Source organism: Vibrio aquaticus, from assembly GCF_003970385.1.
In the GTDB taxonomy this organism is placed as follows: domain Bacteria; phylum Pseudomonadota; class Gammaproteobacteria; order Enterobacterales; family Vibrionaceae; genus Vibrio; species Vibrio aquaticus.
Genome location: NZ_RXZH01000004.1, coordinates 173,015 through 230,685, shown reverse-complemented (window position 1 = coordinate 230,685; position 57,671 = coordinate 173,015). Strand labels below are relative to the sequence as shown.

Below are 57,671 nucleotides of genomic sequence, written 5' to 3'. Positions count from 1 at the left end.
CATTAGCAATGAAGACACAACTTTTTTCAGCTCAAACATACTAAATAGTCCGAAAAAACATCAATTGATTATATTTTAAGAGAAAGCCTCTTTATTCCTGCCTTTCTTATGACAGAATAGCGGCACGATTAAACATAATAACCCAAGCCGCCGTGACTGAAGACCGCAATTTCGATGATATTGCCCACAAATTTGCTAAAAATATCTATGGTTCCGACAAGGGCGAGATTCGTCAAGTCATTGTTTGGGAAGACCTTCAACAGATACTTAATACTGTGAATGGGGCAGAAAGACAACTGAATATACTCGATGCGGGTGGTGGCTTAGCACAAATGTCGCAAAAGCTTGCTAAACTCGGACATCACGTATCGTTATGTGATCTATCTTCTGAAATGCTGCAATTAGCTCAGCAGGATATTGCAAATAATGGCTTGCTTGAGCAGTATCGCTTCATCCATTCTCCGGTTCAATCCATTGAAAAGCACCTCGATGAGCACGTAGATGTGGCGTTGTTTCACGCCGTTATGGAGTGGCTGGCAGATCCGAAACCCGCATTAGAAAATGTGTTGGCGCAGGTAAAGCCGGGTGGAATGGCATCGATTATGTTTTATAACCATCACGGTCTGGTTTACAAGAACGTGGTATGCGGTAATATCCCTCATATACTGAATGGCATGCCGCATAGGAAGAGATTCAAATTACAGCCGCAAAAAGGGCTAAAACCAGAAGAGGTCTATCAATGGATCGAAGACGCTGGTTTCTCAATTTGTGGTAAGTCTGGTATTCGCTGTTTTAGTGACTACATAGGTAATATGGAGTACATGGGCGATTACCAGTATGAAGATGTGTTGGCACTAGAACGACAATTGTGCCGACAAGAGCCATACCTCTCATTAGGTCGATACATACATGTATGGGCACAAAAGAAAGATAAACAGGACGAACAATGAGTGAGATGACTCTCAATGCTGCCGAACAACCGATCGATGAGTTAGTCGGTTGGGTAAAGCAGAATGATTTCTCATTGAATTTAACGACTGAACGACTGGCATTTTTAATCGCTATTGCCGTTTTAAGTAATGAAAGGTTCGATGAAGAATTAGGAGAAGGTGAACTCCACGATGCATTCACCATCGTCACTCGACTCTTCGAAGAGACGGGGGACGCCTCTGCATTCAGAGCGAATAATGCCATCAACGAAATGGTCAAACAGCGTTTGATCAGCCGTTTTACCAGCGAAGTGACTGAAGGGGCGAGTATCTATCGTTTATCCCCTTTGGCGATTGGTATTACAGACTACTATGTACGTCACCGTGAGTTTTCAAAGCTTAAGCTTTCTATTCAGCTATCAATGGTAGCAGATGAGATGGCGAAGGCGATTGAATCGGCTCGTCAGGGTGGAACGCCGGGCCACTGGCGCAAGAACGTTTATGGTGTTCTTAAGTACTCGGTTGGTGAAATTTTTGACCAAATCGATCTTAACCAGCGTGTGATGGACGAGCAGCAGCAATCGGTGAAGACTCAAATCGCTGAGCTACTAAATAAAGATTGGCGTGATGCGATCAATAACTGTGAAGCGTTGCTGTCAGAAACGTCCAATACTCTGAAAGAGCTCCAAGATACCCTCCAAGCAGCCGGTGATGAGCTGCAAACTCAAATTCTCGATATCCAAGAACTGGTTTATGGTGATGATGAACTAGAATTCATCGCCGAAACGCTTTTTGGTTTACAGATGAAGCTAGACCGCATTACAAGTTGGGGTCAGCAAGCGATTGATTTGTGGATTGGCTACGATCGCCATGTACACAAGTTTATTCGTACAGCGATTGATATGGATAAGAACCGAGCGTTCAGTTCGCGACTGCGTCAATCGGTAAAAGATTACTTCGATATGCCTTGGTATCTGACTTATGCAGATGCTGAGCGACTGACGGATCTTCGTGATGAAGCCCTTGTGCTTCGTGATGACGAAGTGACAGGCCAAGTGCCATTAGAGGTCGAATACGAAGAGTTTCAACAGGTCAATGATGAGTTATCAGAGCGCATTGGAAACATGCTTAAAGTTCATAAAGAACAGGGCACGCCAATCGATCTTGGTCTAGTGCTACGTGACTACTTAGCTCAACACCCACACACTCATCACTTTGATTTAGCGCGAATTGTTATCGAGCAAGCAGTACGTCTAGGCTACTCAGAGTCAGACTATCAGGCCATCCAGCCAGATTGGCAGGCGATCAACGATTTTGGTGCAAAGGTACAAGCAAATGTCATCGACAGATACTAATGAATACATGCCAGATAAACTGGTCAAAGCACTTTCTAACCCTCTGTTTCCAGCACTAGACAGCATGCTGCGTGCAGGGCGTCATATTTCGAGCGAAGATCTTGATAACCATGCATTGTTATCGGATTTTGAAATTGAGTTATCTTCGTTCTACCAACGTTACAACACTGAACTTGTGAAAGCGCCGGAAGGCTTTTTCTATCTTCGTCCACGTTCGACTTCTTTAATTGGTCGCAGTGTACTGTCTGAGCTAGACATGCTCGTAGGTAAAGTGCTGTGTTTCCTATACCTAAGCCCTGAACGTTTGGCGCATGAAGGTATTTTTACCAATCAAGAGCTGTATGAAGAGCTACTGGCGCTTGCGGATGAAAGCAAGCTAATGAAGCTTGTGACTAACCGTGCGACAGGCTCTGATTTAGACAAAGAAAAACTGTTTGAGAAAGTACGTACATCGCTACGCCGCCTTCGCCGCTTAGGGATGATCATCAACATTGGTGAAACCGGAAAATTCAGCATTAGCGAATCAGTATTCCGCTTTGGTGCCGATGTTCGTGTCGGCGATGATATGCGCGAGGCACAACTACGTCTAATTCGTGATGGTGAAGCGGTAGTACACACCAAAGAACCAAGTCAGGGTAGCTTACTTGAGCAACCAGAAAGCGCAGAAGAACAAGCCGAAGAAATTTTAGAAGAAGGTGAAGCATGATTGAACGAGGTAAATATCAATCGCTGACCATGGTCAACTGGAACGGCTTCTTTGCACGTACTTTTGATATTGATGGATTAGTTACAACGTTATCAGGTGGTAACGGTGCAGGTAAGTCGACCACAATGGCGGCGTTCATTACCGCGCTGATTCCTGACCAAACGCTCCTTCATTTCCGTAACACCACAGAAGCGGGCAGCAGCCAATCTTCTCGTGATAAAGGTCTTTACGGTAAACTACAAGCGGGTGCGTGTTACGCAGCGCTAGATGTAGTCAACTCACGTAATCAGCGCCTATTGTTTGCGGTTAAGCTGCAACAGGTCGCGGGCCGTGATAAGAAAGTCGACATCAAGCCTTTTGTTATTCAAGGCCTACCTAGCCATGTGAAACCAACCGATCTCCTGATCGAAAGTGTTTCTGCCACTCAAGCACGTGTTCGTCAGATCAATGAAGTAAAAGAGGCCGTTGCTGAGTTTGAAGGCGTTCAATTCAAAGCATTCTCATCGGTAGTAGAGTACCACTCACAAATGTTTGAGTTCGGTGTTATTCCGAAGAAACTGCGTAACTCTAGTGATCGCTCTAAATTCTACCGCCTGATTGAAGCATCGCTTTACGGTGGTATTTCAAGTGCAATCACACGTTCTCTACGTGACTACCTATTGCCACAAAATGGCGGGGTAAAGAAAGCCTTCCAAGATATGGAATCGGCATTGCGTGAAAACCGCATGACGCTAGAAGCGATCAAAACCACGCAAGCAGACCGTGACCTGTTCAAACACTTGATCACAGAGTCAACGAACTATGTTGCTGCGGACTACATGCGCCATGCGAACGATCGCCGTAATAAGTTAGATAAGACATTATCACTGCGTTCGGAGCTATTTGGTTCTCGTGAAACGTTAGTTGAGCAAAATAACCTGCTTAACCGTGTTCAAGAAGAACTTGAACTGCTTATTGAATCAGAATCTTCGTTAGAGCAAGACTATCAGGCGGCGTCTGATCACTTGCAGCTTGTTCAAAACGCCCTGCGTCAGCAAGAGAAAATCGAACGCTACCAAGAAGATCTTGAAGAGCTGCAAGAGCGTCTTGAAGAGCAGATGATGGTAGTGGAAGAAGCGCAAGAGCGCGTTCTGATGGCAGAAGAGCAAGCCACGGTTTCTGAAGAAGAAGTCGACAGCTTAAAGACTCAACTTGCTGATTACCAACAAGCACTGGATGTTCAACAGACACGCGCGTTGCAGTACCAACAGGCGATTCAAGCTCTAGACAAAGCGAAGCAGCTTTTGGGTAATGACGACCTCACGACTGAATCTGCGCAAGTACTTGTGAGTGAGTTAAAAGCTCAAGAAGCGCAAAGCACGACTGAGTTACTTGCGACTAAGCACAAACTTGATATGTCGTCAGCGGCGGCCGAGCAGTTTGATGCGGCATTGAAACTGGTTCGCTCAATTGTTGGTGATGTTGAACGTGTTGACGCTTCAACTCATGCAAAATCAGCGATTCAGAAAGGTCGTGAAGCGCAGCAACTCGCGCACAATGAGCAACAATGGCGAGCGCAGCATCGTGATGTTGAGCGCCGTCTGCATAAGCAGCGTCAAACGCAAGAGCTGATTACTGAATACCAAAAGCAGCATAACGCTGACTTGGTTGATGAACTGAGCTTTGAGCAAGAGCGTGAACGTCATGCAATGCAAATCGAATCGCTTGAGATGTCTCAAGAAGATCTTCGTGAGCAACGCAGCGAACAACGCCGTCTTGAGCAAGAAGCAACGGCAGAAATCAATAAGCTTGAAGCGATTGCCCCAACGTGGATTGCGGCAAACGACGCCTTGGTAAACCTTCGTGAACAAAGCAACGCTGAACTAGAAGATAGCCAATCGGTCATGTCCGAGATGCAGCGCGTTCTGGAGGATGAAAAGCAGCAGTCTCTAGCGAAAGATAAATTGGCTGAGCGTCGCAATCAACTTGAGTCAGAAATCGAGCGTTTAGCGTCACCAGGTGGTTCTAACGATCCACGCCTTAAAGGTTTAGCCGATACATTAGGTGGCGTGCTGCTGTCTGAAATTTATGACGACATCACCATTGATGACGCGCCATACTTCAGTGCCATGTACGGCCCAGCTCGTCATGCTATCGTGGTGTCTGATCTCTCTGGTATCGAAGAGAAGCTTGTCGAGCTGGACGACTGTCCAGAAGACTTATACATCATTGAAGGTGATATTGATGCCTTTGATGACAGCTCATTTGATGCAGAAGAACTGGAAGGTGCGGTTTGTGTTCGAATGAACGACCGTCAGATGCGTTACTCGCGTCTACCAGAGATTCCACTGTTTGGCCGTGCGGCGCGTGAACAGCGTTTAGAACTGCTGCGTAATGAACGTGATGAAGTGGTTGAACAGCATGCGAAAGCGGCGTTTGATTCTCAAAAGCTTCAGCGTCTGTACCAAGCATTCAATAACTTTGTTGCGAAGCATATTCAAGTTGCGTTTGAATCTGACCCAGAGCAAGCGTTAATGAGTGTGCGTGAAAAACGAAACCACGTGACGCGATTGCTTGCTGACCTAGATGGAAAAGAGCAACAACAACGCAGCCAACTTCAATCAAGTAAGCAAGCACTCGCTGCACTGGATAAGATCGCACCGAATATGGCGCTGATTGAAGAAGATGCGCTTACTGCTCAATTTGAAGAACTTGAGCAGAACATCGAAAAACTGAGTGAAGCAAAAGCCTTTATTGCCAAGCATGGTAAAGCGATTGCTGAATTAGAATTGATTGTTTCTGCACTGGATGCAGACCCAGAGCAGTTTGATGCGCTTGAAGCGGAATACCAAGCTGCAGACCAAAAACTGCAATCACTGAAAACGCAGATTTTTGCGTTGTCTGATCTGGTTGAACGTCGTCATTACTTTGCTTACTCAGACTCTGTAGACCTACTGAACAAGAGCAGTGAGCTCAGTGAGCAGCTTAAGTCAAAATTGGTTCAAGCTGAAAGTAGCCGCACACGTAGTCGTGAAGAGCTAAAACAAGCACAGGGCCAGATGAACCAATACAACCAAGTATTGGCGTCATTGAAGAGTTCTCACCAAGCGAAACTGGAAACCGTTCAAGAGTTCAAGCAAGAGCTTCAAGAGTACGGTGTAACAGCAGACGAAGGTGCAGCAGAACGTGCACAACGTCGTCGTGATGAACTGCAAGGGCGTCTGCACACTTCTCGTTCACGTAAGAGTGAGTACGAGCGTACAATCACCTCTACTGAGCTAGAAATGAAGTCGCTGGCGAAGCGCTTGAAGAAGGTTCAGAAAGAGTATGTTGAACTGCGTACCTTTGTCGTCGCAGCGAAAGCAGGCTGGTGCTCAGTTCTACGTTTAGCTCGTGAAAACGATGTTGAGCGCCGTTTACACAAGCGTGAACTCGCGTACATGTCAGCCGATGAGCTGCGTTCTATGTCAGATAAATCGTTGGGTGCACTGCGTCTTGCTGTCGCCGATAACGAAGACTTGCGTGATGCACTACGTTTGTCAGAAGACAACGCGCGTCCTGAACGCAAAGTTCTGTTCTACATTGCCGTATACCAGCACCTACGTGAACGTATTCGCCAAGACATCATTCGCACTGATGATCCTGTTGAAGCGATTGAAGAGATGGAAGTGGAGCTGGCTCGATTAACAGAAGAGCTAACGCAGCGTGAAAACCGCCTAGCAATCAGCTCAGATTCTGTCGCAAGCATCATCAAGAAGACGATTCAGCGTGAGCAAAACCGTATTCGTATGCTTAACCAAGGTCTATCAAACATCTCGTTTGGTCAGGTTAAAGGTGTGCGTCTAAACGTGAAGATCCGTGAAAGTCACGAAATCTTGCTTAACGGTCTGTCAACGCAGCAAGAGCAGCACAAAGATCTGTTCGAATCTTCACGCTTTACCTTCTCTGAAGCGATGGCGAAGTTGTTCCAACGTGTGAACCCACATATCGATATGGGTCAACGTTCACCACAGGTGCTAGGTGAAGAGTTACTGGATTACCGTAACTACCTAGAGCTAAGTGTTGAAGTGAACCGTGGTTCTGATGGTTGGCTACAAGCCGAGTCTGGTGCACTATCAACAGGTGAAGCGATCGGTACCGGTCAGTCAATCCTATTGATGGTTGTACAAAGCTGGGAAGAAGAGTCTCGTCGTCTACGCAGTAAAGATATCGTACCTTGTCGCCTACTGTTCCTTGATGAGGCAGCGCGTCTGGATGCGAAGTCTATCTCAACACTGTTTGAACTTTGTGATCGTCTGGATATGCAGCTTCTGATTGCTGCGCCAGAGAATATTAGCCCAGAGAAGGGCACCACCTATAAGCTAGTACGTAAGGTGTTCAAAGATCATGAACACGTACACGTTGTTGGCTTGAGAGGTTTTGGTCAAACAGAGAAACCTAAGAGTGAAGCCCAAGAGCTGATTGATGCTCTATAACGTTTCCTAATGGTTAACTTGTCAAATAGCCTGGTCTTCGGATCAGGCTATTTTTTTATCTGGGAGAATAAAATTATCCAGAGTTTGGATTAGCTCAACTGACGTTTAGGATAACCTCACCAAAACAATGTGTTAGTTTGACTCCAGCATCTTCGTTTACGAAGTTCGACCTCATCGAACCGCGTCCTCTTACGCAAATCCTCAAATAAATCGAACGATAGTCTTTTTTTTAATGGTATGGGATGCTATATTTCGCTCGTTACAGTATATCGTGTGTTTAATTTATGTATGTGAAAATCCGTTTTTTAGCGTTCTGCTTATTGTCGTTCAGCCTTTTTGGTACGACATTTTATATGTATAAGCAGCTCGGCGAGCATGTCACAGGTGATCTGACTGACATTAAAGAGGTGGTGTTCCCTGCCACTCAAAAGAGCATCGAAATCGATAGTCTTCTTGTTCAGTATGATCAGCAAATGAACCTTGCTGTCATGCTCGCAGAAGAAGAAAACTACGACAATGCACAGGCACTCTACCTAGAGTTGCAAAACAGTTTTTCGGCGTTAGAAGCGATTGTTGAGCGTGGTGAGAAGCAAAAGATCCAAGCGCTTGAAGAAGAAGTGACTCGTTTTCACCAAAACACGTCTCGTATCGTGACAGAGTTTATTGAAGGTCCTGATGACTTTTCTGAACTTGGTCGTCAGGCGGCTCAGAATGCCAACCATTACCTGTCACTAGTGGAGAAGGTAGAGGATCTCGTTCAAGGTTATGAATATCGCCTAGAAAGCATTGCGACGGATACCAATCAGTTTATTCATGAAGAAAACCGCAGCTTCATTATGCTGAGCATTGTCGGTGCTATCGCGTTGATGATGTTTGCCTTTTATTCCGCGTACACAGGCTACCGTTTACAGAATGAAATTGCTGCTGTAGCCCTTTCTTTAGAGAAGTTCGCTTCAGGTGAAGGTGACTTAAGTTCTCGTCTTGATTTTACCGGTAAAGGTGAAGTGAAGGAGCTGGTGGTGAACTTCAATCGATTCGTTGAGCAACTAGAAGGGAATATTTCTCTGACTCGTGATGAAGTTGCGCACCTAGTCACTATCAGTGAGCGCCTGGTTACCTTTAGCCAAGACAGTCGTCAACTGACTCAAGAACAGCAGCAGGCGATTTGTGAAACCTTAAGCAACGTTTCTGAATTGGTTGCCGGTGTAAATACGATTTCAAACAGTGCCGATGACGCCTCGCAAGAAGCCGACAGTGCGACACAGAGTGTGGATTGTGGACATACAACGGTCGTTGAATCGGTCGCGTCATTTGAAGCGCTAGCAACCGATGTTGAAAGTACAGCTCAAGTGGTTGCTCAGCTGGTGGATTACTCAGCCAAAGTTGGCGGCGCAGTGAACACCATTGGTGAAATTGCTGAACAAACGAACCTATTGGCACTGAACGCTGCGATTGAAGCAGCACGTGCAGGTGAGCAAGGTCGTGGTTTCGCGGTTGTTGCTGACGAAGTACGTCAATTGGCGTCTCGTACTCAAGAGTCAACATCGGCAATCCGAGAAATGCTGACCGAGCTACAAAGCGTATCGGATCAAGCGTCTAACTCAATGAATGACGGCGTTGTAAAAGCACAAAGAGGGGCAGAGCAGTCTAAGCAAGTCCTTGAAGCGTTAAGCTCTGTCTCTGAAAAAGTTCAGCTAATGAACGACTTAAACCGAAATATTGCTGCAGCCGCTGATCAACAACGTGTCAATTCTGACCATGTTGAGAATCGACTGTCGAGCGTAGAAAACCAATCTCATCAAGCGACGAAGAGCGCAGATGATCTGTTCGTGCTATCGAACGAAGTTGAAGACATTACTAGAAAACTGCATAGCGTAATTAAGCAGTTCAAAATCAGTAACAGTTAAAAATGGAAGTTATATGAAACGTAATATTATTGCAGCGGGTATTGCTACCGCACTATTCAGTCAAGCGGCACTTGCTGACGGGGATAAAATCGCACAACTAGAGCAGCAGGTTGCTCAACTTTCTGAGCTTGTTGCGTCACAAAGCGGTACGGACAAAATTCGAGTGAATGGCTTCGGTTCTGTCAGCTATGCAGGTGCAGACAACGATGCGGGTTTCGCTAGTGTAGAAAAGTCAGGTGATTTTAAATCAGACTCTTTATTTGGCCTTCAAGGTACGTTCCAAGCGAGCGATAACCTAGAAGCGACACTTCAGCTCGTTGCGCGCGGTGACGAAAATTGGGACCCAGATGTCACATGGGCATTCCTAGGCTACACGTTTGACAATGATGTAACCGTTCGTGGTGGTCTGCTACGTCTGCCTCTATTTATGCTGTCTGAGTACCTAGAAGTGGGTTATGCACAGCCATGGGCTCGCAGCCCAGAAGAAGTTTACGGTCGCGTGCCAATTACCTCATTTACGGGTGTAGACGCGAGCTACGAGTTTGAGCTTGAAGATTCTTACCTAGGCGTGCAGCTTTTCACTGGCTCAGAAGAGATGACAAGCCAAAGTGAACTTGGCGGCTCTGGCAGTGTTGAAGACATCTATGGTGCAGTAGCAACGTGGTCTGATGACTACTGGACAGTACGTGGTAGCTATACGATTGCAAATGTTGAGGATGTTACCTTCCCTGTTAATAGCCCACTTCAAGATATCGACTCTGAATCTGGAAGCTATTCTAGCATTGGCGTTCGCTACGAAGATGGCACTTGGTTGTTAATGGGTGAAGCAACGCGCACAGTTGTTGATGGCTATTTTGCGGATACGCAGGCGGGTTATGTGACGGCTGGATACGTTATCTCAAGTGTAATGCCATACGTATCATTAGCACGTGTTGAAACCATTGATGATGAAGATCGTAATGCACTAGAAAATCTAGCGCTTTCATACCAGCGTACTTCATACAGCGTTGGTGCTCGTTGGGATATTCAACCTGGCTTAGCATTGAAAGGTGATGTCACTTACAGCACTAACTTTGATGATACGAATGGTGGCCTTAGCAATAACGGTTACGATCTATCAAAGGGTCAATTCAGCCATGAAGACAGCCTAATTTACACCGTTAAACTTGACGCAACGTTTTAAGGAGAGAGCAGATGAAAGGAATGATCACAGCTGCAGTAGGTTTGCTAATTTCGTTTAACGCAGCGGCAGGACTGGTCGTTATCGGTTCACCGTCATTACCTGATGGCCTGACAGCGTCTGACGCGAAGAAAGCGTATTTAGGTAAAAAGACAGGTTACAACGGCGGTAATCTAACCGTTCTAGAACTGGCAGACAGCAACGCTGAAAAAGCGGAATTTCACCAAGCGGTTACTAAGAAATCATTAGCGCAATTAGAGTCTTACTGGTCAAAGAAGCTGTTTACAGGTAAAGGGACACCGCCTCCAGCTTCAGATACACCAGCACAGCTAAAAGCAAAAATTGCTAGCAGCTCAAATGCGATCGGCTACATTGATGAGAGTCAGGTAGACGGCAGCGTGAAAGTACTACTGAAACTGTAATAACACAGCATTCATGAAAAAGCCCCAGCAATCACTTGCTGGGGCTTTTTTTATGTTTATATTGTAGCGAACTCTAAAACTGAGCTTGAGACCCAAATTGCTTCGCTGCGTAGGCCACACGCTCTTCAGGAGTAGGGTAGCTTAAAGATGTCCCTAAACTTTCAATGTGGTGAAGTCTTGGTAACAGGCCGGCCCCGTTAGCAATTTGTATTGCTAAACCTGGGCGAGCGTTGAGCTCTAGAACCATTGGTCCTTCTTCTTTATCCAGCACCATATCGGTTCCCATATAGCCCAAGCCAGTCATTTCCCATGCACTAGACGCTAACACAAGCAAGCGTTCCCAGTGCGGAACTTGCAGCGTTGACAAGTCTTTATCGGTATCCGGGTGGTGGGTGATCGGTTGGTCAAACTGCACGGCTCGAATCGCTTTACCAGTGGCAATGTCGATGCCGACGCCAACCGCACCTTGGTGTAGGTTAGCTTTGCCATCAGAAGCAGCGGTAGAGCAGCGCATCATCGCCATCACAGGATAACCTTTGAACACGATGATACGGACGTCAGGTACACCTTCGTAGCTGAAGCCTTCAAAACAGTCATCAAACTTGATGAGGTTCTCGACAACGGCCACATCGTTTTTGCCACCAAGAGAGAAAAGCCCAGCTAAGGCATTACTGATATGACGTTCGACATCTTCTTTATTGATGGTCGCGCCTGAAGGCTTCGTGTAGACCCCATCTTTATGGGAGGTAATGACTAAGATGCCTTTACCACCGGAGCCTTGAGCGGGTTTAATCACGAAGCCCGGCCAGTTCTCAACCATTTTGTGGATGGTTTTCACTTCGACTTGGTTGCTGATCGTACCGATCAGCGCAGGGGTCGTTGCGCCGTGCTGTTTGGCGATAATTTTGGTTTTCAACTTATCATCAACCAAAGGGTATTTTGAGCGATCATTATAGCGACCAATATAGCTATGGTTACGCTGATTCATGCCCATAATACCCTTATGGTGAAGCTTGCCTGGCGACGTAAACTTAGAGGTAAAACGTGACAGCATGTTTAGTCCTCCGTTAACGGTTTAAAACGGCGTAGCTCGGTTAAGCGGTAACCCGTGTAAGTACCCAGTAGCAAGATGCCACCTAATACAATCAGCTGAAGACCAATGAAGTTGAATGTTAGGTGTTGGATGTATGGGTTGGTCATTGCTAGGTAAACCAATACAGCCGTTAGCAATGAACCACCACCTTGAAGTACCACTTCTTTCGCCCCTTCCTCTTCCCATAGAATCGACATACGTTCGATAGTCCAAGAAAGAATGATCATCGGGAAGAAGGTAATCGACAGACCTTCCGTTAAGCCAATCTTAAATGCAACAACGGTAAACACAGAAATGATCATGATTACTGTGATGATAACGGCGGATATCCGAGCAACCAGTAAGAGATTGAGCTTAGACAGATAGCTTCGAATGACCAAGCCAGTACCGACAATCAGTAAGAAGCCAACGATACCCGTGACCAGTTGTGTCTGAACGAACGCGACAGCGATAAGTACAGGCATGAAAGTACCGGACGTTTTTAGACCGATGATGACACGTAGGAACACAACAATCAGTGCGCCGATAGGAATCAGCATGATGGTTTTAAACATCGCTTGTTCTTCTAGCGGCAGGCTGTGGATTGAGAAGTTGAGTAGGCCATCGGCTTCGACTTTTTGCTGCGTTGCTTGAGCTGGAGAGACATCTTGCGCAATCATTGAAAAGTGAACTTGGCTGTTTTGACCGCCAACTAAGTCCAGTAAAGAAACATTGGATTCATCCCAAACCAAGATGTTTTCTTTGATCGTTTGGTTTTGATCGTTCGGGTTGAACAGTACCCAATGTTTGCCATCCCATACTTGGTTCATGTGCTGAATCGTTTGACGGCGACGGCCATCTTCCAACTCAATCACACCCACAACTTTGCTTGGAATCTCAGCATACGCGAGTAGCTTATCAATTGACTCAACTTTTGAGCGGTTGTTTAGCAGTAGTGCGGCGTTTTGGCTGTCACCATCGTTAAGAGACTTAATCAATTCACGCGTGAAGGTAATGTCATCAGCAGAACGTTGATTTGCGCGCTGAATTAGGGCAATAGCAGCGGCTTCCGTTGGGCCATCGAAAGTTGGGGGAGTAATGTCACCAGTTGGAGGAACGGGCTCAACTTGCGCCTGAGGGTCGACAAGAAATTGTACCTTATAATAAATAGTTTGTGCGCCATTCGCGTCACGAACTGACCACTCAGCTCGGCGTCCAGATTCTGTATTGATGTAAGACACACCGTAACCAGGGGAAGACGACGACTCGCTAATCAGGGTAAAACCGGTTTGAGTATGAGGTGCTGCAAGAGAGGCTTTAACGGGCTTATTTTGGCCGTTAAACTCGACTCGAGCTTCAATGTCCCAAACTTGGCTCGTTTCGCCCGGAGTCCAAGGCACACCATAGTTTTGATGACGAAACATGCTTAAGACAATACCAGCGACAATGATGAGTGCGACTGATACGTAAAATGGAATTTTTGACGTCATAAGTTTTCACTACCTATTACTTATTATTGTGGAACTTCCGTGTGAATATATTTTTTACTTACATCGACGACTGCAATGTCTCTGATGAACTCGCGGCCTAAGAGTACAGGATGACTCATTTGAGAACGATCTGCCAAAGTAAATTGCGCTTTTTCATGGATTTTTCCAAGTCTGACCCATAAATCAACAACGATGCGTCTTTCTACTTCTTCATTTGTTGATTGGCGGATTTTCACAAAGCGAACAACGGGCGCCTCAATCCAGTTGCTGTCATCAAGCTCGGTTGTGCCATCTGAGAGATGAAAACGCACCCAGTTCTTACCGTTACGCTCAAACTCTTCAATATCAACAGCGTTTAAAGATGAGGTTGCAGCGCCAGTATCGACACGGGCAGAGAACGACTGCTTGATTGAATCAATCGTTACGGATTCGACTTCACCTAAGACAATGCCATGGCTTGGTGTCGTTTGAGCGGGTGCTGGTGCGGGGATCACGATCGGATCAGGCTTTTTACGCACTTCTTCCAACGTTTCCTTTTGGAATTTTGCAATTTGTTCCTCGAGGCTGATGATCTCTTCCTCAAGGCTTTCGATATAGTCCGATTGGTTACTCAACTGTAAGTTTAGGTTTTCATAATGGTTGGTTAGATTTGCTTCTGTGGCTTTAATTGCCGCTAGCGTCTCTTGGTGATATTGAGTGCTATTGGTAAGTGTGCAACCAGAAAGTGCCACTATTGCCATAATTGGGGTCAATCTTGTCAACATTGATAAACCTGAATGTAATTTAACTAAAGGATAAATAAGAAGTTTAGCGTATTCATTTTGCTACCAACAAGTGGCAACTGCGCGTAAGTTCTCAAAATATAGGGAATGGTGATCATGCGCAAAAAAATAAGGACGCTAAGCATCCTTATTATTGTATTGAGGTTTGAGTCCCGGTGAAACGATTTGAGGTCTTAACTGAGTTAACTCTTTGTCAAATCGTGCAAACTATACCGTCAAATCCTATGGTTTCGTTGCCACCAACACGGCGCGGCGTGGTGCAGGGTGACCTTCTACCGTCTTACTTGGGTCATTCGGGTCTAAGTAATCAGGTAGGGAGTTATGCGTCATCCAATCGGTTGTGCGTTGTTCGCCGGTGGTGGTGACATTCTCGTCAACGATTCGAACATCTTTAAAGCCTACGTTTTCTAACCAGACTTTTAGCGCGCGAGCCGAAGGGAAGAAATAGACATTTCGCATTTGAGCGTAGCGGTCAACAGGCACCAATACAGAAGTTTCATCGCCTTCAATAACCAATGTCTCTAAAACCAACTCACCGCCAGAAACTAACTGGTTTTTCAGTTGGATAAGATGCTCAAGTGGAGAGACTCGGTGGTAAAGGACACCCATACTAAACACAGTATCAAACGCTTCCAGTTTCGGTAGTTGCTCAATACCCAGTGGTAATAGGTGAGCACGTTGATCGTCGCCCATCAGTTTACGAATAGCTTCAAACTGAACTAGGAACAGGTGGGATGGGTCGATGCCCACGGTTAAACGCGCCCCTTCACCTAGCATGCGCCACATGTGGTAACCATTGCCACAACCCACATCGAGTACACTGCGGTTTTTAAGTGGTGAAATATGGGGAAGTACACGATCCCATTTCCAGTCGCTGCGCCATTCGGTGTCTATGTGAATACCATGAACCGTGTATGGGCCTTTACGCCATGGGTGGAAAGTACGTAATAGGCTTTCTAATTTCTTTAGCTCACCAGTGTGAAACGGCACATCATTGGCGATCGTTACCGAGTTCTTAATATCAACTTGATCTGGTGAACCTTCTGGGATTTTGTTTAGCGCTTTCACCCAGCGACCAAAATCGCCATGCTCTGCATTTGCCCAATCGGTTAATTGTTGAGGTAGTACATTTAGCCACGGCTGAAGACGCGTGTCTTGAGCGATTAACTGATAAAAATTAGCAAAATTAAACATAGTTTTTCACTGAGTTGGTGGAGTCAGCAGACCCTGAGTAAAAGTTAAATGTGTCATTCCCTACAGTGTGGGACGAACGTGGTAGGGAATATCGTTTTTGATAAGAGATCCCCAACTCGCTCGTTCCTCACTCTTGAGGATGACAGCCTAATGAGAGCGAACGGTTTCACGAACCTTATTTGATGGCGAACATAGAACCAAAGTTAAAGCACTGGAACCAAACATCGTAGCTGCTAAAGCCAATTTGTTCGAAACGCTCTTTATGCTCTTTCTTAGAGTTAGGGCGCATGACATTTTCAATCGCGCTGCGTTTTTGGCTGATCTCTAACTCGCTGTAGCCATTTGCACGTTTAAAATCGTGGTGAAGGTCAATCAACAACTCATTAGAGGCTTCATCTTCAAACACGAATTTTTCTGACAGAATCAAAATTCCGCCCGGACGAAGACCAGCGTAGATGTTTTCGAGTAGAGCGTAGCGATCTTCCGGAGATAAAAATTGCAGAGTAAAGTTCAGTACAACGACAGAAGCATTTTCAATGGTGATGTTGCGGATATCTGCTTCGACAACGTTTACTGGCGTATCGCTGCGATAAGCATTCACATGAAGCTTACAACGTTCAACCATTGCAGAAGAATTATCAACGGCGATGATCTCACAGCCTTCCTGCTTGATATGGCGACGCATTGACAGCGTTGCCGCGCCTAATGAGCAGCCTAAGTCATAAATGTTTGAATGCGGTTTTACAAAACGCTCAGCCAACATACCAATGGCAGAAATGATGTTGCTGTAACCCGGCACAGAACGCTGAATCATGTCAGGAAACACTTCAGCAACGCGCTCATCAAAAGTGAAATCCCCAATTTTATCGATTGGAGCCGAGAAAATAGTATCTGGATTGCTCTTCGGGTTCATAGTCTGCTCTCTCAATTGCGCACTGTGCTTGTTACGCATTCTGCAAGTTTTAAAAAGGCGCGTATTTTATGAGAAATTGGGCGCTATGTCATGCATTGAGACCACTCTCTTTAGAACATCTGAATCTGAGTGTCGCCTTTGATAGCAGGAAAAGGTGATAAATCGGGCAATTGAGCCTGTTTTTGTAACTGTTTATAGAGGTTTTTAGCCAGTTCAGGGGCAATAAGGTTGTCGGAGGTGTGAATCATCACATAGGGTTGTTTACCCTGCTCAATCCATTGAGGAAGCTTGCTTAACCAAGGCTTAAAAAACTCAAAGTTGAGAGACTCCTCTGGGTGACCAATAAAGCGAATCATCGGGTTAGAGGCCGTGGCAATTGCATGAACAGGGACGCGAGGCTTTTTCTGCTGTGCATCTAACAGAGAATCAAAGTGCGGGTGCTCGCGAGTTATTGTCTCAGAAAAGACCGGGCGACTGTCCATTATGATGCGATCATAACCTTTCTCGATCAGCCATTGATTGAGCTGCTTCTCTGCTTCTCCCTTGGCAAAAAATTCAGGATGGCGAACTTCGACACCAATCGGGTAGCTTGGGGGAAACAAATCACAGAAACGTTTGAGTTGTTCTAGGTGTTCTGGGCCAAAAGCCGCAGGCAGCTGTATGGTCCATTGGCCAATACGCTCATGCAGTGGCTCCATCAATGCCATAAAACTTTTTAGTTCGCTCTGGCAACCTTGCAGCATCTGGCGATGGGTAATGTTTTGCGGTAGCTTGAACGTAAAGCGAAAGTCATCATGGGTTGCTGAATGCCAGTTCTTAACCGTTGAGAGTGAGGGGATTGCATAAAAGGTGGTATTCCCCTCAACGGTATGGAACACACTGGCGTACTTTTCCAGTCGGTCACCGCTTTGCGTCCCTTTCCCATAAAAGCTCTGTTGCCATTGATTGTTTGACCACATGGTTAAGCCAAGACGGAGAGGGAACGGATTCATATTTACGCCACTGTTTTTTGATTCTGAATAGGTGATGGAGAGCTTTGCTCAATGGCCCCATATAGGGCTATAATCAGCGCCAATTTTTTACTTTTGCTGTTGTTTTACGCCTTTGTTGGTGCAAAAAGCATCAATAGAGAGTAAAACGCAATAAATTGTACGTTGGGTAGTCGATTTCATCGAGCTTTCAGCGTATAAATGGAACTTTGCTCTATCGGTAAATGTACACTGGTAGATAGTAATCAACAAATTTTAATAGATTGGGAAATTCATTATGCGTACCCATTACTGTGGTCACCTGAACAAGTCCCTTGCAGGACAAACTGTAGAACTTTGCGGCTGGGTTAACCGTCGTCGTGATTTGGGCGGTCTTATTTTCATCGATATGCGAGATCGTGAAGGTATCGTTCAGGTAGTTGTAGACCCAGATATGGCAGATGCGTACGAAGTAGCAAACACACTTCGTAATGAATTCTGTATCAAGCTAACGGGTGAAGTACGCGTTCGTCCAGACAGCCAAGTAAACAAAGACATGGCAACAGGCGAAGTTGAAATCATCGCGAAAGGCCTTGAAATCATCAACCGCGCTGATGTTCTGCCTCTAGACTTCAACCAAAAGAACTCTGAAGAGCAGCGTCTTAAGTACCGTTACCTAGATCTACGTCGCCCAGAAATGAGCGATCGCATCAAGCTGCGTGCTAAAGCGTCAAGCTTCGTACGTCGTTTCCTAGATGACAATGGCTTCCTAGACATCGAAACGCCAGTACTAACAAAAGCGACACCAGAAGGCGCTCGTGACTACCTAGTACCAAGCCGTGTTCACAAAGGTTCGTTCTACGCGCTTCCTCAGTCTCCACAGCTATTCAAACAGCTGCTAATGATGTCTGGCTTTGACCGTTACTACCAAATCGTTAAGTGTTTCCGTGACGAAGACTTACGTGCTGACCGTCAGCCAGAATTCACTCAGATCGATATCGAAACGTCATTCATGACGGCTGAACAAGTTCGTGCAACCACTGAGAAAATGGTTCGTGAAATGTGGCAAGAACTTCTAGATGTTGATCTAGGTGAGTTCCCAATCATGCCATTCTCTGAAGCGATGCGTCGTTTCGGCTCTGATAAGCCAGATCTACGTAACCCACTAGAGCTAGTCGACGTTGCTGATCTAGTAAAAGACGTTGAGTTCAAAGTATTCTCTGGCCCAGCTAACGACGAAAAAGGTCGCGTAGCAGTTATCCGTGTACCGGGTGGCGCTAAGCTGACTCGTAAGCAGATCGACAGCTACGGTGAGTTTGTTGGTATCTACGGTGCGAAAGGCCTAGCGTGGATGAAGGTTAACGACCGTGCAGCAGGCATGGAAGGTATCCAGTCTCCAGTGGCTAAGTTCCTAAGCGAAGACGTAATCAACGGCATTCTAGATCGCACTCAAGCTGAATCTGGTGACATCATTCTGTTTGGTGCTGATAAAGCGAACACAGTATCTGAAGCTCTAGGTGCACTTCGTCTGAAACTAGGCATCGATCTAGAACTAACAAACGAGTCTGCATGGGCGCCACTATGGGTTGTTGACTTCCCAATGTTCGAGGAAGACGATGAAGGTAACCTACACGCAATGCACCACCCATTCACATCACCACTAGGTGTGAACGCTGAAGAGCTAAAAGCGAACCCAGCTGCGGCAAACTCAAACGCATACGACATGGTTCTAAACGGCTACGAAGTGGGCGGTGGTTCTGTACGTATCCACAACGCAGAAATGCAGTCAGCAGTATTCGATATCCTAGGTATTGAAGCAGACGAGCAGCAAGCGAAGTTTGGTTTCCTATTAGACGCACTTAAGTTCGGTACGCCTCCACACGCAGGTCTAGCATTCGGTCTTGACCGTCTAGTAATGCTAATTTGTGGTACAGAGAACATCCGTGACGTTATCGCATTCCCGAAAACAACGAACGCTTCTTGTCTACTAACAGACGCTCCAAGCCTAGCTAACCCAGCATCGCTTGAAGAACTCGCGATTGCTGTTAAAGCCGCAGAGAAGAAAGAAGAAGAGTAATCTCGTATTTCTCTTAGATATTAAAAACGGCGCTTCGATTGAAGCGCCGTTTTTGTATTTGGAAGCCCACATTGTATAACGTCATTCCATAGAGTGACGCAGGAGCGAGTAGGGAATCTCCAGAGGTTTTCGACTATCTAAAGCTCAATCTCTTTCCACTCACCAGGCTGCAAGTCACCTAGCGTCACATCACCCATCGAATAGCGAATCAAACGCAGGGTAGGGAAGCCAACATGTGCCGTCATACGACGTACTTGTCGATTACGTCCTTCAATAATGGTAATTGCAAGCCATGTGGTTGGAATGTTGGCCCTAAAACGAACCGGCGGGTTGCGCTCCCAAACTTCAGGGGCATCCATAACCTCGACTTGAGCAGGCAGTGTCATGCCATCTTTAAGTTCCACCCCTTTACGCAGCATATCAACATCTTCTTCACTTGGGGCGCCATCAACCTGTACCCAGTATGTTTTCGGTGACTTGGAGCTTGGTTGCGTTAAACGTGCCTGCAAAATACCGTCATTGGTCAGCACCATAAGCCCTTCACTGTCTCTGTCTAAACGACCTGCAGCATAAACGTCCTTCACCGGAATAAAGTCAGCCAGTGTTTTTCGGCCTTCGCCGTCTGTGAACTGACTCAAGGTGTCATAAGGCTTATTAAACACAATCACTTTGCGATCTTCGGGAGCGATTTTCGGTTTATTTTTTATTGGTTTACGTCGTTGGCGTGAAGAGGAAGTGCTTGCACCATTTTGGCTATTTTTACGTTTAAAACCCGTTGGCTTCTTTTTCGTTGTGGATGGGGATGATTCACGGCGAGAACGCGGCGGCATGTTAACTACCTTGCAAAAATGTAAATAAAGTGTGGGTAAAAGTATCCAAAAAATCTGAGCTGGGCTATCATTTGCGCGCCCAAAAACAGGATTGTTGAACAAGATAATAGACTATTATCGGGTTTTTGTTTAATTATAACTAATCGCTCTCAAGGATGCCGCACTCTTACTGGCGGCGATAAGAATAGAGACGAATAAATCGCAACAAGTGAGGGGATTATTCATAAACTTGTTCGCGTTCACACACACAGGACCACAACTATAGCGGTCCGGTTAGAACAATAGGGAAATTTCATGCCTACAGAAAAACCTACCATTATTTACACTATTACTGATGAAGCACCTGCGCTAGCGACATATTCACTATTGCCAATCATCCAGTCGTTTACCGCTTCTTCAGGCATCAATGTTGACACTCGTGATATCTCTCTTGCTGGGCGTCTTATCGCTAACTTCCCAGAGCATCTAACTGAAGAACAACGCATTGGTGACGCCCTAGCTGAGCTAGGTGAACTGGCAAAAACGCCAGAAGCTAACATTATTAAGCTGCCAAATATCTCAGCTTCTATTCCTCAGCTAAAAGCAGCGATTGCTGAACTTCAAGCTAAGGGCTACAACCTACCTAACTACCCAGAAGAGCCAAGCACGTACGAAGAAGAAGCGATCAAAGCAACGTACGACAAAATTAAAGGTAGTGCAGTAAACCCAGTTCTACGTGAAGGTAACTCTGACCGCCGTGCGCCTCTCTCTGTTAAGAACTATGCGAAGAAAAACCCACACTCAATGGGCGCATGGTCTGCAGAGTCTAAATCTCACGTTTCTAGCATGTCTGGCAACGACTTCTTCGGTAGCGAAAAATCACACACAGTAGATGGCGCAACAGAAGTTAAGATCGAATTTGTGGCTGCTGATGGCGCAGTGAAAGAGCTGAAAGGTGCTTTCCCACTGCAAGACAAAGAAATCATCGACTGTTCAGTAATGAACAAAAAAGCGTTAGTCGAGTTCTTCGAAGCGCAAATCGCTGAAGCTAAAGAGCAAGACGTTCTTCTATCACTTCACATGAAAGCGACCATGATGAAAGTGTCTGACCCAGTGATCTTCGGTCATGCGGTTAAGGTTTACTACAAAGACGTATTCGCAAAATACGGTGACGTATTCGAGAAGCTAGGCGTTGACGTAAACAACGGTATTGGCGACGTATACGCTAAGATTCAAGCGCTTCCTGCTGCTCAAAAAGAAGAAATCGAAGCGGCTCTACAAGCGGTTTACGCAACTCAGCCTCCACTAGCGATGGTTGATTCTGACCGTGGTATCACTAACCTACACGTGCCAAGCGACATCATCGTCGATGCTTCAATGCCAGCTATGCTGCGTTCTTCTGGCCAAATGTGGGGTCCAGATGGTAAGCAGAAAGATACTAAAGCAATGATCCCAGATCGTAGCTATGCAGGTATCTACCAAGCGGTTATCGACTTCTGTAAAGAAAATGGCGCCTTCGACCCAACTACAATGGGGAGCGTGCCAAACGTAGGCCTAATGGCTCAAAAAGCAGAAGAGTACGGTTCTCACGACAAGACATTCATTCTTGATGCCGCGGGCACGATCCGTATCGTTGACGCGTCAGGCGCAGTTCTACTTGAGCAATCAGTAGAAGAAGGCGATATCTTCCGAATGTGTCAGGTGAAAGACGCGCCAATCCAAGATTGGGTTAAGCTAGCGGTAACACGTGCTCGTGCGACAGGCGTTCCAGCGGTATTCTGGTTAGACGAGAACCGTGCACATGATGCTCAACTAATCAAGAAAGTAAACGCATACCTACCAGAGCACGATACTTCAGGTCTAGAGATCAAGATTCTTGCTCCACTAGAAGCGTGTCAGTTCTCTCTAGTTCGTATCAAAGACGGTCAGGACACAATCTCAGTCACAGGTAACGTACTGCGTGACTACCTAACTGACTTGTTCCCAATCCTAGAGCTTGGTACGTCGGCGAAAATGCTGTCAATCGTTCCACTGATGAACGGTGGCGGTCTGTTTGAAACAGGCGCTGGTGGTTCTGCACCTAAGCACGTTCAGCAAGTAGAAAAAGAAAACCACCTTCGTTGGGATTCTCTAGGTGAATTCCTAGCACTTGCGGCTTCTCTAGAGCACCTAAGTACCGTTGCTGGTAACGCTAAGGCACAAGTACTTGCTGATGCGCTAGACAAAGCAACCGGTGACTTCCTAGACAACAACAAGTCGCCTTCACGCCGCGTAGGTGAACTAGATAACCGTGGTAGTCACTACTACCTAGCAACCTACTGGGCACAAGCACTAGCATCGCAAACTGCAGATGCAGAGCTAGCCGCTGAGTTCGCTCCAATCGCTGAAGCACTGTCTTCAAATGAAGAGAAGATTGTGGCGGAGCTAAACGATGCTCAAGGTGTAGCCGGTGAGCTTGGTGGATACTATGCACCAGTGTTTGAAAAAGCGGCGCCACTGATGCGTCCAAGCGCGACACTGAATGCAGTAATCAATGGCTAACTAATAGCACAAATAAAAAACCCGCCAACTTGGCGGGTTTTCTTTTAGATGAAAATAATTGATTACTTCGGCAGCGATTATTTAGCGGCTTGTTGAACTTCGACTGGAACAACTGAGCTCGCGTGGTAGCCTTTAGGCCCTTCTTCGATTTCGTAACTCACTTGCTGACCAGCTTTCAAAGTACGATACCCGTCCATTTGAATCGTTGAATAATGTGCGAACACATCTCCGTCTTCTCCCTCTGAACAGATAAAACCAAATCCTTTGGCGTTGTTAAACCATTTTACTGTACCTGTAGCCATGCTATACATCCCTCATGCATATTGTTACTGAAGTTGTTAAGTGTTTACATCGAGTTCCTTGTAAACAGAAAGTGAATTTTCATTCAGCCGCTGCCAAAATTTTAGTCACTATTTGACCAATGTAGCCAATGACCAAGTACAGTCAATAGGAAAAAGGTCTTACAGTCGACATATTTGCAAGCAAATCACTTTTGAGAATTACATTATTGTTAGTAACTTGAGTGTATTTTGTGGGAAGTGATAGATGTCGTGAATGGTTTTTGGTGTCTTTTTAATCAATTAGATAGAAGACCCTGCTTGATTAAAATCTTTTATTTGCAGCGACTCAAATGCTGCATTAGTCTCTAAGTAAGAGCAAAATATTTTTTGTCGCATTTTGTTCGTAATAGTAAGAACTAAATTCAAAACTTTCGCTCCATGAAGTGGTAAAATTAGTAGAGTTCAACGTAAACATTGTAAAACCATGAGCAAACATTTTGAATGGGTTACTCCAGACTCTGATCTGCTGGAGTTAGAAAAAACAAAAGTTAAGCCACCGTCCATGTATAACGTTGTATTAAACAACGATGACTACACCCCAATGGACTTTGTAATTGAAATCCTAGAACGCTTTTTTTCTATGGATATCGACAAAGCGACGCAAGTGATGCTTCAGGTGCATTATGAAGGCAAGGCAATTTGTGGCACGTATACTGCAGAAGTTGCTGAGACCAAAGTAGCGCAAGTTACTATGTATTCTAAAGAGAATGAGCATCCTTTGCTTTGTACAATGGAACAAGTCTAATGCTTGTTCGAGCAACGTAAGTTGTTCATAAAGGAGGTACTTATGCTGAATAAAGAATTAGAGTCGAGTCTGAATGGCGCATTTGCACGCGCACGAGACAAACGACATGAGTTTATGACTGTCGAGCACCTCCTGTTAGCGTTGTTGGAAAACGATGCAGCACGAGAAGCTCTAGAGGCTTGCCAAGCAGACATTGATGCTCTGCGCAATGAACTCGATATCTTTATCGATCAAACCACGCCACTCATCCCTGAAAACGATGAAACCCGAGAAACTCAACCAACATTGAGCTTTCAACGTGTGCTTCAACGTGCCGTCTTCCATGTTCAATCTTCTGGTCGTAGTGAAGTGACCGGGGCGAATGTTCTTGTTGCCATTTTTAGTGAACAAGAATCTCATGCGGCTTACCTACTTAAGAAAAATGACATCAGCCGTTTAGATATTGTTAACTTCATTTCTCACGGTATTACTAAAGCCTCTGGAGCGGATGACGAGCCTTCATCTAGCTCATTTGGTAATGAAAGTGTCGACGAAGGCAACTCAGAAGAACGTCTAGAAAGTTTTGCAACTAACCTGAATCAGGTGGCGAAGCAAGGTCATATTGACCCACTGATTGGCCGTGACAAAGAACTTGAACGTACCATCCAGGTATTGTGCCGCCGCCGTAAGAATAACCCTCTACTGGTCGGTGAAGCTGGCGTAGGTAAAACAGCCATCGCAGAAGGTCTTGCTTGGCGTATTGTTGAAGGCCAAGTGCCAGAGATCATTGCCAATAGCGTGATTTACTCGCTTGATATCGGTTCGCTGTTGGCGGGTACCAAATACCGCGGTGATTTCGAAAAACGTTTTAAAGCGATTCTTAAGCAGCTTGAAAAAGAAGATGATGCAATCCTGTTCATTGATGAAATTCATACCATCATTGGCGCTGGTGCTGCATCGGGTGGCCAAGTGGATGCCGCTAACCTGATCAAGCCTCTACTAAGCAGCGGTAAGCTTCGCTGTATTGGTTCTACGACTTATCAAGAATACAGCTCAATCTTTGAGAAAGAGCGCGCTCTGTCTCGTCGTTTCCAAAAAATCGATGTGGTTGAGCCTTCATTGGATGACACCACTAAGATTTTGATTGGCCTTAAGCCGAAGTACGAAGCGCACCATGAGGTTCGTTACACCAATAAAGCGCTACGTGCAGCCGTTGAGCTGTCAGCGAAGTACATTAATGAACGTCACCTACCTGATAAGGCGATTGATGTTATTGATGAAGCGGGTGCTCGTCATCGCTTAGCGCCAGCAAGCCGTCGTAAGAAAACGGTTGGCGTGGCAGATATCGAAGCTATGGTCGCTAAAATGGCTCGTATTCCTGAAAAATCCGTTTCTTCGTCAGACAAAGAGATTCTGCAGAATCTTGATCAGAAGATGAAGATGCTGGTATTCGGTCAAGACGATGCGATTGACGTACTAAGTGAAGCAATCAAGCTGACTCGTGCAGGTCTTGGTGCCGATCATAAGCCAGTGGGTTCATTCTTATTTGCTGGCCCAACGGGCGTAGGTAAAACCGAAGTCACTGTCCAGCTTTCTAAGCTTCTAGGCATTGAACTTCTTCGCTTCGATATGTCTGAGTATGGCGAACGTCACTCGGTGAGCCGTTTGATTGGTGCACCTCCAGGTTATGTGGGTTACGATCAAGGTGGCTTACTAACGGATGCGGTGATTAAACATCCTCACTCGGTTGTACTGCTTGATGAAATCGAGAAAGCACACCCAGATATCTTCAACTTACTTCTTCAGGTAATGGATAACGGTACGCTGACGGACAACAACGGCCGTAAAGCGGACTTCCGCAATGTGATCCTTGTGATGACAACCAACGCCGGCGTTCAGGAAACTGAGAAGAAATCGATCGGCCTGATCCAACAAGATCACAGCCATGATGCGATGTCGGTTATCAAGAAAGTGTTCACACCTGAGTTCCGTAACCGTCTTGATAACATCATTTGGTTTAACAGCCTTGATGAGCATGTGATTCACCAAGTGGTTGATAAATTCGTTGTTGAACTTCAGGCGCAGCTTGATGCTCGCGGTGTCTCGCTAGAAGTGTCTGACGATGCACGTCATTGGTTAGCACTGAAAGGGTATGACAAGGCAATGGGCGCCCGTCCTATGGGTCGTGTTATCCAAGATCAGCTTAAAAAGCCACTGGCAAACGAATTGTTGTTTGGATCACTCGTTGACGGGGGCACGGTGAAAGTTGATCTTAAGGATGATGAGATCAGGTTTGAGTATCACAGTGAGAAAGAAGCCGCTGTGCATTAAGTACCACCCTTAAATACAGAAGCCAGAGCACGTGCTCTGGCTTTTTTTATCCTACGGGATGCTCGGCTTAGTTCTGCTCAAATCGAGACAGAATGGCTTGGTAGGCGTGTTCAACAGGTTCAGGGACTGCTTGTTCTATTTGAAAACCAAGAGCAGGGTAGGTTTTGATCCGCTCAAAATCACCGAGCATGGCTCTTACCGTGGTGTCTAAGTCGATCTCTTCATTGAAATAGTCGCAGAAACGAGTCTTTGGTGAAGTCACACAAAGCTGAGCGATTTCCGTTGGCCACTGCTTTAGAAAGGTCGCGTGTGTGCGTCTTTCCATATAAGGCTTTTGCACCAATATAAAAGATGAAAACGTGAGGCCAAGTTGCTGTAACACCTCTGCGGTAAATCGAACATTTTCACCAGTATTCGTCGCTTGGTTTTCGATCACAATGGCACTCGCAGGAACCCCCATGTCTTTTGCGACAGCAGCGAATGTTTCCGCTTCAGATTGTTCAAATAGATCTTCAGTTAACCGACCGACACCACCCGAGAAAACAAGAATGTTAGCCCAGCCATCAAGATAGAGCTGAGCCGCATACTCCGCCACTCTGACGTCATTGCTACCCAAAACGAAGATGCAATCAGACGTAATGAGCGGTTGCTCTAGTTGCATGTAAGACCACAAAAGTTCGATATGTTGATAGAGCTTCACGAGCTATCCTCTCTGTCTAGACCAACTCAAGCGTATGCAGATGGTGGAAGCGGTAACCAAGGTTAATCAGTGCATCAGCGACAATACGTTTATCGGCAATATGGACGATAGGCGGAAGAGGCTCGTTTGAGCCAACGCTGTCTAGTGCTGCTTGGTAGAACTCTGCTTTACTGACGGTATTTGGGGTGGTGGCATTGACGACACAATTTTGTTCTAGATTAGCGACAAAGCTGACAGCGCCAACAGCATCGGTTAAATGCAGCATGTTGGCTGGTGCCAAATCACTCACTTGCTTGAGTCGCGGAGCAAAACGAGAAGGATGACGCTCTGGGCCAACGAGGCCACTACAGCGGACTACACCAAACTTTAGACCAGAATCTTTCACATATTGCTCAGCCTGTAACATGATTTTGGCTTTGTCGCCAAATTGGTCATGGCTTTGACTCAATGACAAAGAAGCTTGATCTTCTAGCATGGCGTCAGCCGTGTCTGGGTAAACCGTCGTTGAACTGACCATCACAAGTTTTGTCACTTCAGCGGCTAAACAAGCCTCGACTAGCTTCTTCCAGTGTTCAACATATTGAACGCCGCCTCCAGAACGAAAGCCCGGAGGAAAACAACCGATGACGATATCAGGAGACTGTTTACTTAGGAGAGCGATCAAATCCTCAAGGGGGGCATTAAGATCAAACTCAAAGGCGTTCAAAGACTCTTGTTTGAGCTGCTGTACACCTTCGTTGGTAGTTTTGCTGACATACGTTTGATGACCGATAGTCTCTAAATAGTGTGCTAATGGACGGCCCAACCAGCCTCCACCAATGACGGTGATCGTTTTCACTGTTGACTCCCTGTAAGTAAGTCTCTAATTGCGGCTCGTAACCTAGTGTGGATAGGCATTGCACTGACGCTTGGATGTTGGATGACATCGACGTTGGCTTGCCATGTCAGTTGTTTAAATTCGATCGGAACACGAACAATGGTTCCCTGCTCGACTAACGTTTTTACCATGTGAGTGGGCAGTACGCCCCAGCCATATCCTTTCGAGAGCAGGTCCATAAGGATGTAGTAGTTATCAGCATACCAAACATTAGGGCTGTAGGCTTTTTGAAAACTGCTGGTCTTGGTTGTTTTCGAACGAACCACAAGTTGGCGATGAAGCGTTAGGTACTCTAAGTTTGGTGAGGTTACTTGAGCTAATTCATGTTGGCTTGCTACATAAACATCAAACTGAAGACTGCCTACCGACTCAAAATCGATCCCTGCTGGTAGATCGAGCTCTGAGAACAGAATGCCTGTGGTCGCGCGTTTTGACTCAACCAGCTCAATCACATCAACGCTGGCAGCGGCAAGAAATTCAAAGTTCACACCAGGGTAAATCTCCAACACTCGTTCTAGAGCCGCATACAGCTGGGTCATCGGAATGCCTTCATCGATCGCAATCGTAAGGTCAGCGTGCTCGTGATTGAAAATCTGGGCTGCGCTTTGCTTTAATCGGTTGTGCTGTTGAAGTGTCGCTTTTGCGTAAGGTAGCAGCTGTTTGCCTTGAGGGGTTAATTGAGGGTAGCGCCCCGAACGGTCGAAGAGTTCAAAACCGCTGTCTAATTCGAGGTTGATAATATGCTGGCTGATCGCAGACTGAACTTTGTTCAGAGACCGTGCAGCAGCGGAAAATGATCCACTTTCTACGGTAGCCACAAAGGCTTGAAGTTGTTCGATGCTAAACATATCGCTTTTGCTGATGGTATCTAACTTTTAACTATCTTAACTATAGATGATTATTACGCCAAGATTTATGAACCAAAAGAGATATTTCAGTGAAAACTAAAGAACGAATTTTCCATGCCGTGTTGTTTGAAGTGTTGGCGTTGATGTTGATTCTACCGATAACTTCTGCGGTGACAGGGCAAGGCGCGAGCGATCTTGCGATTGTCGGCGTTGGGCTTAGCCTGTTCACAGTCGTATGGAATTATGTCTATAACTTGATGTTTGACCGAGTGTGCCATGTTGACCGTAATGAGCGCAGTTTAAAAACAAGACTGTTACATACTGCTGGCTTTGAAGGGGGGCTGATATTTATCACTGTACCAACCATTGCGTGGTTCTTGCAGATGACGATCTTACAAGCATTGATGCTAGAAGCGGGGTTCTTAGTGTTCTTCTTTTTCTATGCAACGGGTTTTAACTGGTTGTACGATCGATACCAGCCTTACCAGTCGTGGATTGCAAAAGCGTAGAAGTAAACCACATAAAGGTACGATCAAAATCGCCAGCAAGATTTGCTGGCGATTTTTAGTAATAAAAGAATAGCAAAAATGTTGCTATTAGCTTGCTAAGACGCGTAAGGCTTTATCGGCATGCTCGGCCATCTCAATCCCTTCATCCGTTAGGTAACCACCATCAGGAAGAGTACATAAGCCTTTTTCATACAGACGCTTTACCGCTGCCTGCATTTCTTCAGACGCGTCTTGGTGAACCTTAATACCTGTCGCAGAGCTGCTGATGTCGAATTGAAGCAATAGGTTAAGTTCAGACATGTGTTCAGGCGTAAATTTCATATTTCAATCCTTATCGAAAGTGCTCATTTCAACTTAATCACGAAGTCGATAATCAGCAACCAAATGCGGTAAGAAGTGTTATCTAACCCTTACTTTATTAAAATGGTTGTGCGAATTTGCTGCTAAGGTAGCCGAAAACAACAAGAATAGACATAAATCAAAGACTAATGATGATTGACGTTTTAAGCGATCTGGGTGATTGCTTAATAGCAAAACTGAATAATAACAATACTCTATATGAAGAATTAAACTAAAGTAGGGTAGAGAACAAAGTTAAACCATTGTATTGTAATTAACTGATTGAATTTCAATAGTATTTATTATTCTCTTTCGGTTCCTTTTACCTATTTTTATCCGGTATCGTCAGTGAAAAAGTGAGAGTTCTATTTTGAATAAGCCCATTTCGTCGGTGAAGAAGAATTAGAGCTTGAATTTGATCACAAATAGAGTAATTATCCGCGCCCACAAATCCACTTGTTGCAAAATGTTTCGTAATGATAAATCTAAACCAGTTTGACTCTCTACTTCCTCCCCAAATGGCAGAGCGTGCGGCAGAAATTGGCGTAGGCAAAGCTACAAAAGATCCGGTTAAATCATTTTTGTTGGCTATTTCAGCGGGTATCCATATTGGTATTGCGTTTGTCTTCTACACCATAGTGACAACAGGCGCAGGTGATTTACCTTGGGGCATTACTCGTTTACTGGGTGGTTTAGCGTTCAGCCTTGGCCTAATCCTTGTTGTGGTCACGGGTGGTGAACTCTTTACCAGCTCGGTATTGACGCTCGTGGCTCGTGCAAGCGGTAAGATCAGTTGGAAGTGTCTATTTAAAAACTGGGCTGTGGTTTACGGTGGCAACTTGATTGGTGCTCTGTTGCTTGTTGCCTGTATGCTACTGACCAAGCAGTACATGTTTGATCATGGTCAGGTTGGCTTAAATGCGATGGCGATTTCTCAACACAAAATGCATCACACTTTCTTGTCTGCGGTGGCGCTAGGCGTGATGTGTAATGTGTTGGTGTGCATTGCCGTGTGGATGACATTCAGTGGGCGAACCCTAACAGATAAAATTGCGGTCATGATCTTGCCAGTTGCAATGTTTGTATCAGCGGGCTTTGAGCACTGTATTGCGAATATGTTCCAAGTACCTATGGCAATTGGTATCAAGAATTTCGCGCCTGCCGAGTTCTGGCAAATGACCGGAGCGAACATTGCCGATTATGCGGATCTTAATATGATCGATTTCCTATTGAACAATCTGCTTCCAGTCACATTGGGTAATATTATTGGTGGCGGCTTGTTTGTTGGTATGTGGTACTGGTTGATCTACCTTCGCGATTAATTCACGATCTTTGTCGATAATAATGGCTCGCTTCGGTGGGCCATTATTGTATTGATCTCTGTGAAAACGGCCAGCGCTTCAGGTGTATCGATCAACCAATCTACCATATCCATATCGCCTAATTCGTTCGTACGGAAGGATGGAATGCGTGTGTGCTCTGCCATGACATTGCTCCTTTGCTTGGCTTAATTGCACCTTACAGTGATGAGGTGTCAAATTTATTACGTTTAGCGAATTAAACGATATGCGCATGAATGCAAAGGAAATTTGGTTCTATTGGATTAACAAGTGTTCAAAGTGATTGATGTCAAAGAAGTATCACCACGGTTATCCACAGATTCTGTGGATAAGATCTTTCAACCAAACAATTAAGCATTGATATTAATGTCAGCTAAATCGAACCCGTACACGGCCGTGGGGGTGAATGGTCTTCTTTATTGCAAGGTTTAACGTCACGATCGTGGAGACGGAGATCATCACAAAGATCGCTATCATGATCATCAACTGGTACTTAATGGCGATAAGCGGATCGGTGCCACTAAGGATCTGCCCAGTCATCATGCCCGGTAGTGTCACTAAACCGCTGGTGGCCATAGAGGCCAAAGTTGGTGCTAATGATTTGGACACAGCAGCACGCAAGAAAGGCAGTGTGGCGTAGTGTATGGAAGCCCCTAAGGCAATCGCCGCTTCATATTCTGACTTGCGCTCTTCCAATGCCGAGTAAAAGTTTTGTAGAACAATGATGTTCCCACCTAGAGAGTTACCCAGCAGCATGCCAGCAAGAGGGATGACATATTGGGCATTGTAAAGTGGCGTCGGTTTAATAATCGCAAAACAGAGAATAATAAGAATAGGGGCTAAGCCAACAAATAAGCCAATAAATACGGGTAGGAACAGGGCTGATTTTGGCAGTTTTGCTTTATCTAGAATCGAGCTAGCACCGATAGAGATCATGACCAAAAGCCATACAAGGTTAACCAGTAGACTGTCCAATTCAAATAAATATTGAAGATATAGGCCAACAAGAATGAGCTGAATTGTCATTCTTGCAACGCTAATTACGCTGTCTTTTGCTATACCTAATTGGTAGTAGGAGTTGATGGCCAAGGGAATAACCAAACAAGAAAAAAACAAAGCGAGAATGTGCCAAGGAATGTCGACAATAGTGGTCATAGAAGTGCTCCATCATGAACCTTGTTATCTTATCGTACTATTGTTTAGTGGAGTAGATTTAAGCGTGTAGGAGGAAGGCTTTTTAGTCGTTTGCTGGCTGAGTATTCTCTTTCAATGAATTACCAAAAAATTGATCATATACAGGGCGTCGTTTTGTTTGTTTTGTTAACATTCGGTTGCGGGTTTCTATGCAAATCAGTGACTTGAATGACGCAAAAATCGTGCTTCAATAGCGAGAAAAATGAGCAAAACTCGATGTTATGTAACTGAATTGTGATAGATTTAACGCTTTGTTTACTGTTAACATATTTTAATATTTTGATGCATCATGATACATGGTGGATTAATCGGACACATCTCTGGATGAGCTCAAAAAAGTATTGAATAACAAAGAAAGATAACAAGGAATCGATTGAACCTTACTAATAGTATGGTCTAACATTTCTTAACAGTGATTGAAAAAAATTAAGCTTTTTCAAAAAAGCTATCGAATAACACTAAGTACAAAATAGGCAAATGTATGAGTGATGTTAATAAAATTGAGAGCGGTGAAAAACGTTCTCTGGAGTGGAAGTCATTCCTCTTCATCGCGGTTGTTCTCTTCCCGGTGCTGAGCGTGGCATTCGTGGGTGGTTACGGATTCCTTGTATGGGCAATGCAAGTGTTCTTCTTTGGACCTCCAGGTGCACACGGCATGTAAGCCGTGAGCTCATTTCCACATTTTTAAAAAGATTTTAAGAGAGCAAACTATGAAATCATTTATCATCAAGCTGTGGCGCACTATGACGCGTCCTGCAGTTCATATCAGCTTGGGCGTGCTGACTATGGGCGGCTTCATCGCTGGTGTTATTTTCTGGGGTGGCTTTAACACAGCACTTGAAGCAACCAACACAGAAGAATTCTGTATCAGCTGTCACACAATGCGTGACAACGTATACGTTGAACTACAAGACACAGTGCACTGGAAAAACAACTCTGGTGTTCGTGCTACGTGTCCTGACTGTCACGTTCCTCACAACTGGACAGATAAAATTGCACGTAAGATGCAGGCTTCTAAAGAAGTATTCGCTCAAGTCTTTGGCAACTACGATGAACCAGGTGCGTTTGAAGAGCGCCGTATCGAACTTGCTAAGCACGAATGGGATCGTTTCTCTGCAAACCAATCTCTAGAGTGTAAAAACTGTCACAACTACGACTCAATGGATTTCGAGCAAATGTCTCCTACGGCTCGTATCCAAATGAAGCAAGCCGCTGAGAAAGATCAAAGCTGTGTTGACTGTCACAAAGGTATCGCGCACAAACTTCCAGCTGGCATGGACAGCATCGGCGGTATCGTTGGCGATCTTGAAGGTCTAGCTTCGAACACGAAATACGATGTTGGTCAAACGCTAGTCAGTGTTCGTCACCTACCAATCTACTTTGATGCTGAAGGTAAGACTGAAGCAGGTCTACTTAACCCTGCGTCTTCAGTGACTGTGATTGCTGACAAAGGCGATTACGCTGAAATCGAAATTGACGGCTGGCGTAAAGCGAAAGGCTTTGGTCGTGTAATTCAAGAAGACTTTGGTAAGAACATTGCGGTTGCTTCTCTACTTAAAGAAGCGTCAACAGACAGCAACGTTGTTACAACTGGCGAGAAAAAAGTGGATGAGCTAACAGGTCTTCCATGGGAGAAAGTGGCAGCGAAAGTATGGATCAAGAAAGAATCTATGCTGAACGACATCACTCCGGTATGGGAAAAATCAGCTGAAGCGTACAAAACAAACTGTTCTGTATGTCACACGCAGCCTGACGAAGCGCACTTCGATGCGAACACATGGCCTGGTATGTTTGACGGTATGCTTGCATTCGTTAACCTAGACACAGACAGCGAAGCACTGATCTTGAAGTACCTGCAGAAGCACTCTTCAGATTATGTTGAAGGCCACCACTAATAAGCGTCGGATTGGAGTAAATTAAATGGCTATTTCACGAAGAAGTTTTCTTAAAGGTGTTGCAACAACTAGTGCAGCATCAGTAATCGGTCCAAGCTTATTGGCATCAGCGTCTGCAAGTGCAGCTGAGTCGACAGGGACTTGGAAGGTTTCAGGTTCACACTGGGGCGCGTTCCGCGCCCACATCTACGCGGGTAAAGTTCAAGAAATCAAAGCTATTGAACTAGATAAAAACCCAACAGAGATGTTGAACGGTATTAAAGGCATTATCTACAGCCCATCACGCGTTCGTTACCCAATGGTACGTCTAGATTGGCTGAAAAAGCACAAGTACAGCGCAGATACTCGCGGTGACAACCGTTTTATCCGTGTCACTTGGGATGAAGCACTTGACCTGTTCTACCGTGAACTAGAACGTGTTCAAAAAGATTACGGTCCATGGGCTCTGCACGCGGGTCAAACAGGTTGGAACCAGACTGGTGCATTCAACAACTGTACAGCTCACATGCAACGTGCTGTTGGTATGCATGGTAACTTCATCACTAAAGTGGGTGACTACTCAACAGGTGCTGGTCAAACTATCCTTCCTTACGTTCTAGGTTCAACAGAAGTATACGCACAAGGTACTTCTTGGTCTGAAATCCTAGAAAACGCAGACAACATCGTTCTTTGGGCAAACGACCCAGTGAAGAACCTGCAAGTAGGTTGGAACTGTGAAACGCACGAATCTTTTGACTACCTAGCTCAGCTAAAAGAGAAAGTAGCAAAAGGCGAGATCAACGTACTTTCTGTCGACCCAGTTAAGAACAAGACTCAGCGTTACCTAGAAAACGATCACTTGTACATCAACCCGCTAACAGACGTAGCATTCATGCTAGCTGTAGCGCACGTGCTGTACAACGAAGACCTATACGACAAGAAGTTCATCGAAACTTACTGTCTAGGCTTCAACGAGTTCATCCAGTACGTTCAGGGTGAGACGAAAGATAAAGTTGTTAAGACACCTGAATGGGCTGCTGAGATCTGTGGCGTTAAAGCTGACAAGATCCGCGAATTTGCTCGTATGCTTGTAAACGGTCGTACACAGATCCTGATGGGTTGGTGTATTCAGCGTCAAGAACACGGTGAGCAGCCTTACTGGGCAGCCGCAGTTGTTGCAGCAATGGTTGGTCAAATCGGTCTACCTGGCGGTGGTATCTCTTACGGTCACCACTACTCAAGTATCGGTGTTCCTTCTACTGGTTTTGCTGGCCCTGGTGGTTTCCCTCGTAACCTTGACCAAGGTATGAAGCCTAAATGGGACAACAACGACTTTAACGGTTACAGCCGCACAATCCCTGTTGCGCGTTGGATCGACTGTCTATTAGAACCAGGTAAAGAGATCCGTTACAACGGCGGTAAAGTGAAACTGCCTGACTTCAAGATGATGGTTATCTCGGGTAACAACCCTTGGCATCACCACCAAGATCGTAACCGCATGAAGAAAGCATTCAAGAAGCTTCAGACTGTGGTAACGGTTGAGTTTGCTTGGACTGCAACATGTCGTTTCTCTGATATCGTTCTTCCTGCTTGTACTCAGTGGGAACGTAACGACATCGACGTTTACGGTTCATACTCAAGCAAAGGTCTTATCGCGATGCACCGCTTAGTGGATCCTCTGTTCCAATCTAAGCCTGACTTCCAGATCATGAGTGAACTGACTCAACGCTTCGGCCGCCGTGATGAATACACACGTGGCATGAGCGAAATGGAGTGGATAGAAAGCCTGTACAACGATTGTCGTGCTTCGAATAAAGGTAAGTTCGAGATGCCAGAATTCAATGAGTTCTGGGAGCAGAGCGTACTAGACTTCGGTCAAGGTAAGCCTTGGGTTCGTCACGCTGACTTCCGTCAAGACCCAGAAATTAACCCACTGGGTACACCTTCTGGTTTCATCGAGATCACTTCTCGTAAGATCGGTCGTTACGGTTACGAACACTGTCAAGAACACCCAATGTGGTTCGAGAAATCAGAACGTTCACACGGTGGTCCTGGTTCTGACAAACACCCATACTGGCTGCAATCTTGTCACCCAGACAAGCGTCTGCACTCTCAGATGTGTGAATCAGAAGAGTTCCGCGCTACTTACGCTGTTCAAGGCCGTGAGCCTGTTTACATCAACCCAGTTGATGCGAAAGCGAAGGGCATTAAAGACGGTGACCTAGTACGCGTATTCAACGACCGTGGTCAGCTTCTTGCTGGTGCCGTGGTGACTGATAGCTACCCACGTGGCGTTATCCGTATTGAAGAAGGCGCGTGGTACGGCCCTCTGAATGAGAAAGAAGGCGCTATCTGTACGTACGGCGATCCAAACACGCTGACTCAAGATATCGGTTCTTCTGAACTTGCTCAGGCGACGTCTGCAAACACGTGTATCGTAGACTTCGAGAAGTTCACAGGCAAAGTACCGCCAGTGACTTCATTCGGTGGTCCAATCGAAGTCGCGTAATCTTCGACATGATATAAACAAAAACCAGCCTTCGGGCTGGTTTTTTTGTGTGCGTAGAAAATACCAATGAGGCAAGAGGATTACTCATGATTTAGTCAGAGTTAACCAAGCCATACTTGAGTTGCAGCTGTCGAACTTGCTCTGCTGGCAGGTTCCTAAAATAGAAATTAAGGCTATAGACAATCTGCTGCGCGATGGGGTGGTCTTTTCTAACGGCGGCGAAAAGTGGCGTGATGGTTAAAGGGATAGAGTGAACTTTGAAACGCTCCAGTGGCAAATTCATTTCTTTGATCATCCACCGCGCGACAAACTCATCGGTGACGAGAAGATCAGCCCGATGCGACAGCAATAAGCGTATGCTCGTTTCTAAGTTGTTAGACGCCACTTTAGTGATGTGTTTGTGGTTGAGCAGTTCTGGCGGGTACGCATAGTTATCGATTATCGCAATGCGCTTGCCACTTAAGCTTTCTAAATCCTTGTATTCAAACTCACTCCTGCCTTTAAGCGAAATCACGGATAGACGATTCACCATATACGGCTCGGTGAAGTAGTAGTGACGTTTTCGTTTGTCGTTCTTCCAAATCGCGATGATGACGTCATTCTTACCATAATAGGTTTCTTTTAACACGCGAGCCCAGGGCTTTTGCTCGTAATAAAATTGATATCCGGCATCGGCTAGCCCCATTGTCACGATATCGTGTGCGATACCTTTACCAATCGGGGAGTCCATAATGTAAGGAGCCCACTTACTTTGAGCTACTTTAAGCGGAGTTGCACTGACTCCCAAGCCTAACACAGAGCATGTTAAGCCCAGAAAAATTGCCAATAGCCACCTTTTAACGCCTTTGCTGCAAGCTTTATTCATCTTTTCAGTTTAGTTGATGATGTTTGATTCAATCATTTAATCGGTTGTTAATCACATTAGTCGGGTAGATGAGTTCATTTTCTCTGATAAATCTACCAATAACTATAATCGTTGCATTTTAGGTTTTTCTGACAATAGTTGTGATTTGCTTCTCTTTTTTGTGTTCATACAGCCTGTTCTGTGTTCGATTTTTATAAGTATTGATATTTAAGTGCGTTTTTCGTTCCTTTCAATTAGATCTCTTTTGATCATTTTATTTGTCAATTATTGGGTGTGGGAATAGTTTTCTCCACCAGAGCGAGCAGGTGGTATATGACGCTCATAAATAAAAATTTATAGGAACAAATAAAAATGAAAAAGACAGTATTAGCAGTAGCTCTTTCGCTTGTTGCAGGTTCTGCAATCGCAAACGACGTAAACCAAGACGCTTCTGAGCGTGCACGTGAGTCAATCATCGACCTAATCATGTCAGGCGACGAGTTCTCTGTTGGTGGTCAAGTAGCAGTAGGTGGTTACTATGCAGATGGTCGTTTTGAAAAAGATGAAAATGGTAACGACACTGATAAAAAACAGGAATTCTACAACGGTGGTGTAACAGGTTTTGACCTATTTGTTAACTACCAGAAAGGTAACGTACTAGGCCAATTCGCAGGTGAATTTGACCTAGCAGACAACTACTCTTCAATGGATGCATCTTTCACAGTTATCGATGCATGGGCTGGTTACAAAACTGGCTTTGGTGTGGCTTCTCTAGGTTACGCTAACGATTCAGCTCTAGACGCAGTAGACGGCGCAGCTGACCTAACAATCGAATTTGGTGCTTCTGCATCTGACGCTTCAGACGTTAACCAAGTCGTTAAGTTTGAAGGCATGAAAGAAGGCTTCAAATACGCAGTTTCTTACTACGGTGACCGTGAAGCAGACGCTTCTGGCCAGAAAGGTTTCAACGGTTACGTAGGTTTCCAAAACGAGCAGTTCCAAGTTAACGCTGGTTACGAAAACAACGACGAAGACAACAGCGCTGACGACATCGAAGAAATCATGCTTGTGAACGGTGTGGCTTACTTCGGCGAGTTTGCTATCGGCGCTAACGTTGCTCAACACGAGAAGTTCAACGGTCAAGATTCTCTGCTAGTGAGCACATCTGTTGGTTACACAATGGACAAACTATACCTAGCTGCGGGTTACGCAAACCAAGAAGCTTACGTTTCAAACGGTGTTGATTCTGAGTGGGTTAACTTCGGTGCGTCTTACCAAATCACTAACAAGCTATCTACTCTAGTAGACTTCAAAGTTGACATGTCTGATGACAACAACAACGATGATCTAGAAGCATTCTTCAAGGTTGCTTACGATTTCTAATAGAGTTTCAGGCTCTGAAATTACGGCCTACATGGTAGGCCGTTTATCATAAAAGCAGGAAGCTTAGCGCAATAATCCACTGCCTTTTTTGCCCTCCGGAGATGGAGGGCTTTTTCGTATCTATAGCTTTGTCATTTGGCTGGCAGAAACGTGATGAAGGTAACCCTTTGTGTTAATGAGTAAATAGACAACAAATAGACCGAGTGCTCTAATTGGTGCAATCGATATCGTTTAGGGTAGTGTATGTTTCAAACCGTTCAACTTGAGAACGAGCGAGAGCTTGTCATTAGCAACAGTGATCTTGCTTTTAGTGTTAATGAAAACGAAATCAGCTTTCGCTTTCGCGGTCTAACAAATCAGCCGATTGAAGAGAGCTACTTACTGTTTCAGACCGCCTTTGGTTTTGAACGCCAAGCGACCTTATTAGGCGACGGTTTTCAGATGTTAGCGCAAACAACAGGCAGCGCTGACCATCCTATCGATATTGGTCGATGCCCTGATAACAGTCCCGCATATCGAATTTACTCGTCTCAGCAGTCTAAACGCTATTACAACTACCTATTGGTAGAAGATTCATTAGGCTACGCTCTGTTTGGCTTTACGAGCTGTCATCGCTTTGCTGGGTATTTTACGGTCAATGACGACGATGGCCGCTTAACTATCAACGCTTACATCGATGGTGAAGGCACGTTGCCACAAGAGTGGGCCACCAATCAGCTAGAGTCCGTCGTTGCCTTGCGCGGTGAGTCTATGTCTGCGCTGTATGCTGAGTTTTGTGACCTTATCGCTCAACGTCATCCAGCCCGTCAAGGGGTTAGCCAGCCAGCACCGTTAGGTTGGTGTTCTTGGTATGCCTATTATGCTGACGTGAATGAGCAGGATATTCGAGATAACGTTGAGGTTATGCAGACATCGCTCAAACCTTTCGACTATGTACTTCTCGATGATGGATATCAAGCCTACATGGGAGACTGGCTTACCCCGTCAGACAAATTCCCATCAGGTATAAAAAGCGTGCTCGAAGGGATTAAGTCAAAGGGTAAGAGGCCTTCGATTTGGTTAGCCCCTTTCATTGCTCAGCCTGAGTCAGCCGTTTTCCAGCAACATCCAGAGTGGTTTGTGCGTGATGCCAATGGAGGTTTGTTAAAAGCCGAAGACATTACCTATGCAGGTTGGCGTTGTACGCCTTGGTATATGTTGGACATGACCCAGCCAGAGGTTCAAGAACATATCACAAATATTGTGAAGACAATGCGCGAAGAGTGGGGTGTAGAGCTGTTTAAGCTAGACGCCAATTACTGGGGAACATTGAAAGGTGTACGCAGTGAGTCTGGTGTTACAGGGGTTGAAGCCTATCGTCTAGGTATGCAAGCCATAGCGAAAGGGGCTGGGGATGCCTTGATCTTAGGTTGCAACGCGCCTATGTGGCCGTCACTGGGATTGGTCGATGCGATGCGAGTGTCTGATGATGTGGAACGCTGTGGCAGCCGATTTGAACAAATCGCCAAAGAAACGTTTTATCGCAGTTGGCAACATCGCAAGCTTTGGCAAATCGACCCAGATTGTGCCACGTTTGTCTCGTTAGCCAACCAGACGACAGACCGACATAACTATGAATTTCACCGAGATGTGCTGTTAGCCAGTGGCGGGCTGCTGCTATCAGGTGATCCACTGCCAGATCTCACGCCTTTTGCGAAGCGTAGTTTGTCCAAATTGTTAGTGAGGCACAAACATAGCCAAGAGTCAGCCCGCTTTACCGCATTAAACTTGCACCACGCATTTTTGCCTCTGACAGAACACAATGACTTGCATTGCTTGTTTAACTATCATCAGCCAAGCCGAGAAGTGACTCTGACGGCCAATTATCCAGTCTATTGGTACGATTACTGGACTGGTGACCGCTTGGTCGAGGAGCCAACACAAGTGATCGAAGTAAGTTTAGAATCTGGATTGTCGAGTCGAGCAATAATTACCTCGATATAGTCAGCCGTCTGCTTTACCATACGCTCTGAAGCAATCATCTTGATTAGGAATCAATGTCAGTCATTCTAGGTATCGACCCAGGCTCACGCATTACGGGGTATGGGGTTATCCGTCAAAACGGTCGTCATCTGCAATATATGGGCAGTGGCTGTATCCGCACTTCAGAAAAAGAACTCCCTGGGCGTCTTAAGCAAATCTATGCCGGAGTGTCTGAGATCATTACTCAGTTCCAGCCAGACGTTTTTGCCATAGAACAGGTCTTCATGGCGCGCAATGCAGATTCTGCTCTTAAGCTTGGTCAAGCTCGTGGCAGCGCAATTGTCGCAGCGGTAAACGCCGACCTCCCTGTGTACGAATACGCGGCCCGTTTGATCAAGCAAGCCGTAACTGGGACAGGTGGCGCCGACAAAGAACAAGTCCAGCACATGGTTCAGCAAATGCTCAAGCTGCCAGGAAAACCTCAAGCCGATGCGGCTGATGCGTTGGGCGTGGCGATTTGTCATGCCAATACCAATAAAACCTTGATTGCGATGGCAGGTAAGGCCACCAGTGCAAGACGTGGAAGATATCGATAAAGATAAGGAGCGATTAAGCTCCTTTTCTTTTGATGGATTTTCTTTTGCTGGCTTTTCTTTTCATGGATTGGGTTTTACTGGCTATCCATCCAGTTATTTATTATTATCTTCCTCAACTTGATATAGATAATAGGAACCTCACCGTGATTGGACGTTTACGCGGCATTCTCATTGAAAAACAACCACCAGAGCTACTGATTGAAGTCAATGGTATTGGCTATGAAGTGCAGATGCCAATGAGCTGCTTTTATGAGCTACCTAACATTGGTGAAGAAGCCATCATCTATACTCATTTCGTTGTCCGCGAAGATGCCCAACTTTTGTATGGTTTCAATACGGTCAAAGAACGTGCTTTGTTCCGTGAAGTGATCAAAGCCAATGGTGTCGGGCCAAAATTAGGCTTAGGCATTCTTTCAGGCATGACGGCAAGCCAATTTGTCGCCAGTGTCGAGCGTGAAGACGTGTCGACTCTAGTGAAATTACCGGGTGTTGGTAAAAAGACCGCAGAACGCCTTGTAGTAGAAATGAAAGACAGGCTGAAAGGGTGGGGCGCTGGTGACCTATTTACACCGTTTACCGATGCAGCTCCAGTGGATTCAGCACCTCAAAAATCACAAGAAAGTGCAGAAGAAGAGGCAGTAAGTGCATTACTTGCGCTCGGTTACAAGCCAACTCAAGCCTCTAAAGTGGTCTCTCAAGTTAAGAAAGCGGATATGACCAGTGAACAGCTGATCCGCGAAGCTTTAAAGTCGATGGTATAAAGGCATAAGTCATGATTGAAGCGGATCGATTAATCGCCCCAGATAACACAGTCTATAAAAAAGAAGAAGACGTTATAGACCGCGCTATTCGCCCTAAGAAGCTTGATGATTATAAAGGTCAGGACCATGTTCGTGATCAAATGGAGATCTTTATTAAAGCCGCGCAGCTTCGTAATGAGGCGCTCGATCACTTGTTGATTTTCGGTCCTCCGGGTTTGGGTAAAACCACATTGGCAAACATTGTGGCGAACGAAATGGACGTCAACATTCGCACTACGTCTGGCCCTGTACTGGAAAAAGCCGGCGATTTAGCGGCGCTGCTGACTAACCTTGAAGAAAATGATGTGCTCTTCATTGACGAAATTCACCGTCTTAGCCCAATGGTTGAAGAAGTCCTCTATCCTGCAATGGAAGACTACCAGCTTGATATCATGATTGGCGAAGGGCCAGCGGCTCGCTCGATCAAAATTGACCTTCCTCCTTTTACCCTGATTGGTGCGACGACACGAGCAGGCTCGTTGACGTCACCACTGCGCGACCGCTTTGGTATTACTCAGCGCTTGGAGTATTACAACATTCCAGATTTACAAAACATCGTTCAGCGCAGTGCCGATTGCCTTGGTTTGTCGATGGAATCTGAAGGGGCATTAGAGGTTGCAAGACGAGCACGTGGCACTCCACGTATTGCCAACCGTCTGCTTCGACGTGTACGTGACTACGCGGAAGTGAAAGGTAATGGCCATATCTGTGCTGAGGTTGCTGACAAAGCGCTAAACATGCTGGATGTCGATGCCCAAGGTTTCGATTACATGGATAGAAAGCTACTACTGGCGATCATGGAGAAGTTTGGTGGCGGTCCAGTTGGGTTAGACAACATGGCAGCCGCGATTGGTGAAGAGAAAGACACCATTGAAGATGTCCTTGAACCTTATCTGATTCAACAAGGCTACTTACAGCGTACGCCAAGAGGGCGAATTGCCACCGATCGAGCCTATCTTCATTTCGGAATTGAAAAATAAGTTTTCAGAAGCCTGCTAAAAATAGCAGGCTTTTTTATTTAGTGATCCAGATCACGCTGGGGGAAATTTATTACCACTTTGTAGGTAAATGAAAACAATGACTTGTTAAGTGGTTGTTTTGCATAAATACCTTACAAGCCTGCCTGATAACCTGAGGGTAACAAATTGCCCGATATTCGTTTGATATAGATCAATGTGATGAAAATCTAAACAGAAATGCCGCACAAAAGTTGATACAAATCAAAGCGAACTCTGCCTATAAACCTTTTGAAACAACCTGTTTTTAGCAGTAATATTAGGCCTAGCTATATTAGCTGATGCTTAACAATTAACTAACCGTTACGGTACATTTTTGCAACAGTACACCGTTATTTAATAACAATCATTGAAGTTGAATAACGACTGTTTATGCTGGCAAGGGTGTAATTAAAGTGTCTTCAGCCGACACATAGGAGTAATCATGATCGATGTTGTTGATCTATCGCGGTTGCAGTTTGCACTAACTGCGATGTATCACTTCCTCTTCGTACCTCTGACTCTAGGTATGGCATTCCTACTTGCCATTATGGAATCTTTGTACGTAATGACGGACAAGCAAATCTATAAGGACATGACAAAGTTCTGGGGTAAGCTTTTCGGTATTAACTTTGCACTTGGTGTGGCAACCGGCCTAACCATGGAATTCCAGTTCGGTACTAACTGGTCTTACTACTCTCACTACGTAGGTGACATATTCGGTGCACCTTTGGCGATTGAAGCCCTAGTAGCCTTCTTCTTAGAATCTACCTTCGTAGGTCTTTTCTTCTTTGGCTGGGATCGTCTATCTAAACGTCAACACCTTGTGGTTACATGGTTGGTTGCGCTAGGTTCAAACTTCTCAGCACTTTGGATTCTTGTAGCAAACGGCTGGATGCAAAACCCAGTGGGTGCAGAATTTAACTTCGAAACCATGCGTATGGAAATGGTGAGCTTCGCAGAAGTGGTACTAAACCCAGTTGCTCAGGTTAAATTCGTACACACAGTAGCATCAGGCTACACGACAGGCGCAATGTTTGTACTAGGCATCAGTTCATACTACCTATTAAAAGGTCGTGACATCGCATTCGCTCGTCGTTCATTTGCCATCGCTGCTTCATTCGGTATGGCGGCAATCCTTTCTGTAATCGTACTAGGTGATGAGTCTGGTTACGAGCTAGGTGAAGTTCAGAAAGTGAAACTGGCAGCAATCGAAGCGGAATGGCACACAGAACCAGCGCCTGCGGCATTCACTCTGTTTGGTGTTCCAAACCAAGAGACAATGCACACAGACTACGCAATCAAAATTCCTTACGTAATGGGTATCATTGCGACACGTTCATTCGACGAGCAAGTGACAGGTCTTCGTGATCTACGCGACGAGCACGTAGACCGTATCCGCACGGGTATGTACGCATACGAGCTACTAGAAAAGCTGCGTGCTGGCGATAAGTCAGAGCAGAACATGGCAGCGTTTGATGAAGTGAAAGGTGACCTAGGTTACGGCCTACTGCTTAAACGCTACACAGAAAACGTTGTTGATGCGACAGAAGAGCAAATCCAAGCGGCTGCGGATGATTCTATCCCAACAGTTTGGCCTCTATTCTGGTCATTCCGCATCATGGTTGCTTGTGGCTTCATCATGCTATTCGTATTCGGCGCGGCATTCGTTCAAACATGTCGTCAGAAGATCGAACAGAAACCTTGGATCCTAAAAGCAGCACTATTTAGTATCCCACTTCCTTGGATCGCAATCGAAGCAGGTTGGTTTGTTGCAGAGTATGGTCGTCAGCCGTGGGCAGTAGGTGAAATCCTACCAACACACGTTGCCGCATCTGCGCTAACTCTTGAGCAATTGTGGACATCACTATTTGCAATTATCGCACTGTACACAGTGTTCCTAATTGCAGAAGTTTACCTAATGCTTAAATTTGCACGTAAAGGTCCTAGCAGCCTGAAAACAGGTCGCTACCACTTCGAACAAGAAGCTAACTCTGTTGAAGACAAAGTCGGCCGTTCAGTCGAAGTATAAGTGAGGGAATATTATGTTTGATTACGAAATCTTACGACTTATTTGGTGGGTTCTGATTGGTGTTTTGCTAGTTGGATTCGCTGTAACTGACGGCTTTGATATGGGTGTGGCATCGCTTTCACCTGTTATCGGTAAAACGGATACAGAGCGTCGTATCATGCTAAACACGATTGCCCCTCACTGGGATGGCAACCAAGTTTGGCTAATCACTGCGGGTGGCGCGCTGTTTGCTGCGTGGCCATTGGTATACGCAACGTCGTTCTCTGGTTTCTACCTAGCAATGTACGTGACTCTAGCGGCGCTTTGGCTACGTCCACTGGCTCTAGATTACCGCTCTAAAATTGAAAACCCGAAATGGCGTAAAGCTTGGGACTACGCACTTTGCTTTAGCGGCACCGTGCCACCAGTCATCTTCGGTGTTGCATTTGGTAACCTACTTCAAGGGGTTCCATTTGAGCTAAACAACCTGCTGATGTCCGAGTACAAAGGAACATTCTTTGCACTGCTTAACCCATTTGCACTGTTGTGTGGCGTACTTAGCTTGATGCTATTCGTACTTCAAGGCGCAACTTGGCTACAGATGAAGACAACAGAAGCACTGCATGTCCGTGCTCGCGGCGTTGCACAAATCACTGGCCTGATTGCAGTCGCACTATTCATCGCTGGTGGTTTCTGGGTTCAGTCAATTGATGGTTACGTTATTACTAGCACAATCGACACATTCGCCGACTCAAACCCACTAAACAAAGAAGTGGCACTTGAAACTGGCGCTTGGCTGACTAACTTTGAAACGTACCCTGCGCTATGGGCGGCGCCTGCACTAGGTGTGGTAATGCCACTTCTAGCAGCGATCGCTTCTCGTTTTGAGCGTGGTGGTTTTGCATTCCTATTCTCAAGTCTTGCTAACGCTGGTGTTATCTTGACTGCAGGTTTTGCAATGTTCCCATTCGTAATGCCTTCAAGCCTCGTACCGAACCACAGCCTAACGATGTGGGATTCAACAGCAAGTGAACTGACACTTGGCCTGATGACAGCGGTTGCGGCGGTAATGGTACCTGTGATTCTTGCTTACACGACTTGGACTTACTACAAAATGTTCGGTCGCCTAGATAAGAAACACATCGAAGACAACGACGTTTCAGCTTACTAAGGAGTATTGACTATGTGGTATTTCGCATGGATTCTGGGTGTACTACTCGCTTGTGCATTCGGCATCATTAACGCTCTTTGGTTAGAGCACTCAGAAATGATGGATAAAGACAGTGAGTAATCTCGCTGAGCAGGTAGCCAAGCTGCATACACCGATTGATAAAGCACTGTTTCGTGCTTTATCACTGGTGCTGGGTTTTTACCATGTAGCGATGGTGATGTGGGATCCTGAGCTTTACTCAGAATCGATTGGTGGCTTCAATGCTGTTATTTCACCATTGCTGATTTGGGCGATCTGCTCAAGCATGGTGTTTGGCCTTGGCTTTAAACCACGAAACTGGTATTGGCAGGTTCTGTTCAGTCCATATTTCTCTTTAGCGATTCTTATTTATCTGACGGTATTAAGATTTATCTAGAGAGAAAGGAGTAAAACCTGCTCATTTCGTTTAAAAAAAGCGCGACTCACAGCCGAGTCGTGCTTTTTTTTGTTTCAAGCTTTGAAAACACTTAAATGACGCTTGCATAGATAGTAACGAGTTGCGTTATAGTATTCGTCTAAACAAATTACACGGACATTCACGTGCAGGAACAAACCGAGATTTTTGAGTGGCCAGTGACGGTTTATTATGAAGACACCGATGCTGGTGGTGTGGTTTATCACTCGAACTATTTAAAGTTTTTCGAACGCGCTAGAACCGAGCTACTTCGAACAATTGGTGTTTCACAACAGACACTTTTGGAACAAAACATCGGTTTTGTAGTCCGACACATGGACATTGATTTTTTACAAGGTGCACGTCTTGATGATCACCTTGTCGTTAAGACATCTATCGCAGAACTTAAAAAAGCCTCGCTTACTTTCTGTCAGGAGATCGTTAATCCTGTAGGACAAATATTGTGTAAGGCAATGGTTAAGGTAGCATGTATCGACAATAAGAAAATGAGGCCGAAAGCAATGCCTCAATCTATAGTTATGGAGTTAACACAAAGTGACCGCTGATATTTCGATGCTAGACCTGTTTTTGCAAGCTAGCTTACTTGTAAAAATGGTGATGCTGATTCTTCTAGGTATGTCTATCGTATCTTGGGCGATGATCATTAAACGCAGCAAAGTGCTATCTCAAGCTTCAAAAAACGCTGAAACGTTTGAAGACAAATTTTGGTCTGGCACCGACCTTTCTATCCTTTATCAAAATGCGAAAAAGCGTAAAGACGATTTAGCCGGAACAGAAGAAATCTTCTACTCAGGCTTTACCGAATTCGCACGCCTAAGAAAATCGAACGCAGATTCACCTGACTTCATTATGGAAGGCACTGGCCGAGCAATGCGTGTTTCTGTTGCTCGCGAAGTCGATGAACTTGAAACGAATCTTCCATTCCTAGCGACTGTGGGTTCTATCAGCCCGTATATCGGTCTATTTGGTACGGTTTGGGGCATCATGCATGCCTTTATTGCCCTTGGTGAAGTTAAGCAAGCCACACTGGCGATGGTTGCACCTGGTATCGCAGAAGCCCTAGTAGCAACAGCGATGGGCCTTTTTGCTGCAATTCCAGCGGTAATGGCTTACAACCGTCTAAGTAATAAAGTCGGCAAACTAGAGCACAACTACGCGACGTTCTCTGAAGAGTTTCATAGTATTTTGCACCGCCAAGCTATGGCCGGTCGTGACGCGACGGGTAAGGAATAGTTTTCATGGCAGGTTACCAACCTAAAAAGCGCAAAATGACGGCAGAAATCAACGTTGTTCCTTACATCGACGTTATGTTGGTTCTGTTGATCATTTTTATGGTGACATCCCCGTTTGTCACGCAAGGGGTTGAAGTCGAGTTGCCTGCTACCAAAACGGCAGTCTCAGCACAAGATATGGCGGGTGACAGCGACGCTAGTTTTATCATTGTTGAAATCGACAAAGATGGAAACCTAGGCCTGAGTGTCAACGATGAAGACATGATGCGCGGTGTTTCGTTACAAGACATCATTGTTCGAGTAAAAGCTGAGTTATCACTTAAGCCTGACTCACCTGTCGCTGTGGGCGGTGATGCCGCGACTCCGTATGCGGAAGTGGTGTTGGTATTGGATGAACTTAGTCGTGCGGGTATTCCTAAAGTAGGGCTACTGACAGACATAGAGGAATAGCGTTCGTCGTTCATGAAAGAGAAAAAAAGCAGAAAAAGCGATTATAAGAAGCCGATAGTAATATCAGCTTCTTTGCATGCGCTCTTGATCGTCACCTTGATTTGGGGAACCGACTTTACCATGTCGAAACCTGAACCTGTCGGGCGTATGGTGCAAGCGGTAGTGATTGATCCGAGTTTGGTCAAACAACAGGCACAACAGATTCGTCAGCAACGTGAACAAGCGGCTAAGAAAGAGCAAGATCGTTTAGACAAGTTGCGCCGAGAGAGCGAGCAGCTTGAGAAAAACCGCAAAGCTGAAGAAGAACGTATTCGTAAGCTAAAAGAACAGCAAGCGAAAGAAGCGAAAGCGGTTCGCGAAGCTGAAAAACAACGAATTGCCAAAGAGAAAGAACGCAAAGCAGAAGAGCAACGTGCCAAGAAAGAGAAAGAGCGCGCAGCCAAATTAGAAACTGAGCGTAAAGCGAAAGAGCAGGCGGTTAAAAAAGCTGAGCAAGAACGTTTAGCGAAAGAGGCGGCGATTGCGAAGGCAGAGCAACAACGTATTGAACGTGAAAAGGCTGCCAAAGCCGCCGAAGAAAAAGCCAAGCGTGAGCGTGAAGCTGCAGCGAAAGCGGAGAAAGAACGCATAGCTAAAGAGAAAGCGGCAAAAGAAGCGGCTGAAAAAGCACGTAAAGAGCAAGAGCGTTTAGAAAGGTTAGAGCGTGAACGCAAAGAACAGGAGGCAGCACTGAACGATATCTTTGCCGGCCTAGAGACTGAAGCGGAAGCGAACACCTCAGCACGTTCTAGCCACGTGACGAGCGAAGCTGATCGGTACGGTGCAATCTACACTCAGCTCATCCAGAAGAATCTCTTGCTGGAGGACAGCTTTAGGGGAAAGTCCTGCCGAGTTAACTTGCGTCTAATTCCAACGGGAGCAGACGCAATCGTCGGCAATCTTTCTGTGTTAGATGGTGATAGCCGCTTATGTGCCGCCACTAAACGAGCCGTTGCTCAAGTAAACAGTTTCCCACTGCCCAAAGATCCTGAAGTGGTAAACAAAGTTAAGAACATCAATTTAACGGTAGTACCAGAGTTATAAGGAACAGCTTGTGTTAAAGCGACTAATAATAGGATGTATGCTCACCATGTTGAGCGTGTTTCAAACAGCAAACGCTGCATTGGAACTAGTTATTACAGATGGTATCGATTCGGCTCGTCCTATCGCTATCGTGCCGTTTAAATGGGAAGGGCCAAACGCGCTTCCTGAAGATGTATCGAAGGTGATTGCCTCTGATCTACAGCGAAGTGGTAAGTTCAGCCCTGTGGCAACCAACAAAATGCCACAGACGCCATACAGCGAGTCTGAAATTGATTTTAATGCATGGACAGGTTTAGGCGTAGATGCGCTCGTAACCGGCTCGATTAGTCAAAATGCCGAAGGCAACTACGTGATCAACTATCAATTGGTTGATGTAGTGCGTGGTCAATTGACACAGGGTCAGAGCAAAGCGCTGAGTGATGATGGTCAATTGGTATTGTCGAAAGATCATGTCATCTTCAACAAACGTGCAACGGTACCGGGTAAACGTTTAAGAGAATATGCTCACCGAATCTCTGATTTAGTGTATGAAGCGTTAACCGGTGAAAAGGGCGCATTCTTAACTCGTATCGCTTACGTGGTTGTGAACGACAAAGATGCCTTTCCATACCAGCTTCGTGTTGCGGACTATGACGGCTATAACGAGCGTCTAGTGCTACGTTCTAAGCAGCCTTTAATGTCTCCTGCTTGGTCTCCTGATGGTCAGAAACTTGCCTATGTAAGCTTCCAGAATGGCCAAGCTGAAATCTTCATGATGAACATCTACACGGGCGAACGTGAAAAAGTTACTTCATACCCCCGTCATAATGGTGCGCCAAGATTCTCGCCAGATGGCAGTCAGTTAGCGCTGGTTCTTTCTAAGACAGGCAGCCTACAGGTTTACACATTAGATCTAAAAACACGCAAGTTAACCCAAATCACGCGTGGAAGATCGAACAATACGGAACCATTTTGGCATCCAGATGGTAAATCTCTGATCTTTACCTCTGATCGGGGTGGTAAACCTCAGATTTATCAAGTAGATTTGGCAAACAGTTCGACCCAGCGCCTAACTTGGCAAGGTAGCCAAAACTTAGGTGGACAGATTACCCCTGATGGTCGCTTCTTGGTGATGGTGAATCGCAGCAACAGTGGCTTTAATTTAGCCAAATTGGACTTAGAAACGGGCGCAATGCAGACCCTGACTAAGACGCTGCTTGATGAATCACCAAGCATCTCGCCAAACGGTGGTATGGTTATTTATAGCTCGATCTTCAATAAGACCAACGTTCTCTCTATGGTGTCTATTGATGGTCGCTTTAAAGCAAGATTACCAGCAACAAACGGTCGTGTTCGTGCACCTGCATGGTCACCATTTTTGTAGCAAGTAAGTATCAATAATAAAGGAAACGACAATAATGCAACTTAACAAGGTTCTTAAAGGGCTTCTAATCGCTCTACCAGTTCTAGCCGTTACTGCATGTAGCTCAAGCGATGACGCTGCAAATGCATCTGGTTCTACAGAAACTAACCAATCTCAAACAACTGACGGTACAGTAGTATCTCCAATCGATGAGAACAGCCTGCTAACTGAGCAAGAGCTTAAAGAGCAAGCGCTACGTGAAACTCAAACAATCTACTTCGCGTTTGATAACTCAACAATCGCTGGCGATTACGAAGAGATGCTAGCAGCACACGCAGCATACCTAAGCAAGAACCCAGCTCTTCAAGTGACTATCGAAGGTCACGCTGATGAGCGCGGTACTCCTGAGTACAACATCGCACTAGGTGAGCGTCGTGCAACAGCTGTTGCTAAATACCTACAAGCACTGGGTGTTCAAGCTGACCAAATCTCTATCGTAAGCTACGGTGAAGAGAAACCACTTCTTCTAGGCCAATCTGAAGATGTTTACGCTAAGAACCGCCGCGCAGTTCTAGTGTACTAATCAAGGGATTAGCCTATGTTCAGTAACCTTAAGCGCGTTGTTACGCTTACGTTACTGGCAAGTGCAGCGGGTCATGTACTCGCTGCACCAGCTCCAGTATCCGATCTAAGCGGTAGCGCAACTGCCTCTTCTTCATCTTCAGTTCGTGGAAGCGAAACTGATGTCCAGCGCTTAGAGCGCCTATTGGAAAACCGTAATCGTGTACAGTTGCAAATGCAGCAACAGTTAGACGATATGGCTCTAGAAATCAGCGAACTTCGTGGTCAGCTTGAAAAAAGCACTTACGATATGCAGCAGATGCTTCAACGCCAGCGTGAATTGTTTATTGAGTTAGACAAAGTTCGCAGCCAAGCGTCAACACCTGTTGTTCAAACACAAGACAAAGACCCAGAAGTGAAATCCAGCGGTACGTTCAGCTCGAATGCTAACGAGCAAACTGCTTACCAAAATGCCGTTGATTTGATTCTAAAGAAACGAGACTACACGGGTGCGATTGCCGCATTCCAGCAGTTTCAAAAAGATTACCCAGACTCAAGCTTTACTCCTAACTCGCATTATTGGCTAGGCCAGCTTTATTTCGCTAAGAAGCAAGATAAAGACGCCGTGAAGAGCTTTGCTGCTGTTATTGCATACAAAGACTCGAACAAACGTGCTGATGCGTTAGTTAAGCTTGGGGATATTGCTCAGCGCAATAACAACGCTGAACAAGCGAAAAAGTACTACCAACAAGTGGTCGATGAATATCCAAGCAGTGCCTCAGCTAAGTTAGCCAAAGGGCATTTGTGATTATCAAAGTCGATTGAAAAGAAGGAGCACTCAGGTGCTCCTTTTTTAATGGCCATCAAATTGGCTGTGAAACTAGCATCTACATTGTCGTTGGGGTTACAATACGCGGATTACTGGAAGTAGCGTAGCGCAAGAGCAATGAGCCACATATTAGATAAAATCGACACAGTTTACCCATTCCCACCAAAACCGGTCCCACTGTCAGAAGACGAAAAACAAGCGTATATCGCAAGCATCAAAAAGCTTCTGAAAGAAAAAGACGCGGTCTTGATCGCCCACTACTACACAGACCCTGAAATTCAGGCGTTGGCTGAAGAAACCGGTGGTTTTGTTGGTGACTCTTTAGAGATGGCCAAATTTGGTAACCGTCACCCAGCAAGCACATTGATCATCGGTGGTGTTCGCTTTATGGGTGAGTCAGCAAAAATTCTGACGCCCGAAAAAACCATTCTAATGCCAACCCTAGAAGCGGAATGTTCTCTAGACTTAGGTTGCCCAGCAGATAAATTCTCAGAGTTCTGTGATGCACACCCTGATCACACTGTTGTGGTTTATGCCAACACGTCAGCGGCAGTAAAAGCGCGTGCTGACTGGGTAGTAACCTCAAGCATTGCCCTAGAAATCGTAGAACACCTAGATGCTGAAGATAAGCCTATTATTTGGGGCCCTGACCGTCATTTAGGTTCATACATCTCGAACAAAACCGGTGCAGACATGCTGCTATGGCAAGGTGAGTGTATCGTTCACGATGAATTCTCTGCGGATGCTCTATGCAAGATGAAGTCGGTTTACCCTGACGCTGCAATTCTTGTTCACCCTGAATCACCAGCAAGTGTTGTAGAGCTGGCCGATGCAGTAGGTTCGACTAGCCAGCTCATTAAGGCGGCGAAAGAGCTTCCTCAGCAGAAGATGATTGTTGCAACAGACAAAGGCATCTTCTTTAAGATGCAGCAATTGGTTCCAGAGAAAGAACTCATCGAAGCGCCAACAGCTGGTGCAGGTGCAACGTGTCGTAGCTGTGCGCATTGTCCTTGGATGGCGATGAACGGCCTAAAAGCGATTGAAGCAGCACTGCGTGATGGTGGCAAAGAGCACGAAATCTTTGTTGATGAAGCGCTTCGTGTGAAGTCTCTGATTCCTTTGAATCGAATGTTAGATTTTGCCGAGCAACTGAATATGCAAGTTAAAGGCAATGCATAAATAGAGTGCTATCACAGTTCTGAAAGCCAACCATTTACGGTTGGCTTTTCTATTTTATAGCCTGAGCCCATTCAGGTTAATGGCGAATAAGGAACGTTATGACCCTTTGGTTATCTTTTAGAAAGTGGCTTAACTCTCATCTATTCAATCTGAGCAACCGCAATCTAGCCATATTAGTCTTGGTTTATATTGTCTTATCTTGGGTCATGCTCGCGTTAAGTGGTGAGCACTCGCTTACTTCAGAGCTATCTACCTTCGTTTATTTCTTGATGGTAACAGCGTCTACAGTAGGCTATGGCGATCATTCTCCCGAGACGGCCCTAGGTAAGTGGATTGTTATTTTGTTTGTTATCCCTGGTGGGTTGACTCTTTTTGCGGCATTGATAGGCCGCTTGGCGACGGGCGCAGTGGAATATTGGCGTGCAGGAATTTTAGGTAAACGGAGAGTGGGTGTGGAAGATCATATATTACTGTTAGGCTGGAATGGCCAACGTACAATGCATTTGATTCGTATGTTACAACACGAAGAAGAGGGCAAACGCCCAATCGTGTTGTGTAGCCGCTCTGATATTGAAAATCCGCTACCTGGTGAAATCGGGTTTGTGAAAGTAAACAGCTATACCGACTCACAAGAGATGGAGAAAGCGGCGATAGATAAAGCCAGCTGCATTGTTGTCGATAACCTAGAAGATGATATAACCCTCTCTGCAGCGCTATACAGTGCCAACGTTAACCCGCAAGCTCATCTGTTGGCTTACTTCAAAGATGAAGCTCTGAGTAACTTGTTGAACCAGCATTGCCCAAATGCAGAGTGTATCCCTGCTGTAGGGGCTGAGATGTTAGCAAAAGCGGCGGTCGATCCGGGCTCAAGTGCATTGCACCAAGAACTATTAGCCTCAACAAGAGGTATGACACAGTATTCGACCATTTACCCATCGACCTTAAGTCAGATTTCAGTCGAGCAAGCGTTTGACTTCATGAAAAGGCACTACCAAGCAACCTTAATCGCGTTAGATATTGGTAAGGGCATTGAGCTTAACCCTGAGCTTGAGCGAGACATTTTACCGGGTGCTAAGGTGTTCTATATTGCGGATGAACGGATTGATGATTTTGATTGGTCGGTAATAAAAACTGGCGCCTAAAAACAAAAAAAGCTCGCATTGAATAGGCGAGCTTTTTATTTAGATCGAGAAAATTACTCTTGCTCAGCCAACGTAACGCCACGCATGGTTAAACCACATAACATGGTTGGCATAGCGTTAAAGATCTCTTCAAACTGCTCTAGGCCTTCCACACCCTGCTCAGCTAACGTTGCAATAGACGTTTCTGGATCGTACAGCATGCTCAGTGACAAAATCACGCCACCTAGTAGGGCGCTGTCTTGAGTACCATCTGGCATGATGGTCTCCCAATCATCCCTTGCTAGTTGCCAACCTTGCAGTAGCCCTTCACAGAAATCACGCGTTTGAGCTGAAACAATATCTTCTTCATCAAGCGAACACCCTTCAGGCCATTGCCATACATTATCAAGTAGGGCAGGTCGGTATTGATTCCAAAGTGCGATGATGTGCTCAATGTAGGTTTCAAGTTGTTCGCCATCACCAAATGGAGCCACCTCTTCTCCGCCCCAAAGGAACGGTAGCCACTCTTCTGGTGGAAGGACATTCGGCGCTGCAGCCATTGCAGTAACGAAACCGTGAGTCTTTGCCTCATTGATCAACTTGCCTTCCAGTTCAGGCAGCGACAGAAGTTCTTGTAAAGTCAAAATAGACACCCTATTGCATTCAGGAGTTGTGATATGGGGCAATGGTAACAGTCAAGAGTTCATAGAAAAAGGTTGCTGCTCTGATAAATTCACTATAATTTTTTAGAAACAGTCAAAATTCAAAGATTTATGGATATACGCTCATCGTTAAAAAGAAAGAGTATTATTGCGCTGGCTATTTACTTAGCCGTCGCGGTAGGCCTGATCGGTACGACCAGCTATCTGGTTGTAGAGCCGCCAACACGTGAGCAACTCACCAAGAACCTCGATCTTAGAACGGAACTGATCTCTACTCAAATCAAAGAACCGATCAATAAATCTCTTGGTATCTTGCAAGGCGTTGTCAGTATCGGCAGTAACCATGAGTCACAAGAGCATCAAGCAGACTTACTTTATAAACTCTTTACCTTAGTGGATGATGTGACTGTCAGTGGTGGTTTGTGGCCAGTACCCTATTCAGTAGAAGAAGATGAAGCATTTACCAGCTTATTCTTTAACCGAGCAGACGACGGCTTGGTCGATCGTATCTATTCTTGGAACAACCCAGAATCTGGCGGCTATAACAACGAGCCCTGGTATAAATCGGTGGTTGATCAGCCTCAAGGTACCGTATCGTGGTCAGCGGTTTATATTGATGCCTTTACTCATGTCCAGATGATCACGGCTTCATCACCTTATTATATTGACGGTCAATTTTCAGGTGTTGCGACCGTTGATATCTCATTAGAATCCTTAGTTGATTTTGTTCACCGCCATGCGGAAGAGTACGATTTAGGGGTGATTCTTCGTGACGGGTACGGGGATATTATCACCGAGTACAATTTCCAATTAGCGGACAATATCTATATTAGTCAGAATGAATTTGGTGATTTTAATTGGAGCGTTGATGTTGTTAATGCGAAACGCTTAGTGGTCGAACAGGTGTATGACCTAGTGTCTAAAGTAGAGGCCGTGATTGTGCCGATGATGCTGGCGTTCGTAATGCTTGGCTATTTTCTGATTAATCGCTTCCTGATTTCACCTGTCGTTGTGATTGCGCAAAGCGTTCGTGAGTCTAAACAGGGCGGCAGTATCGAGCTCAGATACAACAGTAACGATGAGATCAAATACCTGATCGATTCGTTTAACCAAAAGACCGTCTACCTAGAAGAAGAAAAAGTCAAAGCTCAAGCCTCTACCAAAGCAAAAAGTGCTTTCTTAGCAACGCTCTCCCATGAAATCCGAACCCCAATGAATGGTGTGCTTGGTACTGCGCAGATTTTGCTCAAAACAGACTTGAGTGAAGAGCAGCGTAAGCACATGAAAACGCTCTATGAATCGGGCGAACACATGATGACCTTGCTCAATGAAATTCTCGATTTTTCTAAAGTGGAACAAGGCCGACTAGAGCTTGAGCGAGCACCATTCCCACTTGAAGCCATCATCGGCAGTATCAACAGTGTTTATTACACGCTTTGCTCTGAAAAAGGGTTGCAGTTCAAAGTCTATTCAGAGCTACCTGAAGGACGTTGGTATAAATGTGATAAAGCGCGCTTGCGTCAAATCCTCTTTAATCTACTGAACAACGCGGTCAAGTTTACCGCCCGCGGCCACGTAGAAGTGAGCTTTAGAGAAGAGGATCGCAACGGCTCGATCTACCTGATTATCAATGTACGTGATACCGGCATTGGGGTAGATAAAACGGCTCAAGAGAAGATCTTTAAACCTTTCGAGCAGGCGGAGTCTTCAACCACACGGCGTTTTGGCGGAACAGGCCTCGGGCTAGCGATTGTTAAACAACTGTGCGAACTCATGGATGGTGATATCACGATAAACAGTGAAGTGGGAGTGGGGTCTAACTTTGAAGTGTCCCTTAAAATGGAAGTAAGCGAGCCTATCACCTCGGATTTCCAAGAACACAAAAAGCTCGATTACCGAGGGCTCAATGTCCTGATTGTGGAAGACAACCGCACGAACACCATCATCTTAGATACCTTTATGACCAAGAAAGGCTTTCGCTGTGATTGCGTCGAGAATGGGCAGTTAGCCGTGAAAGCAGTGGAAACAGGCGACTACGATCTTGTATTGATGGATAACCACATGCCGGTTATGGATGGGGTTGAAGCCACAAGCGAGATTAGAAGCCTGTCAGGACCAAAAGCGAACATCTTAATTGTAGGGTGCACGGCTGACGTATTTAAAGATACGTGGAAGCGAATGCTGAGCTCTGGGGCGAACTACATTATCTCGAAGCCGGTAGATGAAACGGAGTTAGATGATGCGCTGCTAAGTCATTCGGCGATGCTGTATCAGTACAAAACACACTTGTTACAAGCTAACCCGGTTGAAGTGATTAATATTGAAGAGCCTCTCATGCTGTTTTTTGCCGCGATCGAAAATAATGATATTGGTGAGGCGACAAACCATTTCGAGCAGATACAACATCAGCTGCAAAGTGTTGAATCTGCGAGTATTATCAAAGCGCTTGCTTCCATTCGTCAACAATTAGATGTAGGGAAAATACCGGATTCAGAGCTTCTAGATCGATTGACGGTCGAAACGGCCGATTACTGTACTTAAATTACATAACCTGAGTGAATTGTGAGCTAAATCAATAAAAGTAGCGAATGCATCTAGATATTGAGTAGAT

Annotated in this window: 52 protein-coding genes (1 of these 52 cut by a window edge); 35 read left to right on the top strand and 17 right to left on the bottom strand. The window is 45.5% G+C overall.

Features of this window, described 5'->3' with window-relative positions:
- Window positions 1-39 carry the beginning of an envelope biogenesis factor ElyC gene (elyC, locus tag EJ063_RS11755; protein WP_126574470.1) on the bottom strand. It extends 765 nt beyond the left edge of the window, so the window shows 39 of its 804 coding nt (coding positions 1-39); the start codon lies at window positions 37-39; its stop codon lies off the left edge, out of view.
- Window positions 40-152: 113 nt separating this feature from the next.
- On the opposite strand from elyC, the gene cmoM reads away from it, so the two are divergent.
- The 7 genes from cmoM to EJ063_RS11720 all read left to right on the top strand — a co-directional run bounded on the left by cmoM (window position 153) and on the right by EJ063_RS11720 (window position 10,953).
- Window positions 153-950, top strand: coding sequence for a tRNA uridine 5-oxyacetic acid(34) methyltransferase CmoM (gene cmoM / locus EJ063_RS11750; RefSeq protein WP_126574469.1), 798 nt, complete (start codon window positions 153-155; stop codon window positions 948-950).
- Entirely contained in the window at window positions 947-2,284 is a 1,338-nt protein-coding gene (mukF, locus tag EJ063_RS11745) for a chromosome partition protein MukF (RefSeq protein WP_126574468.1), read from the top strand. Before cmoM ends, mukF begins: the two co-directional genes overlap by 4 nt.
- Window positions 2,265-2,990, top strand: a complete 726-nt coding sequence (gene mukE / locus EJ063_RS11740; RefSeq protein ID WP_167469902.1) for a chromosome partition protein MukE — start codon at window positions 2,265-2,267, stop codon at window positions 2,988-2,990. The genes mukF and mukE overlap by 20 nt, the downstream gene beginning before the upstream one ends.
- On the top strand, window positions 2,987-7,444 hold the full coding sequence (mukB, locus tag EJ063_RS11735) for a chromosome partition protein MukB (RefSeq protein WP_126574466.1): 4,458 nt from the start codon (window positions 2,987-2,989) through the stop codon (window positions 7,442-7,444). The genes mukE and mukB overlap by 4 nt, the downstream gene beginning before the upstream one ends.
- 353 nt (window positions 7,445-7,797) lie before the next feature.
- Complete coding sequence (locus tag EJ063_RS20895; RefSeq protein WP_158676000.1) at window positions 7,798-9,351, top strand: methyl-accepting chemotaxis protein; 1,554 nt, start codon at window positions 7,798-7,800, stop codon at window positions 9,349-9,351.
- 13 nt (window positions 9,352-9,364) lie between these two features.
- Window positions 9,365-10,534 (top strand): hypothetical protein, encoded by a 1,170-nt coding sequence (locus EJ063_RS11725; RefSeq protein ID WP_126574464.1) that lies wholly within the window; start codon window positions 9,365-9,367, stop codon window positions 10,532-10,534.
- A gap of 11 nt (window positions 10,535-10,545) precedes the next feature.
- Window positions 10,546-10,953, top strand: coding sequence for a hypothetical protein (locus EJ063_RS11720; RefSeq protein ID WP_126574463.1), 408 nt, complete (start codon window positions 10,546-10,548; stop codon window positions 10,951-10,953).
- Window positions 10,954-11,026: 73 nt separating this feature from the next.
- Here the strand turns inward: EJ063_RS11720 and EJ063_RS11715 are convergent, their stop codons facing one another.
- The 6 genes from EJ063_RS11715 to EJ063_RS11690 form a co-directional block, all read right to left on the bottom strand.
- The gene (locus EJ063_RS11715) at window positions 11,027-12,007 is read right to left on the bottom strand and encodes an alpha-L-glutamate ligase-like protein (RefSeq protein WP_126574462.1); all 981 of its coding nucleotides are present in this window, start codon (window positions 12,005-12,007) and stop codon (window positions 11,027-11,029) included.
- Between the two features lie 2 nt (window positions 12,008-12,009).
- Window positions 12,010-13,515: an inactive transglutaminase family protein gene (locus EJ063_RS11710; RefSeq protein ID WP_126574461.1), complete on the bottom strand. Its 1,506-nt coding sequence runs from the start codon at window positions 13,513-13,515 to the stop codon at window positions 12,010-12,012.
- Between the two features lie 23 nt (window positions 13,516-13,538).
- A complete protein-coding gene (locus EJ063_RS11705) occupies window positions 13,539-14,279 on the bottom strand; it encodes an ATP-dependent zinc protease family protein (protein ID WP_126574460.1) in 741 nt (246 codons plus the stop codon).
- Window positions 14,280-14,519: 240 nt separating this feature from the next.
- Window positions 14,520-15,491, bottom strand: coding sequence for a tRNA 5-methoxyuridine(34)/uridine 5-oxyacetic acid(34) synthase CmoB (cmoB, locus tag EJ063_RS11700; protein WP_126574459.1), 972 nt, complete (start codon window positions 15,489-15,491; stop codon window positions 14,520-14,522).
- 175 nt (window positions 15,492-15,666) lie between these two features.
- The gene (gene cmoA, locus EJ063_RS11695) at window positions 15,667-16,404 is read right to left on the bottom strand and encodes a carboxy-S-adenosyl-L-methionine synthase CmoA (RefSeq protein WP_126574458.1); all 738 of its coding nucleotides are present in this window, start codon (window positions 16,402-16,404) and stop codon (window positions 15,667-15,669) included.
- Window positions 16,405-16,514: 110 nt separating this feature from the next.
- Window positions 16,515-17,396, bottom strand: a complete 882-nt coding sequence (locus EJ063_RS11690) for a DUF72 domain-containing protein (RefSeq protein WP_126574457.1) — start codon at window positions 17,394-17,396, stop codon at window positions 16,515-16,517.
- Between the two features lie 274 nt (window positions 17,397-17,670).
- Here EJ063_RS11690 and aspS point away from each other — a divergent pair, with 274 nt between their 5' ends.
- Entirely contained in the window at window positions 17,671-19,449 is a 1,779-nt protein-coding gene (aspS, locus tag EJ063_RS11685) for an aspartate--tRNA ligase (protein WP_126574456.1), read from the top strand.
- 137 nt (window positions 19,450-19,586) lie between these two features.
- Here the strand turns inward: aspS and EJ063_RS11680 are convergent, their stop codons facing one another.
- On the bottom strand, window positions 19,587-20,279 hold the full coding sequence (locus EJ063_RS11680; RefSeq protein WP_126574455.1) for a pseudouridine synthase: 693 nt from the start codon (window positions 20,277-20,279) through the stop codon (window positions 19,587-19,589).
- 294 nt (window positions 20,280-20,573) lie between these two features.
- On the opposite strand from EJ063_RS11680, the gene EJ063_RS11675 reads away from it, so the two are divergent.
- On the top strand, window positions 20,574-22,799 hold the full coding sequence (locus EJ063_RS11675; RefSeq protein ID WP_126574454.1) for an NADP-dependent isocitrate dehydrogenase: 2,226 nt from the start codon (window positions 20,574-20,576) through the stop codon (window positions 22,797-22,799).
- A gap of 77 nt (window positions 22,800-22,876) precedes the next feature.
- Here the strand turns inward: EJ063_RS11675 and cspD are convergent, their stop codons facing one another.
- A complete protein-coding gene (gene cspD / locus EJ063_RS11670; protein WP_167469901.1) occupies window positions 22,877-23,101 on the bottom strand; it encodes a cold shock domain-containing protein CspD in 225 nt (74 codons plus the stop codon).
- Between the two features lie 463 nt (window positions 23,102-23,564).
- Between cspD and clpS the strand changes: the two genes are divergently transcribed.
- Both clpS and clpA read left to right on the top strand, forming a co-directional pair.
- Window positions 23,565-23,885 carry an ATP-dependent Clp protease adapter ClpS gene (gene clpS, locus EJ063_RS11665; protein ID WP_126574452.1) on the top strand — a complete coding sequence of 107 codons (321 nt, stop codon included), beginning with the start codon at window positions 23,565-23,567 and terminating at the stop codon, window positions 23,883-23,885.
- A 42-nt stretch (window positions 23,886-23,927) separates the two neighbouring features.
- A complete protein-coding gene (gene clpA, locus EJ063_RS11660; RefSeq protein ID WP_126574451.1) occupies window positions 23,928-26,195 on the top strand; it encodes an ATP-dependent Clp protease ATP-binding subunit ClpA in 2,268 nt (755 codons plus the stop codon).
- A 67-nt stretch (window positions 26,196-26,262) separates the two neighbouring features.
- On the opposite strand, the gene EJ063_RS11655 is transcribed toward clpA, so the two are convergent.
- The 3 genes from EJ063_RS11655 to EJ063_RS11645 are packed head-to-tail and all read right to left on the bottom strand — an operon-like array spanning window position 26,263 to window position 28,620.
- On the bottom strand, window positions 26,263-26,856 hold the full coding sequence (locus EJ063_RS11655) for a YdcF family protein (RefSeq protein ID WP_126574544.1): 594 nt from the start codon (window positions 26,854-26,856) through the stop codon (window positions 26,263-26,265).
- A gap of 55 nt (window positions 26,857-26,911) precedes the next feature.
- Window positions 26,912-27,733 carry an NAD-dependent epimerase/dehydratase family protein gene (locus EJ063_RS11650; protein WP_126574450.1) on the bottom strand — a complete coding sequence of 274 codons (822 nt, stop codon included), beginning with the start codon at window positions 27,731-27,733 and terminating at the stop codon, window positions 26,912-26,914.
- The gene (locus EJ063_RS11645) at window positions 27,730-28,620 is read right to left on the bottom strand and encodes a LysR family transcriptional regulator (protein ID WP_126574449.1); all 891 of its coding nucleotides are present in this window, start codon (window positions 28,618-28,620) and stop codon (window positions 27,730-27,732) included. The genes EJ063_RS11650 and EJ063_RS11645 overlap by 4 nt, the downstream gene beginning before the upstream one ends.
- Window positions 28,621-28,709: 89 nt before the next feature.
- Between EJ063_RS11645 and EJ063_RS11640 the strand changes: the two genes are divergently transcribed.
- Window positions 28,710-29,129: a PACE efflux transporter gene (locus tag EJ063_RS11640; RefSeq protein ID WP_126574448.1), complete on the top strand. Its 420-nt coding sequence runs from the start codon at window positions 28,710-28,712 to the stop codon at window positions 29,127-29,129.
- An 87-nt stretch (window positions 29,130-29,216) separates the two neighbouring features.
- Here EJ063_RS11640 and EJ063_RS11635 read toward each other — a convergent pair whose 3' ends face one another.
- Window positions 29,217-29,450, bottom strand: coding sequence for a TIGR02647 family protein (locus EJ063_RS11635; protein ID WP_126574447.1), 234 nt, complete (start codon window positions 29,448-29,450; stop codon window positions 29,217-29,219).
- Window positions 29,451-29,947: 497 nt separating this feature from the next.
- Here EJ063_RS11635 and focA point away from each other — a divergent pair, with 497 nt between their 5' ends.
- Entirely contained in the window at window positions 29,948-30,790 is an 843-nt protein-coding gene (gene focA / locus EJ063_RS11630) for a formate transporter FocA (protein WP_126574543.1), read from the top strand.
- On the opposite strand, the gene EJ063_RS20890 is transcribed toward focA, so the two are convergent.
- A complete protein-coding gene (locus tag EJ063_RS20890) occupies window positions 30,787-30,954 on the bottom strand; it encodes a hypothetical protein (RefSeq protein WP_158675999.1) in 168 nt (55 codons plus the stop codon). The genes focA and EJ063_RS20890 overlap by 4 nt on opposite strands.
- A 223-nt stretch (window positions 30,955-31,177) precedes the next feature.
- Window positions 31,178-31,963 (bottom strand): ABC transporter permease, encoded by a 786-nt coding sequence (locus tag EJ063_RS11625; protein ID WP_126574446.1) that lies wholly within the window; start codon window positions 31,961-31,963, stop codon window positions 31,178-31,180.
- A 520-nt stretch (window positions 31,964-32,483) separates the two neighbouring features.
- Between EJ063_RS11625 and torE the strand changes: the two genes are divergently transcribed.
- The 3 genes from torE to torA are packed head-to-tail and all read left to right on the top strand — an operon-like array spanning window position 32,484 to window position 36,385.
- Window positions 32,484-32,663, top strand: a complete 180-nt coding sequence (torE, locus tag EJ063_RS11620; RefSeq protein ID WP_004413423.1) for a trimethylamine N-oxide reductase system protein TorE — start codon at window positions 32,484-32,486, stop codon at window positions 32,661-32,663.
- A gap of 49 nt (window positions 32,664-32,712) precedes the next feature.
- A complete protein-coding gene (gene torC, locus EJ063_RS11615; protein ID WP_126574445.1) occupies window positions 32,713-33,897 on the top strand; it encodes a pentaheme c-type cytochrome TorC in 1,185 nt (394 codons plus the stop codon).
- 25 nt (window positions 33,898-33,922) lie between these two features.
- The gene (torA, locus tag EJ063_RS11610; RefSeq protein ID WP_126574444.1) at window positions 33,923-36,385 is read left to right on the top strand and encodes a trimethylamine-N-oxide reductase TorA; all 2,463 of its coding nucleotides are present in this window, start codon (window positions 33,923-33,925) and stop codon (window positions 36,383-36,385) included.
- 91 nt (window positions 36,386-36,476) lie between these two features.
- On the opposite strand, the gene EJ063_RS11605 is transcribed toward torA, so the two are convergent.
- Window positions 36,477-37,211, bottom strand: coding sequence for a substrate-binding periplasmic protein (locus tag EJ063_RS11605; RefSeq protein ID WP_244225183.1), 735 nt, complete (start codon window positions 37,209-37,211; stop codon window positions 36,477-36,479).
- 390 nt (window positions 37,212-37,601) lie between these two features.
- On the opposite strand from EJ063_RS11605, the gene EJ063_RS11600 reads away from it, so the two are divergent.
- From EJ063_RS11600 to EJ063_RS11515, 18 genes are all read left to right on the top strand, one after another.
- Window positions 37,602-38,612 carry a porin gene (locus EJ063_RS11600; RefSeq protein WP_126574442.1) on the top strand — a complete coding sequence of 337 codons (1,011 nt, stop codon included), beginning with the start codon at window positions 37,602-37,604 and terminating at the stop codon, window positions 38,610-38,612.
- A 243-nt stretch (window positions 38,613-38,855) separates the two neighbouring features.
- Window positions 38,856-40,595, top strand: a complete 1,740-nt coding sequence (locus tag EJ063_RS11595) for a glycoside hydrolase family 36 protein (protein ID WP_126574441.1) — start codon at window positions 38,856-38,858, stop codon at window positions 40,593-40,595.
- A gap of 53 nt (window positions 40,596-40,648) precedes the next feature.
- Window positions 40,649-41,170 (top strand): crossover junction endodeoxyribonuclease RuvC, encoded by a 522-nt coding sequence (gene ruvC, locus EJ063_RS11590; protein ID WP_126574440.1) that lies wholly within the window; start codon window positions 40,649-40,651, stop codon window positions 41,168-41,170.
- A gap of 143 nt (window positions 41,171-41,313) precedes the next feature.
- On the top strand, window positions 41,314-41,931 hold the full coding sequence (gene ruvA, locus EJ063_RS11585) for a Holliday junction branch migration protein RuvA (RefSeq protein WP_126574439.1): 618 nt from the start codon (window positions 41,314-41,316) through the stop codon (window positions 41,929-41,931).
- Window positions 41,932-41,942: 11 nt separating this feature from the next.
- On the top strand, window positions 41,943-42,950 hold the full coding sequence (ruvB, locus tag EJ063_RS11580; protein WP_126574438.1) for a Holliday junction branch migration DNA helicase RuvB: 1,008 nt from the start codon (window positions 41,943-41,945) through the stop codon (window positions 42,948-42,950).
- Window positions 42,951-43,410: 460 nt separating this feature from the next.
- The gene (gene cydA / locus EJ063_RS11575) at window positions 43,411-44,997 is read left to right on the top strand and encodes a cytochrome ubiquinol oxidase subunit I (protein ID WP_126574437.1); all 1,587 of its coding nucleotides are present in this window, start codon (window positions 43,411-43,413) and stop codon (window positions 44,995-44,997) included.
- 13 nt (window positions 44,998-45,010) lie between these two features.
- Window positions 45,011-46,147 carry a cytochrome d ubiquinol oxidase subunit II gene (cydB, locus tag EJ063_RS11570; protein WP_126574436.1) on the top strand — a complete coding sequence of 379 codons (1,137 nt, stop codon included), beginning with the start codon at window positions 45,011-45,013 and terminating at the stop codon, window positions 46,145-46,147.
- 12 nt (window positions 46,148-46,159) lie between these two features.
- Window positions 46,160-46,267, top strand: coding sequence for a cytochrome bd-I oxidase subunit CydX (gene cydX / locus EJ063_RS11565; protein WP_000270284.1), 108 nt, complete (start codon window positions 46,160-46,162; stop codon window positions 46,265-46,267).
- Window positions 46,260-46,562 carry a cyd operon protein YbgE gene (ybgE, locus tag EJ063_RS11560; protein WP_126574435.1) on the top strand — a complete coding sequence of 101 codons (303 nt, stop codon included), beginning with the start codon at window positions 46,260-46,262 and terminating at the stop codon, window positions 46,560-46,562. Before cydX ends, ybgE begins: the two co-directional genes overlap by 8 nt.
- A gap of 164 nt (window positions 46,563-46,726) precedes the next feature.
- On the top strand, window positions 46,727-47,146 hold the full coding sequence (ybgC, locus tag EJ063_RS11555; RefSeq protein WP_126574434.1) for a tol-pal system-associated acyl-CoA thioesterase: 420 nt from the start codon (window positions 46,727-46,729) through the stop codon (window positions 47,144-47,146).
- On the top strand, window positions 47,136-47,834 hold the full coding sequence (gene tolQ, locus EJ063_RS11550) for a protein TolQ (RefSeq protein WP_126574433.1): 699 nt from the start codon (window positions 47,136-47,138) through the stop codon (window positions 47,832-47,834). The genes ybgC and tolQ overlap by 11 nt, the downstream gene beginning before the upstream one ends.
- 5 nt (window positions 47,835-47,839) lie before the next feature.
- On the top strand, window positions 47,840-48,283 hold the full coding sequence (locus EJ063_RS11545; protein WP_126574432.1) for an ExbD/TolR family protein: 444 nt from the start codon (window positions 47,840-47,842) through the stop codon (window positions 48,281-48,283).
- A gap of 12 nt (window positions 48,284-48,295) precedes the next feature.
- Window positions 48,296-49,366: a cell envelope integrity protein TolA gene (tolA, locus tag EJ063_RS11540; protein ID WP_126574431.1), complete on the top strand. Its 1,071-nt coding sequence runs from the start codon at window positions 48,296-48,298 to the stop codon at window positions 49,364-49,366.
- Window positions 49,367-49,403: 37 nt separating this feature from the next.
- On the top strand, window positions 49,404-50,729 hold the full coding sequence (gene tolB, locus EJ063_RS11535) for a Tol-Pal system beta propeller repeat protein TolB (RefSeq protein ID WP_439333288.1): 1,326 nt from the start codon (window positions 49,404-49,406) through the stop codon (window positions 50,727-50,729).
- Between the two features lie 34 nt (window positions 50,730-50,763).
- Entirely contained in the window at window positions 50,764-51,291 is a 528-nt protein-coding gene (pal, locus tag EJ063_RS11530; protein WP_126574429.1) for a peptidoglycan-associated lipoprotein Pal, read from the top strand.
- Window positions 51,292-51,306: 15 nt separating this feature from the next.
- A complete protein-coding gene (gene ybgF, locus EJ063_RS11525; RefSeq protein WP_126574428.1) occupies window positions 51,307-52,077 on the top strand; it encodes a tol-pal system protein YbgF in 771 nt (256 codons plus the stop codon).
- Window positions 52,078-52,215: 138 nt separating this feature from the next.
- The gene (gene nadA / locus EJ063_RS11520; protein ID WP_126574427.1) at window positions 52,216-53,277 is read left to right on the top strand and encodes a quinolinate synthase NadA; all 1,062 of its coding nucleotides are present in this window, start codon (window positions 52,216-52,218) and stop codon (window positions 53,275-53,277) included.
- A 98-nt stretch (window positions 53,278-53,375) separates the two neighbouring features.
- Window positions 53,376-54,419, top strand: a complete 1,044-nt coding sequence (locus EJ063_RS11515) for a potassium channel family protein (protein ID WP_126574426.1) — start codon at window positions 53,376-53,378, stop codon at window positions 54,417-54,419.
- A gap of 53 nt (window positions 54,420-54,472) precedes the next feature.
- On the opposite strand, the gene EJ063_RS11510 is transcribed toward EJ063_RS11515, so the two are convergent.
- Entirely contained in the window at window positions 54,473-55,042 is a 570-nt protein-coding gene (locus EJ063_RS11510; RefSeq protein WP_126574425.1) for a UPF0149 family protein, read from the bottom strand.
- Window positions 55,043-55,171: 129 nt separating this feature from the next.
- On the opposite strand from EJ063_RS11510, the gene EJ063_RS11505 reads away from it, so the two are divergent.
- Complete coding sequence (locus EJ063_RS11505; protein WP_126574424.1) at window positions 55,172-57,601, top strand: hybrid sensor histidine kinase/response regulator; 2,430 nt, start codon at window positions 55,172-55,174, stop codon at window positions 57,599-57,601.
- Window positions 57,602-57,671: the final 70 nt, after the last annotated feature.

Coding starts and splice junctions, on each gene's coding strand:
- mukF (WP_126574468.1), top strand. CDS start 947: ATGAGTGAGATGACTCTCAATGCTGCCGAACAACCGATCGATGAGTTA.
- mukE (WP_167469902.1), top strand. CDS start 2,265: ATGTCATCGACAGATACTAATGAATACATGCCAGATAAACTGGTCAAA.
- mukB (WP_126574466.1), top strand. CDS start 2,987: ATGATTGAACGAGGTAAATATCAATCGCTGACCATGGTCAACTGGAAC.
- EJ063_RS20895 (WP_158676000.1), top strand. CDS start 7,798: ATGTATAAGCAGCTCGGCGAGCATGTCACAGGTGATCTGACTGACATT.
- EJ063_RS11725 (WP_126574464.1), top strand. CDS start 9,365: ATGAAACGTAATATTATTGCAGCGGGTATTGCTACCGCACTATTCAGT.
- EJ063_RS11720 (WP_126574463.1), top strand. CDS start 10,546: ATGAAAGGAATGATCACAGCTGCAGTAGGTTTGCTAATTTCGTTTAAC.
- EJ063_RS11715 (WP_126574462.1), bottom strand. CDS start 12,007: ATGCTGTCACGTTTTACCTCTAAGTTTACGTCGCCAGGCAAGCTTCAC.
- EJ063_RS11710 (WP_126574461.1), bottom strand. CDS start 13,515: ATGACGTCAAAAATTCCATTTTACGTATCAGTCGCACTCATCATTGTC.
- EJ063_RS11705 (WP_126574460.1), bottom strand. CDS start 14,279: ATGTTGACAAGATTGACCCCAATTATGGCAATAGTGGCACTTTCTGGT.
- cmoB (WP_126574459.1), bottom strand. CDS start 15,491: ATGTTTAATTTTGCTAATTTTTATCAGTTAATCGCTCAAGACACGCGT.
- cmoA (WP_126574458.1), bottom strand. CDS start 16,404: ATGAACCCGAAGAGCAATCCAGATACTATTTTCTCGGCTCCAATCGAT.
- EJ063_RS11690 (WP_126574457.1), bottom strand. CDS start 17,396: ATGAATCCGTTCCCTCTCCGTCTTGGCTTAACCATGTGGTCAAACAAT.
- aspS (WP_126574456.1), top strand. CDS start 17,671: ATGCGTACCCATTACTGTGGTCACCTGAACAAGTCCCTTGCAGGACAA.
- EJ063_RS11680 (WP_126574455.1), bottom strand. CDS start 20,279: ATGCCGCCGCGTTCTCGCCGTGAATCATCCCCATCCACAACGAAAAAG.
- EJ063_RS11675 (WP_126574454.1), top strand. CDS start 20,574: ATGCCTACAGAAAAACCTACCATTATTTACACTATTACTGATGAAGCA.
- cspD (WP_167469901.1), bottom strand. CDS start 23,101: ATGGCTACAGGTACAGTAAAATGGTTTAACAACGCCAAAGGATTTGGT.
- clpS (WP_126574452.1), top strand. CDS start 23,565: ATGAGCAAACATTTTGAATGGGTTACTCCAGACTCTGATCTGCTGGAG.
- clpA (WP_126574451.1), top strand. CDS start 23,928: ATGCTGAATAAAGAATTAGAGTCGAGTCTGAATGGCGCATTTGCACGC.
- EJ063_RS11655 (WP_126574544.1), bottom strand. CDS start 26,856: ATGCAACTAGAGCAACCGCTCATTACGTCTGATTGCATCTTCGTTTTG.
- EJ063_RS11645 (WP_126574449.1), bottom strand. CDS start 28,620: ATGTTTAGCATCGAACAACTTCAAGCCTTTGTGGCTACCGTAGAAAGT.
- EJ063_RS11635 (WP_126574447.1), bottom strand. CDS start 29,450: ATGAAATTTACGCCTGAACACATGTCTGAACTTAACCTATTGCTTCAA.
- EJ063_RS20890 (WP_158675999.1), bottom strand. CDS start 30,954: ATGGCAGAGCACACACGCATTCCATCCTTCCGTACGAACGAATTAGGC.
- EJ063_RS11625 (WP_126574446.1), bottom strand. CDS start 31,963: ATGACCACTATTGTCGACATTCCTTGGCACATTCTCGCTTTGTTTTTT.
- torE (WP_004413423.1), top strand. CDS start 32,484: ATGAGTGATGTTAATAAAATTGAGAGCGGTGAAAAACGTTCTCTGGAG.
- torC (WP_126574445.1), top strand. CDS start 32,713: ATGAAATCATTTATCATCAAGCTGTGGCGCACTATGACGCGTCCTGCA.
- torA (WP_126574444.1), top strand. CDS start 33,923: ATGGCTATTTCACGAAGAAGTTTTCTTAAAGGTGTTGCAACAACTAGT.
- EJ063_RS11600 (WP_126574442.1), top strand. CDS start 37,602: ATGAAAAAGACAGTATTAGCAGTAGCTCTTTCGCTTGTTGCAGGTTCT.
- EJ063_RS11595 (WP_126574441.1), top strand. CDS start 38,856: ATGTTTCAAACCGTTCAACTTGAGAACGAGCGAGAGCTTGTCATTAGC.
- ruvC (WP_126574440.1), top strand. CDS start 40,649: ATGTCAGTCATTCTAGGTATCGACCCAGGCTCACGCATTACGGGGTAT.
- ruvB (WP_126574438.1), top strand. CDS start 41,943: ATGATTGAAGCGGATCGATTAATCGCCCCAGATAACACAGTCTATAAA.
- cydA (WP_126574437.1), top strand. CDS start 43,411: ATGATCGATGTTGTTGATCTATCGCGGTTGCAGTTTGCACTAACTGCG.
- cydB (WP_126574436.1), top strand. CDS start 45,011: ATGTTTGATTACGAAATCTTACGACTTATTTGGTGGGTTCTGATTGGT.
- cydX (WP_000270284.1), top strand. CDS start 46,160: ATGTGGTATTTCGCATGGATTCTGGGTGTACTACTCGCTTGTGCATTC.
- EJ063_RS11545 (WP_126574432.1), top strand. CDS start 47,840: ATGGCAGGTTACCAACCTAAAAAGCGCAAAATGACGGCAGAAATCAAC.
- tolA (WP_126574431.1), top strand. CDS start 48,296: ATGAAAGAGAAAAAAAGCAGAAAAAGCGATTATAAGAAGCCGATAGTA.
- tolB (WP_439333288.1), top strand. CDS start 49,404: ATGCTCACCATGTTGAGCGTGTTTCAAACAGCAAACGCTGCATTGGAA.
- pal (WP_126574429.1), top strand. CDS start 50,764: ATGCAACTTAACAAGGTTCTTAAAGGGCTTCTAATCGCTCTACCAGTT.
- ybgF (WP_126574428.1), top strand. CDS start 51,307: ATGTTCAGTAACCTTAAGCGCGTTGTTACGCTTACGTTACTGGCAAGT.
- nadA (WP_126574427.1), top strand. CDS start 52,216: ATGAGCCACATATTAGATAAAATCGACACAGTTTACCCATTCCCACCA.
- EJ063_RS11515 (WP_126574426.1), top strand. CDS start 53,376: ATGACCCTTTGGTTATCTTTTAGAAAGTGGCTTAACTCTCATCTATTC.
- EJ063_RS11505 (WP_126574424.1), top strand. CDS start 55,172: ATGGATATACGCTCATCGTTAAAAAGAAAGAGTATTATTGCGCTGGCT.